Annotated in this window: 57 protein-coding genes (1 of these 57 cut by a window edge); 30 read left to right on the top strand and 27 right to left on the bottom strand. The window is 62.4% G+C overall.

The features are described 5' to 3' along the window. The 4 genes in view from addB to tsaE are tightly spaced (each overlapping or abutting the next) and all read right to left on the bottom strand, a layout consistent with a single transcriptional unit that may run on beyond the window. Nucleotides 1-2,395 carry the 5' portion of a double-strand break repair protein AddB gene (gene addB / locus V0U79_RS11195; protein ID WP_330199602.1) on the bottom strand. The gene continues 611 nt to the left of window position 1, outside the view, so 2,395 of the gene's 3,006 nt are visible here — the first part of the coding sequence; the start codon lies at nt 2,393-2,395; its stop codon lies off the left edge, out of view. After that, nucleotides 2,392-3,102 carry a nucleotidyltransferase family protein gene (locus V0U79_RS11190; RefSeq protein ID WP_330199601.1) on the bottom strand — a complete coding sequence of 237 codons (711 nt, stop codon included), beginning with the start codon at nt 3,100-3,102 and terminating at the stop codon, nt 2,392-2,394. Before V0U79_RS11190 ends, addB begins: the two co-directional genes overlap by 4 nt. Further along, nucleotides 3,099-4,193, bottom strand: coding sequence for an aminoglycoside phosphotransferase family protein (locus V0U79_RS11185; protein WP_330199600.1), 1,095 nt, complete (start codon nt 4,191-4,193; stop codon nt 3,099-3,101). Before V0U79_RS11185 ends, V0U79_RS11190 begins: the two co-directional genes overlap by 4 nt. Further along, nucleotides 4,186-4,641, bottom strand: coding sequence for a tRNA (adenosine(37)-N6)-threonylcarbamoyltransferase complex ATPase subunit type 1 TsaE (gene tsaE, locus V0U79_RS11180; protein WP_330199599.1), 456 nt, complete (start codon nt 4,639-4,641; stop codon nt 4,186-4,188). The genes V0U79_RS11185 and tsaE overlap by 8 nt, the downstream gene beginning before the upstream one ends. 100 nt (nt 4,642-4,741) lie before the next feature. Between tsaE and V0U79_RS11175 the strand changes: the two genes are divergently transcribed. Next, the gene (locus tag V0U79_RS11175; protein WP_330199598.1) at nt 4,742-5,062 is read left to right on the top strand and encodes a 2Fe-2S iron-sulfur cluster-binding protein; all 321 of its coding nucleotides are present in this window, start codon (nt 4,742-4,744) and stop codon (nt 5,060-5,062) included. On the opposite strand, the gene V0U79_RS11170 is transcribed toward V0U79_RS11175, so the two are convergent. Beyond that, a complete protein-coding gene (locus tag V0U79_RS11170; protein WP_330199597.1) occupies nt 5,059-7,566 on the bottom strand; it encodes a PAS domain-containing sensor histidine kinase in 2,508 nt (835 codons plus the stop codon). The two genes, V0U79_RS11175 and V0U79_RS11170, sit on opposite strands and share 4 nt — an antisense overlap. Nucleotides 7,567-7,727: 161 nt before the next feature. On the opposite strand from V0U79_RS11170, the gene V0U79_RS11165 reads away from it, so the two are divergent. The 4 genes from V0U79_RS11165 (at nt 7,728) to V0U79_RS11150 (ending at nt 11,536) form a co-directional block, all read left to right on the top strand. Next, a complete protein-coding gene (locus tag V0U79_RS11165) occupies nt 7,728-7,997 on the top strand; it encodes a hypothetical protein (protein ID WP_330199596.1) in 270 nt (89 codons plus the stop codon). 205 nt (nt 7,998-8,202) lie between these two features. Beyond that, a complete protein-coding gene (locus V0U79_RS11160; protein ID WP_330199595.1) occupies nt 8,203-9,699 on the top strand; it encodes a CoA-acylating methylmalonate-semialdehyde dehydrogenase in 1,497 nt (498 codons plus the stop codon). Nucleotides 9,700-9,974: 275 nt separating this feature from the next. Continuing rightward, complete coding sequence (locus V0U79_RS11155; RefSeq protein ID WP_330199594.1) at nt 9,975-11,114, top strand: iron-containing alcohol dehydrogenase; 1,140 nt, start codon at nt 9,975-9,977, stop codon at nt 11,112-11,114. Next, nucleotides 11,111-11,536, top strand: a complete 426-nt coding sequence (locus V0U79_RS11150; RefSeq protein WP_330199593.1) for an acyl-CoA thioesterase — start codon at nt 11,111-11,113, stop codon at nt 11,534-11,536. Before V0U79_RS11155 ends, V0U79_RS11150 begins: the two co-directional genes overlap by 4 nt. On the opposite strand, the gene V0U79_RS11145 is transcribed toward V0U79_RS11150, so the two are convergent. Then, the gene (locus V0U79_RS11145) at nt 11,533-12,702 is read right to left on the bottom strand and encodes a serine hydrolase domain-containing protein (protein WP_330199592.1); all 1,170 of its coding nucleotides are present in this window, start codon (nt 12,700-12,702) and stop codon (nt 11,533-11,535) included. The genes V0U79_RS11150 and V0U79_RS11145 overlap by 4 nt on opposite strands. 203 nt (nt 12,703-12,905) lie before the next feature. Between V0U79_RS11145 and zapE the strand changes: the two genes are divergently transcribed. Together zapE and V0U79_RS11135 are read left to right on the top strand one after the other, a co-directional pair. Beyond that, on the top strand, nt 12,906-14,018 hold the full coding sequence (gene zapE, locus V0U79_RS11140; RefSeq protein WP_330199591.1) for a cell division protein ZapE: 1,113 nt from the start codon (nt 12,906-12,908) through the stop codon (nt 14,016-14,018). Continuing rightward, nucleotides 14,018-14,689 (top strand): O-methyltransferase, encoded by a 672-nt coding sequence (locus V0U79_RS11135; RefSeq protein WP_330199590.1) that lies wholly within the window; start codon nt 14,018-14,020, stop codon nt 14,687-14,689. Before zapE ends, V0U79_RS11135 begins: the two co-directional genes overlap by 1 nt. On the opposite strand, the gene V0U79_RS11130 is transcribed toward V0U79_RS11135, so the two are convergent. Next, nucleotides 14,686-15,120 (bottom strand): DUF6265 family protein, encoded by a 435-nt coding sequence (locus V0U79_RS11130; RefSeq protein ID WP_330199589.1) that lies wholly within the window; start codon nt 15,118-15,120, stop codon nt 14,686-14,688. The genes V0U79_RS11135 and V0U79_RS11130 overlap by 4 nt on opposite strands. A gap of 119 nt (nt 15,121-15,239) precedes the next feature. On the opposite strand from V0U79_RS11130, the gene mdh reads away from it, so the two are divergent. After that, the gene (gene mdh, locus V0U79_RS11125; RefSeq protein ID WP_330199588.1) at nt 15,240-16,202 is read left to right on the top strand and encodes a malate dehydrogenase; all 963 of its coding nucleotides are present in this window, start codon (nt 15,240-15,242) and stop codon (nt 16,200-16,202) included. 62 nt (nt 16,203-16,264) lie between these two features. Here mdh and V0U79_RS11120 read toward each other — a convergent pair whose 3' ends face one another. Beyond that, on the bottom strand, nt 16,265-16,783 hold the full coding sequence (locus V0U79_RS11120) for a TspO/MBR family protein (RefSeq protein WP_330199587.1): 519 nt from the start codon (nt 16,781-16,783) through the stop codon (nt 16,265-16,267). A 144-nt stretch (nt 16,784-16,927) separates the two neighbouring features. Here V0U79_RS11120 and V0U79_RS11115 point away from each other — a divergent pair, with 144 nt between their 5' ends. Further along, entirely contained in the window at nt 16,928-17,479 is a 552-nt protein-coding gene (locus V0U79_RS11115; protein WP_330199586.1) for a GNAT family N-acetyltransferase, read from the top strand. Here V0U79_RS11115 and V0U79_RS11110 read toward each other — a convergent pair. Next, on the bottom strand, nt 17,476-18,258 hold the full coding sequence (locus V0U79_RS11110; RefSeq protein WP_330199585.1) for a LytTR family DNA-binding domain-containing protein: 783 nt from the start codon (nt 18,256-18,258) through the stop codon (nt 17,476-17,478). The two genes, V0U79_RS11115 and V0U79_RS11110, sit on opposite strands and share 4 nt — an antisense overlap. Before the next feature lie 101 nt (nt 18,259-18,359). Between V0U79_RS11110 and V0U79_RS11105 the strand changes: the two genes are divergently transcribed. The 3 genes from V0U79_RS11105 to V0U79_RS11095 all read left to right on the top strand — a co-directional run bounded on the left by V0U79_RS11105 (nt 18,360) and on the right by V0U79_RS11095 (nt 20,828). After that, complete coding sequence (locus tag V0U79_RS11105) at nt 18,360-18,899, top strand: DUF2306 domain-containing protein (protein ID WP_330199584.1); 540 nt, start codon at nt 18,360-18,362, stop codon at nt 18,897-18,899. A 106-nt stretch (nt 18,900-19,005) separates the two neighbouring features. Beyond that, nucleotides 19,006-19,743 carry a hypothetical protein gene (locus V0U79_RS11100; protein ID WP_330199583.1) on the top strand — a complete coding sequence of 246 codons (738 nt, stop codon included), beginning with the start codon at nt 19,006-19,008 and terminating at the stop codon, nt 19,741-19,743. 374 nt (nt 19,744-20,117) lie between these two features. After that, nucleotides 20,118-20,828 carry a class I SAM-dependent methyltransferase gene (locus V0U79_RS11095; RefSeq protein WP_330199582.1) on the top strand — a complete coding sequence of 237 codons (711 nt, stop codon included), beginning with the start codon at nt 20,118-20,120 and terminating at the stop codon, nt 20,826-20,828. Here the strand turns inward: V0U79_RS11095 and V0U79_RS11090 are convergent. Next, nucleotides 20,825-21,421: a YceI family protein gene (locus V0U79_RS11090; RefSeq protein WP_330199581.1), complete on the bottom strand. Its 597-nt coding sequence runs from the start codon at nt 21,419-21,421 to the stop codon at nt 20,825-20,827. The two genes, V0U79_RS11095 and V0U79_RS11090, sit on opposite strands and share 4 nt — an antisense overlap. On the opposite strand from V0U79_RS11090, the gene V0U79_RS11085 reads away from it, so the two are divergent. The 10 genes from V0U79_RS11085 (at nt 21,335) to V0U79_RS11040 (ending at nt 33,074) form a co-directional block, all read left to right on the top strand. Next, entirely contained in the window at nt 21,335-22,726 is a 1,392-nt protein-coding gene (locus V0U79_RS11085) for an MFS transporter (RefSeq protein ID WP_330199580.1), read from the top strand. The two genes, V0U79_RS11090 and V0U79_RS11085, sit on opposite strands and share 87 nt — an antisense overlap. Nucleotides 22,727-22,833: 107 nt before the next feature. Next, a complete protein-coding gene (gene sucC / locus V0U79_RS11080) occupies nt 22,834-24,027 on the top strand; it encodes an ADP-forming succinate--CoA ligase subunit beta (RefSeq protein ID WP_330199579.1) in 1,194 nt (397 codons plus the stop codon). Nucleotides 24,028-24,033: 6 nt separating this feature from the next. Next, complete coding sequence (locus tag V0U79_RS11075) at nt 24,034-24,327, top strand: hypothetical protein (protein ID WP_330199578.1); 294 nt, start codon at nt 24,034-24,036, stop codon at nt 24,325-24,327. Beyond that, nucleotides 24,324-24,770, top strand: a complete 447-nt coding sequence (locus tag V0U79_RS11070) for an acyl-CoA thioesterase (protein ID WP_330199577.1) — start codon at nt 24,324-24,326, stop codon at nt 24,768-24,770. Before V0U79_RS11075 ends, V0U79_RS11070 begins: the two co-directional genes overlap by 4 nt. 11 nt (nt 24,771-24,781) lie before the next feature. Further along, entirely contained in the window at nt 24,782-25,687 is a 906-nt protein-coding gene (gene sucD, locus V0U79_RS11065; RefSeq protein WP_330199576.1) for a succinate--CoA ligase subunit alpha, read from the top strand. Between the two features lie 136 nt (nt 25,688-25,823). Further along, nucleotides 25,824-28,805: a 2-oxoglutarate dehydrogenase E1 component gene (locus V0U79_RS11060; RefSeq protein ID WP_330199575.1), complete on the top strand. Its 2,982-nt coding sequence runs from the start codon at nt 25,824-25,826 to the stop codon at nt 28,803-28,805. A 28-nt stretch (nt 28,806-28,833) separates the two neighbouring features. Then, nucleotides 28,834-30,375, top strand: a complete 1,542-nt coding sequence (gene odhB, locus V0U79_RS11055) for a 2-oxoglutarate dehydrogenase complex dihydrolipoyllysine-residue succinyltransferase (RefSeq protein WP_330199574.1) — start codon at nt 28,834-28,836, stop codon at nt 30,373-30,375. A gap of 71 nt (nt 30,376-30,446) precedes the next feature. Continuing rightward, nucleotides 30,447-30,884 carry a hypothetical protein gene (locus tag V0U79_RS11050; protein WP_330199573.1) on the top strand — a complete coding sequence of 146 codons (438 nt, stop codon included), beginning with the start codon at nt 30,447-30,449 and terminating at the stop codon, nt 30,882-30,884. 74 nt (nt 30,885-30,958) lie between these two features. Then, the gene (lpdA, locus tag V0U79_RS11045; RefSeq protein ID WP_330199572.1) at nt 30,959-32,359 is read left to right on the top strand and encodes a dihydrolipoyl dehydrogenase; all 1,401 of its coding nucleotides are present in this window, start codon (nt 30,959-30,961) and stop codon (nt 32,357-32,359) included. 169 nt (nt 32,360-32,528) lie between these two features. After that, nucleotides 32,529-33,074, top strand: coding sequence for a GNAT family N-acetyltransferase (locus V0U79_RS11040; RefSeq protein ID WP_330199571.1), 546 nt, complete (start codon nt 32,529-32,531; stop codon nt 33,072-33,074). Here the strand turns inward: V0U79_RS11040 and V0U79_RS11035 are convergent. The 4 genes from V0U79_RS11035 to V0U79_RS11020 all read right to left on the bottom strand — a co-directional run bounded on the left by V0U79_RS11035 (nt 33,071) and on the right by V0U79_RS11020 (nt 35,683). After that, nucleotides 33,071-33,373 (bottom strand): winged helix-turn-helix domain-containing protein, encoded by a 303-nt coding sequence (locus tag V0U79_RS11035; protein ID WP_330199570.1) that lies wholly within the window; start codon nt 33,371-33,373, stop codon nt 33,071-33,073. The genes V0U79_RS11040 and V0U79_RS11035 overlap by 4 nt on opposite strands. Further along, a complete protein-coding gene (locus V0U79_RS11030; RefSeq protein WP_330199569.1) occupies nt 33,366-33,986 on the bottom strand; it encodes a hypothetical protein in 621 nt (206 codons plus the stop codon). The genes V0U79_RS11035 and V0U79_RS11030 overlap by 8 nt, the downstream gene beginning before the upstream one ends. A 102-nt stretch (nt 33,987-34,088) precedes the next feature. Continuing rightward, complete coding sequence (locus V0U79_RS11025) at nt 34,089-35,024, bottom strand: tyrosine recombinase XerC (protein ID WP_330199568.1); 936 nt, start codon at nt 35,022-35,024, stop codon at nt 34,089-34,091. Beyond that, nucleotides 35,006-35,683, bottom strand: a complete 678-nt coding sequence (locus tag V0U79_RS11020) for a DUF484 family protein (protein WP_330199567.1) — start codon at nt 35,681-35,683, stop codon at nt 35,006-35,008. Before V0U79_RS11020 ends, V0U79_RS11025 begins: the two co-directional genes overlap by 19 nt. 119 nt (nt 35,684-35,802) lie before the next feature. On the opposite strand from V0U79_RS11020, the gene V0U79_RS11015 reads away from it, so the two are divergent. Continuing rightward, nucleotides 35,803-37,986: a primosomal protein N' gene (locus V0U79_RS11015; RefSeq protein WP_330199566.1), complete on the top strand. Its 2,184-nt coding sequence runs from the start codon at nt 35,803-35,805 to the stop codon at nt 37,984-37,986. Here V0U79_RS11015 and solA read toward each other — a convergent pair. After that, a complete protein-coding gene (gene solA, locus V0U79_RS11010) occupies nt 37,971-39,071 on the bottom strand; it encodes an N-methyl-L-tryptophan oxidase (protein ID WP_330199565.1) in 1,101 nt (366 codons plus the stop codon). The genes V0U79_RS11015 and solA overlap by 16 nt on opposite strands. 235 nt (nt 39,072-39,306) lie before the next feature. On the opposite strand from solA, the gene V0U79_RS11005 reads away from it, so the two are divergent. From V0U79_RS11005 to V0U79_RS13740, 7 genes are all read left to right on the top strand, one after another. Beyond that, a complete protein-coding gene (locus tag V0U79_RS11005) occupies nt 39,307-39,864 on the top strand; it encodes a F0F1 ATP synthase subunit delta (protein WP_330199564.1) in 558 nt (185 codons plus the stop codon). 8 nt (nt 39,865-39,872) lie between these two features. After that, nucleotides 39,873-41,402, top strand: a complete 1,530-nt coding sequence (gene atpA, locus V0U79_RS11000; RefSeq protein ID WP_330199563.1) for a F0F1 ATP synthase subunit alpha — start codon at nt 39,873-39,875, stop codon at nt 41,400-41,402. 23 nt (nt 41,403-41,425) lie between these two features. Continuing rightward, the gene (locus tag V0U79_RS10995) at nt 41,426-42,313 is read left to right on the top strand and encodes a F0F1 ATP synthase subunit gamma (RefSeq protein ID WP_330199562.1); all 888 of its coding nucleotides are present in this window, start codon (nt 41,426-41,428) and stop codon (nt 42,311-42,313) included. A 26-nt stretch (nt 42,314-42,339) separates the two neighbouring features. After that, nucleotides 42,340-43,773 (top strand): F0F1 ATP synthase subunit beta, encoded by a 1,434-nt coding sequence (gene atpD, locus V0U79_RS10990; protein ID WP_330199561.1) that lies wholly within the window; start codon nt 42,340-42,342, stop codon nt 43,771-43,773. A 102-nt stretch (nt 43,774-43,875) separates the two neighbouring features. Continuing rightward, nucleotides 43,876-44,643 (top strand): hypothetical protein, encoded by a 768-nt coding sequence (locus V0U79_RS10985; protein WP_330199560.1) that lies wholly within the window; start codon nt 43,876-43,878, stop codon nt 44,641-44,643. 85 nt (nt 44,644-44,728) lie between these two features. After that, the gene (locus V0U79_RS10980) at nt 44,729-45,130 is read left to right on the top strand and encodes a F0F1 ATP synthase subunit epsilon (protein ID WP_330199559.1); all 402 of its coding nucleotides are present in this window, start codon (nt 44,729-44,731) and stop codon (nt 45,128-45,130) included. Beyond that, nucleotides 45,127-45,408, top strand: coding sequence for a CBU_0592 family membrane protein (locus tag V0U79_RS13740; protein WP_444881630.1), 282 nt, complete (start codon nt 45,127-45,129; stop codon nt 45,406-45,408). The genes V0U79_RS10980 and V0U79_RS13740 overlap by 4 nt, the downstream gene beginning before the upstream one ends. On the opposite strand, the gene V0U79_RS10975 is transcribed toward V0U79_RS13740, so the two are convergent. The 12 genes from V0U79_RS10975 to rplU all read right to left on the bottom strand — a co-directional run bounded on the left by V0U79_RS10975 (nt 45,366) and on the right by rplU (nt 54,867). Then, nucleotides 45,366-45,854 carry an RNA pyrophosphohydrolase gene (locus tag V0U79_RS10975; protein ID WP_330199558.1) on the bottom strand — a complete coding sequence of 163 codons (489 nt, stop codon included), beginning with the start codon at nt 45,852-45,854 and terminating at the stop codon, nt 45,366-45,368. The two genes, V0U79_RS13740 and V0U79_RS10975, sit on opposite strands and share 43 nt — an antisense overlap. Beyond that, the gene (locus V0U79_RS10970) at nt 45,854-47,050 is read right to left on the bottom strand and encodes a divergent polysaccharide deacetylase family protein (RefSeq protein WP_330199557.1); all 1,197 of its coding nucleotides are present in this window, start codon (nt 47,048-47,050) and stop codon (nt 45,854-45,856) included. Before V0U79_RS10970 ends, V0U79_RS10975 begins: the two co-directional genes overlap by 1 nt. A 117-nt stretch (nt 47,051-47,167) precedes the next feature. Then, a complete protein-coding gene (locus V0U79_RS10965; protein WP_330199556.1) occupies nt 47,168-48,463 on the bottom strand; it encodes a S41 family peptidase in 1,296 nt (431 codons plus the stop codon). 29 nt (nt 48,464-48,492) lie between these two features. Then, entirely contained in the window at nt 48,493-49,707 is a 1,215-nt protein-coding gene (locus tag V0U79_RS10960; RefSeq protein ID WP_330199555.1) for a murein hydrolase activator EnvC family protein, read from the bottom strand. Between the two features lie 4 nt (nt 49,708-49,711). Beyond that, nucleotides 49,712-50,182: a 23S rRNA (pseudouridine(1915)-N(3))-methyltransferase RlmH gene (rlmH, locus tag V0U79_RS10955; protein ID WP_330199554.1), complete on the bottom strand. Its 471-nt coding sequence runs from the start codon at nt 50,180-50,182 to the stop codon at nt 49,712-49,714. 5 nt (nt 50,183-50,187) lie between these two features. Beyond that, nucleotides 50,188-50,601: a ribosome silencing factor gene (rsfS, locus tag V0U79_RS10950; RefSeq protein WP_373696471.1), complete on the bottom strand. Its 414-nt coding sequence runs from the start codon at nt 50,599-50,601 to the stop codon at nt 50,188-50,190. Nucleotides 50,602-50,646: 45 nt separating this feature from the next. Further along, a complete protein-coding gene (egtD, locus tag V0U79_RS10945; protein WP_330199552.1) occupies nt 50,647-51,627 on the bottom strand; it encodes an L-histidine N(alpha)-methyltransferase in 981 nt (326 codons plus the stop codon). A 26-nt stretch (nt 51,628-51,653) separates the two neighbouring features. Then, nucleotides 51,654-52,226, bottom strand: a complete 573-nt coding sequence (locus V0U79_RS10940) for a nicotinate-nucleotide adenylyltransferase (RefSeq protein ID WP_373696470.1) — start codon at nt 52,224-52,226, stop codon at nt 51,654-51,656. Nucleotides 52,227-52,303: 77 nt separating this feature from the next. Beyond that, nucleotides 52,304-53,347 (bottom strand): GTPase ObgE, encoded by a 1,044-nt coding sequence (obgE, locus tag V0U79_RS10935; protein WP_330199550.1) that lies wholly within the window; start codon nt 53,345-53,347, stop codon nt 52,304-52,306. Between the two features lie 81 nt (nt 53,348-53,428). Then, nucleotides 53,429-53,959, bottom strand: coding sequence for a GNAT family N-acetyltransferase (locus tag V0U79_RS10930; protein WP_330199549.1), 531 nt, complete (start codon nt 53,957-53,959; stop codon nt 53,429-53,431). A 110-nt stretch (nt 53,960-54,069) separates the two neighbouring features. Next, the gene (gene rpmA, locus V0U79_RS10925) at nt 54,070-54,336 is read right to left on the bottom strand and encodes a 50S ribosomal protein L27 (protein ID WP_330199548.1); all 267 of its coding nucleotides are present in this window, start codon (nt 54,334-54,336) and stop codon (nt 54,070-54,072) included. Between the two features lie 3 nt (nt 54,337-54,339). Further along, nucleotides 54,340-54,867 carry a 50S ribosomal protein L21 gene (gene rplU, locus V0U79_RS10920; protein WP_330199547.1) on the bottom strand — a complete coding sequence of 176 codons (528 nt, stop codon included), beginning with the start codon at nt 54,865-54,867 and terminating at the stop codon, nt 54,340-54,342. Nucleotides 54,868-55,120: the final 253 nt, after the last annotated feature.

The following is a 55,120-nucleotide window of genomic DNA, read 5'->3' as shown; positions in this document are numbered from 1 at the left end:
CGATGGCAGCTTGCCGGCCATGCGATTTCAGGTCTTCGAGCGCGGTTTTCGGCAAAGGACCGGAGCCGGTCTCCTTCAGGAACATTTCCAGCGCCTTGTGAATGGCTGTGCCGCGTTCTGCCGCCTGCATGTTCTGATCAAGCGCGTCGATCGCCCGCAGCCCGAGCACCCGGCGCGCATAGATCGAATAAGGATCGCGGATCCAGTTACGGACCTCGGTAACGGAGAGCGTGTCCGGCCGTACCTTGACCGGCGGGCAGGGGCGCGGCTCGCGGACCGGTTCCGGAGCCGGGGTGAAATCCAGTGCATGGGCGAGGCCGATATAATCGCTGTCCGGGCTCAATGCCGCACCGTCCGCGCCCAGGGCGCCGCGCGCCAGTGTCTGAAGGCGCCAGAGCCAGCGCGACGCCACGGCAGGGGCGCCATCCTGACGCGCTGACCGGGTGAGAATGGCCTCCGGCGCACAGGCCAGCTGCGCGAAATCATGGGCAGCGAGGCCCAGCCGCTTCTCGCGCGGTGGCAGGCCGGCGCTCTGGCGCATGCCCCGCGACATCCATGGATTCTGTCCCAGAGCAGCCGGCCAGATGCCTTCGTTCAGCCCTGCAAGGATGACGCGATCGGCGCTCAACAGACGGGCCTCGATCGGCCCCAGCAGGCTGAGGCGGGGATGGACTGCACCACGTGGCCGGACGGGCCGGCTGCGCGCCAGCGTGTCGAACAGGTCAAGATAGGCCCTGAGGGAGAGATTCGGCAGCACATCCGATTCGGTGATCAGCTCACGCAGAAGCAGGGCTGCGGCCTCGCCATCCTCATTCTTCCACAGGCGCAGGGCACCGTCCTGCTTGTCAGTTGCCGCCAGCGCTTCGGCGGCCTCGGCGTGAGCGCGCGCCCAATCTGCGACCGGTCGGTCAGCTCCGGTCAGCGCCTCCAGACTTGCAGTCAGCCGCTGGAGGATCCCGATGTGCGATTTGTCTTCCAGCCGGTTGGAAACATCGGCGAAAGACCGTCCCGGACGCGCCCCGCGCAAGGCGATGTCGATGCCGTCCAGTTGCTGCTTGATACTGCCCCGGTCTTCGCCGAGCGCAAACAAGGGCGAAGCCCACAGTGCCACCAGCGGTGCGGCAGCACCGGGATCCAGCGCTGCATCGAGGATCAGGCGGAGAAAGCTGCCGGCAGGTGTCTGGGAGAGCGGACGCCCGGCGGAATCGTCGAGCGCGATGCCATAGCTGCGCATGGCGGACAGGACACGGTCGGCCAATCCCCGGTCGGGCGTGACAACCATCGCCGTCTTGCCGGGGGTTTCCAGTGTCTCGCGCAAGGCCAGCGCAATAGCGCGAGCTTCCATTTCGGGTGTCGGTGCCTCGATCAGGGAAAGCCCGGAAAACCCGCTCTTCAGGAAACCTTCGCCCCAGCTGCCCTCCAGTTCGCCGATCCGTTTCAGCCAGTCGCTGGTTTCCTCGGCGGGCCGCAGCGCCTCGGCGATGACGCGCTGGCGTGCCTGCCCGGTGCGGGTAACGGCATCGCCCGGCCAGTCGGCCACGTCCTGCCGGGCCAGCCCGACCTTCTCGAGGAAAGCCTGCATGGCCTGCTGAGGATGCTGATCGTCTGCCTTCAGCGCAGTCCAGGCCTTGTCATCCATGTCACGATCAAGACCCGGCAGAACCACAGCGCCTTGTGGCAGACCGGCAATGGTGGCCATCAGATCGGCGGCGGCCGGAATGGACCCTGTCGAGCCGGCCGCGATCACCGGCCCGTCCGGGGGCGTTTCCCGCCATCGTCTGGCCAGCGCCGAAAGCAGGGCGGATCGGCGCTGGGCGGGATCGCTGAAGCCCAGCTCTTTCAGACGCTCCGGCCAATAGGTCAGCACGATAGCGACGAAGTCCGCCGATTGTTGCAAATGCTCCGGCAATAGCGAGCGGATCTGGTCGCCCAGAGCCGGAACGCCTTCCGCGCCTTCCGTCCATATGTCGTCGATCAGCGTTGCCAGCGGCCCGGCAAGCGTGATGGCCCCGGAAACCGGCATTTCCCCGCCTTGGGCCCTGTCTTTTTCAAGGATCAGCCGGGCGAGTTCGAAACTGCGCCGCACCGGATTGATGGCCGGCGGCGCAATCCCGGCCAGCTCGCCCGGTTCGAAGGGCGGGTCGTCAGCGTCGACATCGCCGATCGGACGGATCAGGGGCAACAGCGTCGCCTGCGCGCTTCCGTCGATATCGGAGAAGGCCGCGGCGAGCGCGCGCCCGGCGCGCCGCGTCGGTGTCAGCACGGTCACCTGCGCCAGCGATTCCGGAGTCGTGCCGAACTCGGCTTTCAGGGTTGCAGCCAGCAGCTTCAGAAAATCCGCCTGCGGCGGTGTTGTGAAAATTCGCGGGGCGGGCGTATCAAAGATCCCGCTCATGTCAGCCTTTGCTCGGCGGCTTCACGCGCTTGCGGATCACCGACATGCATCCAGAAAGCCTCCATGACAAGGCCGTGCACCCGGCCTTTCGCCAGCAATGCATCCCAGATCCGGTTGAGCGAGAAGGGCTCTTGCGGATATCCGTCGATCACGGCCGGATTGAGGATCTGCGTGCCGGCATAGACGAAGGGTGCCTCGGCTGCATCGCCCCTGCGGCGCACACGGCCATCCGTATCGAGAAAGAAATCGCCAGCTCCGTGATAACCCAGTGTCGCGTCCCGCCGGGCCAGAAGCAGCAGGGCATCCATCGTCCTGCTATCCCACGCGCCTTTCAGGCGCTCTACCTCAGGCACCGGTCCTTCCTCCCAGATGGCATCGATATTGGAGAGCAGGAAAGGCTGTTCGCCCAGCAAGGGTCTGGCCTTGACCAGTCCGCCCCCGGTTTCCAGCACCTGTTCGTTTTCATCCGAGATATGGATGTGCGGCACCCCGGTTCGGGCATCGAGATGGGCGCGCATCTGATCGGCAAAATGGTGAATATTGACGATGGCGCGTTCCACACCCGCGGCTGCAAACCGGTCGAGCACATGATCCAGCAGGGCTTTACCGCCGACCTCGACCAGCGCCTTGGGCCGGGTATCGGTCAGCGGGCGCATCCGCGTCCCCAGCCCGGCGGCGAGCGCCATGCCTGTCCGGAATTGCGTCATTTCCCTGCGACCTCGTCCAGCTCGGGGGCCAGATCATGGATCAGCGACCTGACGGCTGAAAGCCCGGGCTGCGAGATATCTGTTAGGAAATGCCGCGCGACGCGCGGCAACAGATCGAGATATTTCGGCTTGCCGTCGCGCACAGCCAGGCGGACGAAAATACCGAGGATTTTTGCATTTCGCTGGGCCCCCAGCACCGCGTAGGCGGCATTGAAGGCCTCGCGGTTATCGAGGCAGGAAGCAGCAAAGAAGCGGCTCTTCATGGTCGTCTGGATATCCGACGGCACATCGCGGCGGGCATCCTCCAGCAGCGAGACAAGGTCATAGGCCGGGTGAACAAACAGCGCGTCCTGATAGTCGATCAGCCCGGTCCGCGCAGGGCCTTCGCGCTCCGGTAGCCAGATCAGATTCTCCGCATGATAATCGCGCAGGGCGAGGCCGGGCGCATGCGCCTCCAGCGCACTGAAAGCCGCTGTCCAGACCTCTGCCCATTGGGCCCGCAGCGTATCATCGACACGGCGCCCCAGATGCCGGCCGATGAACCAGTCGAGCAGAAGCTCGGTTTCTGCCAGCAGGGCCGGTGCGTCATAGTCCATGACGGTCCAGTGGCCGCCATGCGCACTCATCTCCGCGGGAAAACTGGACCGGTAGATCGCTGCCAGCGTATCGACGCCATGCGCATAGAGATCGGTCTCATCCGCCCCGCGTGGAATGGCGTGCGCGAACAGATCATCGCCCAGATCTTCAAGCAGCAGGAGGCCCGCTGGCAGGTCAGCCGCCAGAATGCGCGGCGCGGAAAAGCCCCGCTGTGTCAGCGCTTCGGTGATCCCGGCAAAGGCGGCGAGGTTCGGGCCGGCCAGACGCGCCAGCGCGTTGTAGCCAAGCCGGGCACGTTCTTCCGGCGATGCGCCGGGCGGACAGGCGGGCGCCTCGGCCTGCGCCGGAGCGTTCATCAGGACCGCCGTGTGATCATCCCGGAACAGGCGGCGATAGGAGCGGGTGGAGGCATCCCCGGGAAAGGCCTGCTGACGGGCCGTGCCCCAGCCGGCGGTCTTCAGAAAGTCAGAGATTTCCAGTTCGCGATCAGACATTATCCAGCCCGTCTCCCCAGTCTCCAGCCGGCACAATTTCGGCGATTCGCGTCTCGCCGTCCGTTGTCAGCCGCAGATCAATCCGCCGGTCAGGCCGGTAGGAACCCAGCCGGTCCGGCCATTCGATCAGGCAGATGGCATTATCGAAGACATCATCCAGCCCCAGCTCAGCGAGCTCGCTGGCCTCCTCGATCCGGTAGAGATCGGCATGCACCAGCCAATGCCCGTCATTTGTGTCGTAATGCTGCATCAGGGTGAAAGTCGGGCTCGGTACTTCATCCACATCACACAGGGATTTGATCAGGCCGCGGGCCAGCGTGGTTTTCCCGGCGCCCAGATCGCCGTGTAAAAGCACGGTGTCGCCCGGCAACAGGGCGCGGCCAAGGCGTTCGCCCAGCGCCGCGGTAGCGGCGGGATTGTCGAGCGTGAAGGAGCGGGGCGTCGCCATGCCCTCCGGATTAGTGAAGCCAGCCGCAGCGGGCAAGCGCCCATGCCTTGACTTTCTGCGCTACAGCCGCCAATTCGCCTGCGATCTCTGGAGAGGACGCATGGCAAAGATCACCTATATCGAGCACGACGGCACGAAACACGAGATCGAGGTCGCTGACGGTCTGACCGTCATGGAAGGCGCGATCCGCAACATGGTGCCGGGCATTGATGCTGATTGCGGCGGCGCCTGTGCCTGTGCGACCTGCCATGTCTATGTGGATGAAGCCTGGCTGGGCAAGACCGGTGACAAGACCGGGGTCGAGGAATCCATGCTCGATTTTGCCACCGACGTTCAGGACAATTCCCGCCTGTCCTGTCAGATCAAGGTCTCGCCTGAGCTCGATGGTCTGATCGTCCGCATGCCGGAATACCAGGGCTAGCCTTCCGCGGCTGCTTTTTCCCCGGCCGGGCGGAGCATGCCGGTGAGGTCCAGCTCCGGCGCAGCCTCGACCTTCGCGATCGTCGGAAGGTGACAGACCACCGTCGTGCCCTTCTCCGGCTCGGACGCCAGATCGACCCAACCGCCATGCATCTCGACGATTTCCTTGACCAGGGCGAGGCCCAGCCCGGCGCCACCGCGGCTGCCGCGCTCGAAGCGTTCAAACACCTTGGCCTGCCGTTCCGGATCAATGCCCTCACCGGTATCGGCCACAGCGATGGAGGCACCGTCCTCGTCGCGCTTGACGGTCAGCGTGATGCGTCCGTCCTTCGGCGTATGCTTGAGTGCATTGGACAGCATGTTGACAGTGATCTGGCGCAGGCGCTTGGCATCGCCTGTGATCATCGCCTCGCCTGAGGGGGCGTTTACGGCCAGCCTTACACCGGCATGTTCGGCCTTTGCCGCCAGCAATTCGACGGCATCCTGGACCACGGCCTTGAGATCGACATCAGAGGTTTCCAGCTCCAGCTGACCGGCATCAATGGCCGCGACATCGAGAATGTCGGTGACCATCTTTTCGAGTTCGTCGGCGGCGCTGCGGACATAACCCATATAGGTCGCCTGCTGCTCGCCCAGCTCGCCGGCAATGCCCTGCAGGATCATGTCGGTATAACCGGTGATCGTCGTCAGCGGCGTTCGCAGCTGATAGCTGACATGTTCGACGAACTCGCCCTTGATCCGTTCTGACGCCTCCAGCGCCTCTGCGCGTTCGCGCAGGGCTTCCTCGATGCGGCGGCTGTCGGTGACATCCTGCCAGGCAATCAGCGTGGCACCGTCCGGCAGCGGGCGTGACAGCCAGACCAGCGTCTTGCCGTCCTCGCGCTGCATCTCGCCGGTGACATGGCGGCGCGCTTCCGGGCTGGGATCGGTGACCCGCGCCTTCATTTCGGACCAGACGTCGGCATCATCGAACAGGGCGGCGCATTTCTCGGCAACAATTTCCAGTTCCGGCCGGCCATCCAGCTCGGCGGGCTCGAGATTCCAGAGCTCCTCGAACTCGGTATTGTGCAGGCGCAGCCGTCCGTCGGACCCGAACACGGCGACGGCCTCGTGCAGCTTGTCCAACGTCGCGCGCTGCACATTGATCAGCGTGTTGTAACGGGCGCGCAGGGACAATTCGTCGGACTTGTCCTCGAACACCAGAAGCAGACCACCGAGCGGATTTCGCTGGCGGGCGACGCGCAGTGTCCTTCCGTCGGGCAAATTCCACAGATCGTCAGGGATCTCGGTATCGGGCGCATCCTCGTAACGCGCCAGCTCGCCCTTCTTCCATTCGGAATAATCCGCCTGTTCGGGGATTTTTCTGGCCTCGCGCATCCGGTCCAGCATCTCGCCATGACCAGGGCGCGCATCGAGCATTTTCCCGTCCAGTCCGAACAGATTGTCAAAGGCGGTATTACGGAAGACCAGTTTCTGGCCGCGATCGAAGACAGCGACCGCTTCGGCCAGCTGGTTGAGCGTGTCGTCAAAGGCGCGGCGGAAACGTTTCAGCGCGGTCTTGGCTTCCTCGCCATCGGTCACATCCAGCGCAAACCCGGCAGCCCCGCCCGAGATCGGGAAGCTGACCAGATCCAGAGCCCGGCGCGAGCCATCGACCACGACCGGCTTCAGCGCCGAAACAGCTTCGCCGGACTTGGCCGCGTCCAGCGCGAGCTCCTTGATGGCGGGCTCCAGTGCCACCTGCTTGTCCAGCACATCTGCGGGGCCGTCCGCCTCGACCGCGCGGGCATAGGCATGGTTGGCCCAGATGATCCGGCCGGAAGAATTCATCCGCCAGGCCGGGAAGGGCGCGCGTTCCAGCGTGTCGAGAATGGCGATCGGATCGGCTTCCAGCTGGCGGCGGGCCTCCTCGACGCGGCCGCGCGCCTCGGATTCTTCCAGCCCGCGGATCGTCGCATCCGACAGCCAGACCACCAGCTGCGTACCGGAAGCGCGCGCATCGGCCTCCAGGAAGCGCCCTTCCGGCCCGATGATCGTCAGCGAGAAGGGCCGCCCGTCCGAGATCAGCTCGGCAAAACGGCGGCGCAGCGTGGTGTCATCGCCGGAGGCCGCGCGGGCTTCATAATCCGCCACGCCTTCCAGCAGCAGGGCGGCCGGATCCGGGCCTTCACTGGCCTCGGCGAATTTCAAAAGGCTGGCAAGCGCGGACGGCGAGCCGAAAATCCGTGGCTTGCCCCAGCTTTCCAGCTTGCCGTCTGCCAGCTCGGGCACCTCGTCCCAGACCAGCACCAGTCCCGGATAGGCGCCGAACACGCCATCGGCGCGCGCCACCTTGTCTTCCAGCTCACGCGAGCGCTCGCGCCACAGTGCTTGTGCAGCCCGCGCACCGGCGGTCAGCCGATAGGCCCAGGCTCCGGCAATGAGAGCAAAGAGAACGGCCGCCAGCGTGACGGAAATCGAGACGATTTGCGTGATATCCGGTCCGGCTTCGGGCATGCCGGTCATATCCCCCATGGTGAAAGGGCGGTTGGCGAATCACCACCCTGACGAATCACCACCCTAACCGCTTCGCGAATCCGTGGGGAGGGGGGATGTGGTTTGGCTATGCTTGCGAGTTGGGCACAAAAGGGCGATGACATGATTTCGACAGCAAGGGGCAATTCGGAATGGCCACCATTTTCATGATCGAAGACGAGTGGCACGCCGAACTTCACGGCGAGTTCAAGAGCCGCGCCGCTGCCATGGCGGAGCTCGAACGCTGGTCGGAGATTCCATGGGATCAGCCACCAAATGTAGCGCCTTGTTCGAGTTGGGAGAGTTGCGGACGTTGTTATTTCCTCGCCGAGTACGACACGTCATTCGAACCGTGGCAAGAGCTCTCTCGCGAGAGTGTTCTTGAAATCGATGCGCAAGGCGTTCGTTGGACTTCGGCGTAGATTTCCCCTCCCCCTGTGTGAGGAGGGGTAGGGGTGGGGGCATCCAGATATCACCCCACCCTGACGGCTGCGCCGTCTTCCCTCCCCATCAAGGGGAGGGAAAGAATTGCTCATTCGCCAACACACCTCCCCATTTGACCTCGCCCGCCTCAAGCGCGATATGAGCGGCCAAAGAGATCACCGCCCGATGGCGAGGGAGAAACCGATGCGCGAGATCAATCATTTCATCGACGGCAAGAGCTTTACCGGTGCCACCGGCAAGTTCGGCGATGTCTACAATCCCAATACCGGCGAAGTGCAGGCGCGCGTCCAGTTCGCCAATGAGGCCGAAGTCGCGGAGGCCATCGAGGGTGCCAAGAAGGGCCAGCGCGCCTGGGCGGCCATGAACCCGCAGCGCCGGGCCCGCGTGCTGATGACCTACAAGACGCTGGTCGAGAACGAGATGGACTCGCTCGCCCATCTCCTCTCCTCCGAGCATGGCAAGGTCATCGCCGACGCCAAGGGCGACATCATCCGGGGCCTGGAAGTGATCGAGTTTGCCTGCGGCGTGCCGCATTTGATGAAGGGCGAATATACCGAGAGCGCCGGTCCGGGCATTGATGTCTATTCCATGCGCCAGCCGCTGGGCGTGGTTGCGGGCATCTCGCCGTTCAACTTTCCGGCCATGATCCCGATGTGGTTCATGGGCATGTCCATCGCCACCGGCAATGCGCTGGTGCTGAAACCGTCCGAGAAAGACCCGTCCGTCCCGGTCCGCCTCGCCGAGCTGTGGATGGAAGCCGGCCTGCCGGAAGGCGTGCTGCAGATCATCCATGGCGACAAGCAGGCGGTCGATGCGCTGCTGACCCACGAAGACATCAAGGCGGTCTCCTTCGTTGGCTCGTCGGATATCGCGCACTACATCGCCAAGACCTGCACCGAGCACGGCAAGCGCTTCCAGGCCATGGGCGGTGCCAAGAACCACGGCATTATCATGCCGGATGCCGACATGGACCAGGTGGTCAATGATTTCCTCGGCGCGGCTTTTGGATCCGCTGGCGAGCGCTGCATGGCGTTGCCGGTCGCTGTTCCGGTCGGCAAGGATACGGCGGATGAATTCGTCGCCCGTATGCTGGAAGAGGCAAAGAAGCTGCGCGTCGGTGTCTCAACCGATGCCGAGGCCCATTACGGCCCGGTCGTCTCCGCCGCCCACAAGCAGCGCGTGGAAGACTACATCACCATGGGTGAGAAAGAGGGCGCCGACCTTCTGCTCGATGGCCGCGGCTTTACGCTGCAAGGCCATGAGAAGGGCTATTTCATCGGCCCGACCCTGTTCGACAATGTGAAGACCAACATGAAATCCTATCAGGACGAGATCTTCGGTCCGGTCCTGCAGGTGGTGCGGGCGGAAAATCTCGACGAGGCCGCGCACCTGCCCAGCGATCACCAGTATGGCAACGGTGTGGCGATCTTCACCCGCTCCGGCCTGGCGGCGCGCGAATTTGCCTCCAAGGTGCAGGTCGGAATGGTCGGCATCAATGTTCCGATCCCGGTGCCGGTCGCCTATCACACCTTCGGCGGCTGGAAGCGCTCGGCCTTCACCGATACCAACCAGTATGGCACCGAGGGCATCCGCTTCTTCACCAAGATCAAGACGGTGACCCAGCGCTGGCCCACTGGCGACATTGGCGACCAGGCCTTTGTTATCCCGACGATGCAGTAGGTGAAATCTGGAGGTCTCCTTCGAGGCTCACTCAGTTCGCACCTCAGGATGAGGTGAGTGTTGGCAGATCACCTCATGGTGAGGTGCTCGCCATAGGCGAGCCTCGAACCACGGCCCCCTCACCCGGACCGCTCATCGCTGCGCGATCTCGCGCTCTTTCCCTCTCCCCTGTCAAAGGGGAGAGGGTAGAGAAAGTCGGCCAAGCCAATGGGCGGCTTTCGAGGGTGAGGGGTTGAGGCTTGCCACCGGACCACGCCGGATTAATCTCCCGCGCCATGCACAGTTTTTCCTTCCGCACCGTTCCGCACATCGTCTTTGAGGCCGGCGCCTCGAAGCGTTTATCCAGCCTGGCCGCACCGGTCCTGAACGGTGCGAAACGCCTCTTCTTCGTCACCGACAAGGGCGTCCGCGATGCCGGGCTGATCGATGACGCGCTGGCCGCACTGGAAGCCGACGGGTTCGATGTCTTCGTCTATGACGAGGTGGTCGCCGACCCGCCCGAGGCCATCGTGCTGGAAGCGGCAGACAAGGCGCGCGAATTCGGCGCGGAAGCCATCATCGCCTTTGGCGGCGGCTCGCCCATGGACACGGCCAAGGTGGTGTCGCTCCTCGCGGGCGGTGATCAGCCCCTGTCGGAAATGTATGGCGTCGAGCAGGTGCGGGTTTCCGGCCTGCCCTCCATTATGATCCCGACTACGGCCGGTACCGGTTCGGAAGTCACCAATGTGGCGGTCATCACCACGGGCGCGACCTCCAAGCGCGGCATTGCCGCCGGGCCGCTCTATGCGGATATGGCGATCCTCGATCCGGAGCTGACGCTGGGCCTGCCCCGCCATGCCACGGCGGCGACCGGCATTGACGCCATGGTGCATGCGATTGAGGCCTATACCAACAAGCGCTCGAAGAACCCGGTCTCGGACGCGCTGGCATTGGCCGCGCTGAAAAAGCTGCAGGGCGCCATTCTCACCGCCTGTGACGAGCCCTCCAACCTGGAGGCCCGCGGCGACATGCTGCTGGGAGCCATGCTGGCCGGGCAGGCTTTTTCGAACTCACCGGTCGGTGCGGTCCATGCCATGGCCTATCCGCTGGGCGGGATTTTCCATGTCCCCCACGGGCTTTCGAACTCGGTCGTCCTGCCGCCCGTCCTGAAGTTCAACGCGGCTTCCGCGGAAAACCTCTATGCCGAGATGGCGGCGCATATGGGGCTGGAAGCCAGCTCTGCCGGTCTGATCACCGAGATGGAGCGTATCGCCGATGCCACCGGGATCGAGCGTCGGCTCTCCCAGCTGGGCATCTCGCATAATGACATTCCGCGCATGGCCGAGGACGTCGCGGCGAATGACCGCCTCTTGCCGAACAATCCGCGCGAGCTGACCTATGATGACATCGTCAGGCTTTACGAGGAGATCGTTTGAGCACGCCCGGAACCCGCGGCGATTATCGGGTCTTTTTCCCGATCGCCACACGCTGGCAGGACAATGATGTCTATGGGCATCTCAACAATGTCGTCTATTACGAGCTGCTCGATACGGTCGCCAATCGCTATCTGATCGAACAGGGCGTTCTGGATCCGGAGACCAGCGACCAGATCGGCCTGGTGGTCGAATCCGGCTGCAAGTATTTTGCTTCGCTCGCCTATCCGGAGATCATCGATGTCGGCCTGCGCGTAGCGCATATCGGCAATTCATCCGTGCGCTACGAGGTCGGGGCGTTTGCGAAAGGTTCCGACACGGCGGCCGCCGAAGCCTTTTTCGTCCATGTCTATGTCGATGCCGAAACCCGCCGGCCCAAGCCGCTGAAAGACGATTTCCGCTCGGTTCTGGAAAAGCTGCGCTAGAGCGCTGCTGCTTCGTCCATCAACGTGTTGGCCAGAGTGTAGAGGCCCGGCGCAGACGGGACCTGGTTGAACTGCAGTGCCACCGACATGTCCAGATCATCGCGATAGCAGAGGACGCTCATGAAGGCGGGGAACCAGCCCCGATGTCCGATGAAGCGCGGGCCCGGGTCGAGCCGCATTTCACACCCCATGCCGTAACGCCAGTCCTCGCCTTCCAGCTGGATAACGCTGGAGCCTTGCGGGGCTTGACGGATCATGGCGCTGTAAGCGGTATCGAAGGCCCGCCCACCGAACCAGACATGGCCCCAGCGCGAGAGCGCATCGGCCCGCGTGGTCATGCCGCCACCAGTCCATTCGGTCATCGGGTGCATGGCGATGACACCGCCGTCCGCCGCTTTCGAGGGCACACCGAAAGCGCCCTGTTCCATATAGCTGGACGCAAGGCCGGGGATAACACGGCTTTGCGGGGCGAGAATGCCCTGTGTCAGCCCGTGCGGTTCCAGCAGGCGGGTGCGGACATGGTCCTCGTAGCTGGTCCCGGTGATCGCCTCGATGATCAGGCCGATCAGAAGGTAATTCGTATCGGCATAGGAAAAGCCGGTATCCGGTTCGAAGACCGGGCCGGCGGCCAGCGCAATCGGAATGGTCTCGTCGGTGGCAAAAGCCCGGTCGGGGTCGGTGGCCAGCCGTTCGCTATGAGCACGCACAAATGATTCCTGTGCATAGTATTCGGCAATGCCGGAGCGATGCAGCAAGAGCAGGCGCGGCGTGATCGCGTCGGCATGGGCAAGATCGCTGAACCAGTCGCGGTCTGACAGCCAGGTTCCGACAGGGGCATCGAGGTCCAGCTCTCCCCGCAAAACCAGATCGACAGCGCCAGCGGCAACAAAAGTCTTGCCAGTCGACCCGGCGGCCATGACATGGGCAGGCGTCATAGCCTCACCGGTTTCGCGATCGGCCAGTCCGGCTGCGGCCGTCAGCGTTTCACCGCCGGTCAGTGTGATCCCTGCCGTCATGCCGGGAAAGCCGTGCTCGGCCGGCAGGCCGGCAATCCGCTCGGTCAGCCAGGCTGAAGGCCGCGAACAGCCCGGAGCCAGTCCCAGCATTGCCGTGCTGGCCAGTGCGCCGCTTCCCATCATCAGGTGCCGCCGATTGAGTTCTGCCATGTCATCCTCTTGATCCGGATGTGTCTGGCTAGCGGATTTTCCAGAATTCAGCCCGTTAAACTTGGGTCATCTGCGGCGAGGCTTGCCAAGATAGCGCCCCGCTGCCATCACCGCACAATGCGAGAGGTAAAGCGTCCTGTCTGGCTGGTCCTGGCCGCCATCATTGCCTTCGGGCTGCTGGCTATCCTTCTGGTTTCGGCTTCATGACACCGCTTGAAGCGCTTCAGGCGCGCATCGATGCCGGCGATCTGACACGCGATGAAGGTCAGCTGGCCGCTGCTGCGGCGCTGAGCGAACTGCACCGGCAACTGGCAGGCTGGCGAATTCAGGATGGCTGGTTCCGGCACAAGACGCCGCCGCCGAAAGGCCTCTATCTCTGGGGCGGTGTCGGACGCGGCAAATCCATGCTGATGGACCTTTTCTTTGAGCGGGCGCCAATCCGCAAAAAGCGCCGGGTCCACTTCCACCAATTCATGCAGGAAACCCATGCGCGCATTGGCGCCTGGCGCAAGCGGCAGGACCGGAAGCGCGGCAAGGACGATCCGATTCCGCCGGTTGCGCAGGCGATTGCAGACGAGGCCCGCCTGCTTTGCTTTGACGAGTTTCAGGTCACCGATATCGCCGACGCCATGCTGCTGGGCCGGCTGTTCGACAGCCTGTTCGAGATCGGCGTGGTCGTCGTCGCCACATCGAACCGGGTACCCGATGACCTCTACAAGGACGGGATCAACCGCCAGCTTTTCCTGCCCTTCATCGACCGGCTGAAGGAAACGCTGGATGTGATGGAGATCGCTTCCGGCGAGGATCACCGCTTGCGCCAGCTGACAGCGGCCCCGGTCTATTATTCTCCGCTGGACCCGGCAGCGGACGAAGCGATGGAATCGGCCTGGTCCCGCCTCACCCAGGGGGCCCGACCGCAAGCCTGTACGATCAGCGTTCAGGGCCGGGAGGTCGAGGTGCCGAAAGAGGCGGCGGGCGTTGCCCGCTTTACCTTCGAGGAATTGTGTGCTCGCCCACTGGGCCCGGCCGACTATCTCCAGCTGGCCGCGCGCTTCCATACGCTTCTGGTCGAGCGCGTGCCGCGGCTGAGCCCGGAAAAGCGCAACGAGGCGAAGCGCTTTGTCACATTGATCGACGCCGTCTACGAAGCGAAAACCAAGCTGGTCATGAGCGCCGATGCCGAGCCGGACGATCTTTATCCGGCTGGCGATGGCGCTTTCGAGTTCGAACGCACGGCCTCGCGCCTGATCGAGATGCGGACCGAGGAATACCTCTCCGCTGCTCATGAAGATGCGATCGCTGAAGGGGAAAACTGATGTCACGATCCATCGGTCTGGATGCCACACTCACCGACTATGTCCGCAGGGCGAACCCGGCGGAGTCTGCCGCCCTGAAGCGCTGCCGCGAGGAAACCGACGGCCGCCAGGACGCGATGATGCAGATCAGTCCCGAACAGGGCGCTTTCATGAAGATGATGGCGCGCATGGTGGATGCAAAAATCGCGGTCGAGGTCGGCGTCTTCACCGGTTATTCCGCCATGGCGGTGGCCGAGACCATGAAGGAGCGCCACGGCTCGAAAGCCCGTCTTTATGCTTGTGATGTCTCCGACGAGCTGGTCGGGATTGCTGAAGGATACTGGAATGAGGGCGGCGTGGCCGACATCATCCAGCCGGTCATCGGCGATGCCCGCGAAAGCCTGATCGGCCTGATCAATGATGGTCTGGTGGAAAGCGTCGACATGATGTTTGTCGACGCCGACAAGACCTCCTATCCCGACTACTACACGGCCGGCATGACGTTGTTGCGCCCTGGCGGCGTGATGCTGTTCGACAATGTGTTGTGGAACGGTTCCGTCGCCGATCCGGCCAAGTCCGATCCGGACACGGACGCGCTGCGAGCTATCGCCGAGAAGGTCAACAATGATCCACGCGTTGACAATGCCTTCACCGCCATCGGCGACGGGCTGTTGATTGCGATGAAGCGCTAGTCGGTCACCAGATTCCAGCCGAATTCGTAGAAGCGCTCTCCCGAAATATCGGAAATGGTCGCGATCAACTGATTGCCGACGCGCTCATAGACGATGCGCTGGGGGAATTCATTGTCCGGGTTTTCGAACGTGACGCGGCTGGCTTCCACGCTGGTTGATGGAAAGCAGACTGCTTCATTGCCGCCAGGCTGGGCACAATAGGTGGCGCCGGCCTCCGTGACAGCGATCAGCAGGAATTCATAGCCGCGCGCCTGTCCATCGATCACTGTCCGGTTGACGCCGAGATAGAGGCCACCATCGCCATTGGTCCAGAACTCCTCGGAAACCTGGCCACCCTCGGCTGAGCGCCAATGCCCCTCCATCCAGCCAAGATCATTGGCGTGAACCGCGGGTGTAACGGCAAGAAGGGCAGGCAGAACAAGAAAGCGCATGGCTGAACTCCACGGATTTCTGGACAGTCTAGCGTCATTCCGCAGGTCTGTCGCTTGCCCTGTTTTGCCAGCGGGTCTAGATCAGCGGCAATCCTACCCATTCAGCCAGGGAGCACCCAATGGCCCGCAAGAAAATCGCCCTTATCGGTTCCGGAATGATTGGCGGCACGCTCGCGCATCTCGCCGCAAAGAAGGAAATGGGCGACATCGTCCTGTTCGACATTGCCGAGGGCATGCCGCAGGGCAAAGCCCTGGACCTGTCCCAGTGCGGGCCGATCGAAGGCTTTGACGCGAAGATCAAGGGCTCGAATGATTATGCCGATATCGCCGGCGCGGATGTGGTGATTGTCACTGCCGGCGTGCCGCGCAAGCCGGGCATGAGCCGCGACGACCTGCTGGGCATCAATCTGAAAGTCATGAAGTCGGTGGGTGAGGGCATCAGGAATAACTGCCCCGACGCTTTCGTGATCTGCATCACCAATCCGCTGGACGCCATGGTGTGGGCGCTGCGCGAATTTTCCGGCCTGCCTCACAACAAGGTGGTCGGCATGGCGGGCGTGCTCGACTCGGCCCGCTTCGCGACCTTCCTGGCCTGGGAGTTCGATGTTTCGGTTCGCGATGTGAACGCTTTTGTGCTTGGCGGACACGGTGACACCATGGTGCCGGTCCTGTCCTATTCGACCATCAACGGTATCCCGGTTGCTGATATGGCCAAGATCAAGGGCGTGGCCGAGAGCCGCCTCGATGAAATCGTCGACCGCACCCGCAAGGGCGGTGGCGAGATCGTCGGCCTGCTGGGTAATGGCTCGGCCTATTATGCGCCGGCCTCCAGCGCTATCGCCATGGCCGAAGCCTATCTGGGCGACCAGAAGCGCATCCTGCCCTGTGCCTCCTATGTGGATGGCAAGTACGGTGTGGACGGCCTCTATGTCGGTGTGCCGACTGTGATCGGCTCTGGCGGCACCGAGGATGTGATCGAGATCGAATTGTCGGACGAGGAAAGCGCCAACCTTCAAGTCAGCGTCAATGCGGTGAAGGAATTGCTGGAAGCCTGCAGGAGCCTCGACTCGTCGCTGGCCTAGTGTCCGCCTGACATTTCCGGGAATTCAAGCGCCCTCCCGTCCGGGAGGGCGTTTTCCTTGGGTCAGAAACCGAGCCCGGCAAGCGGCAGTCCGGTATTCAGCCGCATCAGCTCGAACGAGACCGCCAGCATGAAAGTGGTCCAGGCAAAGACCGGCCACATCAGCGATCCGGCTAGTTTGTGGGCCCGTCCGATCAGCGACATCGTCAGAATGGTGACGATCCAGCTGCCGAGGATGGCATAGAAGGCAACGGCGACATCCCGAAGGATAACAAACCCCGCCAGCCATCCGGCCGACGCAATGAACAGCAGCGTGACCAGGAACATAGACGCCCAACGGCACCAGCCATGGCCGAAGCGGTCAACCATCCACAGAACGAAGGCCATCCACATCGTCTTGGCAATCCACAGCCAGGTCAGCACCATGACCGGCGGCAGCCAGACGGGATGGTTCAGGTCTTCATACACCCATTCGACAATGCCTGTGGCAAAGGCCAGGCCGGTAATCAGGCCGGTGAGGCCTGCCGCAGCGATCCAGTACACTGCGAGGCGTATGATTGTGGGACGGTTTTCTCGGTCCATTAGAGGTCCTGTCCTGTTTAGCGACAAGCAACCTCCCTCATGCGCAAGTATTGCGCCATTTCGGGCAGAAGCAAGGCAGTTCGGCTTGCGAAACACTGTCAGCGGGCGTAAGCCCGCCGGCCACCAGCGCTTTGGGAGGAAGCTATGCCGGTCGATATTTCCAGTTTCGGTCCCCGTCTCGAAACCGGGCGGCTGATCCTCCGCGTGCCCGAGGAGCGCGACCTCGAACCTCTGGCCGAGGCTATGGCGGATGAGGAAACCGCACGTCATATCGGTGGCACCCAGACCCCGCCCATGGTCTGGCGCTCGCTCTGCGGCATTGTCGGTCACTGGGCGATGCGCGGCTATGGCTTCTTCACCATTGAGGACAAGGCGAGCGGTGAGTGGCTGGGCCGGGTCGGACCCTGGTTTCCGCATGGCTGGCCGCAGCCGGAAGTAGGTTGGACGGTCAAACGTGAAGCCTGGGGCAAGGGATATGCGTCAGAAGCCGCTGCACGCTGTCTCGACTGGGTGTTTGATGATCTTGGCTGGGAGTCCGTGGTTCACCTGATCCACAAGGACAATATCGGCTCGCAGGGCGTTGCCCGGAAACTGGGGTCCAAAAACTGGAACAAGCCGGTTGAAGTGGCAGGCTTCGGCATCATTGTCGATCAATGGGGCCAGACCCGCGAGGACTGGAAAGCCCGCGCGGGCTAGATCCAGCCCTTGTCTCTCAGATCCGCATAGAAGCTGCGGCTGACCGGCGCTTTCAGCCCGTTTGTCAGCGTCAGCTCGGCCCGCCCGCCGGCTTTTTCGGCATGGTCGATCGCGGCCCGCGCCACCCACCAGGACCGGTGCGTCTGCGCGCCTTCAAGGCTTTCGGCAGCGGCCATGGCATCACTCAGCCGCATCAGGATCAGCGCGTCACCGCGGCTGGTGTGGACGCGCAGATAATGGTCTTCGGATTCCAGTGCCAGAAGATCGGCTGTGCGTAGCCGGACCGGCAGCTTGTCCGTCAGGGCGCGGCCGGGCCCGGTCCCGTTCGTCGTCTGGTCCGGGCGCTCCAGCATCCAGGTCAGAGTGGAAACGCCCGCCGAAATCACGAAGACAAAGAAGTAATAGATCGGGATCTGCAACAGGGACGGCATGGGCCCGACGGCCGCCTGGATGGCGATTACGGCCAGCGTGACCGGGACAGACACCATGGCGGTGATCAGTGCATAACGGGGGAAGGTCGACAGTCCCGGGGCCAGGCGGGTCAGCAGCCGCTCGCTCAGCTCGCCGGCACCGCCACCGAGAAACAGGAGCCCGACCCAGTAGGTCCAACGCCACAGGAAGGGCAGCGCGTCTGTATCAAGCGGGCTGATCAGCGTCAGGAAGGTCCCGGTTCCGCCCAGAAAAACGAGACGGCCGCCATGGGTTTTCAGGAATTCATTGACCCGGTCCACTGTTCCGGCCGCTCCATTCACGTATCGCGACTGGAAACCTAGCGTCATTCGCGTCGGGATACAGCCCGCTTACGAAGTCCCGCTACCAGTCCGCGCAGCTATCTGTCAGCTCCCCTCCATCACGTCCTTACATGACCGGGAGTCAGACCATGAATGCTATTCGTCACCTCGCCATCGGCTTCGGCCTTGTTACCCTTGTTGTCGGTTTCGCCCTCATACAGGGCGGCATCCTCCAGGACGGATATCTGGCCGCCTATGCCCGCCAGTTCCAGGGAATGGCTAGCGGCTTTCAGCTGAATTTTGGCGCGTTCGCGCGCGCGCCTGTTATCGTTCAAATTCATGCGGCCGCTGCCATCAGCGCCCTGGTCCTCGGCCTGATCCAGATGCTGGCGCCAAAGGGAACGATCCCACACCGCACGCTGGGCTATGTCTGGGCCTTGCTGATGGTCACGACAGCGGCGACCGCCATCTTTATCCGCCAGATCAATCCGGGCGGCTTCAGCTTCATCCATATTTTCGTGCCGCTGACCTTCTTCGGCCTGTTCGGGGTCATCACCCATGCCCGCGCCCTGCGTGCCGACAAGCACCGTAATGCCGTGTTCGGCCTGTTCTTCGGAGCGCTGATCGTGCCTGGCCTGTTTGCCTTCATGCCGGGCCGGCTGATGTTCCAGATGTTTTTTGGCGGCTAGGCTTCACAGTCAGTTGAACTCGATTACCATCTTCTCAGTGCCGGAGGTTGCAGACCCGTGCCAGTTTGCCGGCCTGTTTGACTGGAAACGCACTGAGGGGAAGACCATGAAAGCTTTTCACCTGGCTTTGCTCGCGACGGCAGTTCTGTCAGCGCCATCACTGGCGCAGGAAGACTGGCGCCGCGAAGCTGCCGCCGCCTTGCCCGAAACCGGCGAATTGCATTTGCAGCTACTCTACGAAGACGAGGCAGATGGCTTCATGCGCCTCGGCTGGCAGCGCGATGATGAGGGCGGCGTGCTGCGCTATTATGACCGGACAATGTGGGCCAGCCCGGAAATCTACGAGACCATGGGCGCCTCTGTTGATCTCGAAACGCTGGCACCCATCGATGTCGCCATCCGTTTTCACCAGCAATCGGCCATCCTCTCTGTCGAGGCTGTTGCGCAGGACGGCGTGATGACCGGCGGGCGCTCGATCATCCAGCCCTTCGTCGGCGAGCAGGCGGCACCGATCAATGTGCCCGTCACCGAGGGCATGGTGATGCGCGAGGCGGTATTCCTGCTGGCTCAGACCCTGCCCCTGGAGGCCGGGGACAGTATTTCATTCGACTGGTTTGCCTCGATGGCGGGTACTGCGGCGAGCGTTACCATCACGGCCGTAGATGGCGGGCGCATCGATACGCTCAGCGGCCGTCATGACACGATCCGGCTCGAGCTTCGCGGCAGCGTGCCGGAGAATGATATCTATGTGACCGATACGGACGGCGTTCGTCAGGTTGTGCGGATAGATGTTCTGGGTCAGCCCATGCGCTTCGAGGCACTCCCAGTTCCGGCTGAAGACTAGATGCGGGAATTTGTCCCGCTTGCGGCTTGATCGATTCCAGGGCTGAAGTACTGCTCGCGGTACAGGCCCAGCGAATCCGTTTTCAGGACAGAATTGCCCGCTACCAGGCCAATGTACCAGGGCTGGATCGCTAGGCGGCGCCCGTCTTTCGCTGGACGGATTGTCGCGCTTGCCGTTTTGCTCTTGTCGGGCGTTGGCGGGGCCCTATCTAAGGGATTGTGACGAACCCTCGTCGCCCCGCCCGAAAACCCTCCGGGTGGAATGACGAACAGGCGCCGCTGTCCCTCCCCCCAGACCGACAGCGGCGCTTCCTGTTTGGCGAACAGGCTGGAAAGCGCTATGCCGCAAACCAAGGCATTTCCTGGGACGTTTCCATGCGCGTATTCCTGAAAACCCTGCAGGCCCGCCTGCGTGACCCGCGGCAATTCTCCGTGCCTTCGCCCGACCGGCTCTGTCCGATCTGTGGCTATGAAGGCCGTTTCCTGGCTCTGGGGACACCGCCACGCTGGGATGGACGTTGCCCGAATTGCGGCTCGCGGGAACGCCACCGGCTTTTGCATCTCTGCCTCGAGCGCGAAGGCATTGATCTGAAAGACGGCCGCGAAATCCTGCACTTCGCGCCGGAAGGCTATTTCAAGAAGATGATGGGCGATGCGCCCAACTACCACACCGCCGACCTGGTGCCGGGCAAGGCGCGCCATGCCATGGATATGTCCGACATGACGTTCGGGGATGAGAGTGTCGATTGTGTGCTCGCCCACCATGTCCTTGAACATGTGCCGGATGACAAAAAGGCGATGCGCGAGAGCTTCCGGGTTCTGAAGCCCGGCGGGCTGGCGATTTTCTCGGTGCCGCAGAACTGGGCCCGGGCAGAAACCTATGAAAATCCCGAGGTCACGTCCGAGGCCGATAAATACGCGCACTACGATGATGCCGCCCACGTCCGCTATTACGGCCGGGATTTTGCCGATCGCGTCCGTGAAGCGGGTTTCGAGGTTACCGAATGGCGCCTTGAGCCACAGGACGAGCCGAAATACGGGCTCTACAAGGGCGACGTCATCTATCTCTGCCGCAAGCCGGGCTAACTGCGCTCCAGCACCAGGTGAACCGACACCGGGATCACCGGCGTGATCGAATTGAGATTGACGCTGGCCCGCAGCGCATCGAGCCGCTCATCCAGCCCGAAATCGCGAATGTCGACCAGTACAGGTTCAATGCTGGTGACGCTGACCCGGTTTTCCGCCAGGCGGGTGATACGGATATCGGCCCAGGCCTCGCGAACCTCGCCGGAAAAAGCGACGGCCAGCGGCAAGGTCATCGTCATCGGTTCGCCGGTGGTCAGATCATCGAACGCCACCGGATCGACCTGCGCTGAAACTGTGATCTGCGGAAATTCAGGGGTCAGGAAAAAGATGTCCTGAAGCCGGAAATTCCGGTCATCGACATAGGTCTCGACGCTTTCGGTCATGATCGTCAGCTGGATGGCGCCGGTTTCGCTGATCCCGCCCCGGAAACGCTCGAACCGGCTGACCTCGACGACATTGCCATTCTTCACCGAGACGAAGCTGACATCCGACAGGCTGGCCCGGATTTGCCAGTCGCCGCTCTGCACAGGCGCCGGTTGGGAGCAGGCCACCAGGGCCAATGCCACAAAAAACACGCTCCAAGGCTTGAACATCGGGCCACCTTCCTGTTGCTTCGGGCAAACTGTTACCGCGAGTCTAGGACGCCTGCCGTGATTTTCTACCGCAATGTTGCTTCTGTCATGCTGGCGATCGCCATCTGGCAAATTGCCAATGGCCTTCTGAATGTGATCTTGCCGCTGACCATGGCCGAAGCCGGCTGGTCCGGTGTTGCCATCGGTTCCATTGCGTCTGCCTATGCGCTGGGCTTCATGGCGGGGGCATTCTATGCGCCGCGGCTGATATCCCGGATAGGGCATATCCGGTCTTTCGCGGCTGCCGGCGGGTTGGCCGCTGCGGCAACCCTGTTTCTCGGTACAGATACCAGCGTCTATCTCTGGTTTGCGCTCAGATTGATCTTTGGCGCCAGCGCTGCCGTCCTCTTTGCGGTCGCGGAAAGCTGGATTGCGGATGCGACACCGGCTGACAAGCGCGGTGGCGTCATTTCCGCCTATCAGATCGCCGGCCGGGCCGGGATCGTGATCGGCCCCTTCCTGATCGCGGCCGGAGCCGAAGGCGTGGGGGCAGCCCTGTTAACGGCGGGTGCCTTCCTCGCGCTTGCCATCTCACCCATTGCTATTACAGGCAAGGCGCAGCCGGTTCTTCCGGACCGTGTTCCGGGTTCACCGCTGGACCTGATCCGGATTGCGCCCGCCGGTGCCATTGCGGTTCTCACCGCCGGTCTCGTCAATACCGGCGTACTGGCCTTCATTCCGATCTGGGCCGGCAATCTCGGCACACCATCGGAAGACGCCAACATGACCACTGCGGCAGCTCTGGTGATGGGCGTGATCTATGCCGGCTCCATGGCCAGCCAATGGCCTGCGGGGCGAATATCCGATCATTTCGACCGCCGTCATGTCATGGCCGCCCTGGCTGCAGCCTGGGCCCTTGTTTCACTGGTGCTGACGGCATTCGTCGATCCCGGAATTATGCTGGGTGTGATCCTGATCGGCCTTTGGGGTGCGACCTCGCTGGCGCATTACGGTATTGCTGTTGCCCATGCCGCCGACAGGGCCGACCCCGGCGAGCTGCCGACCATGGCATCGGGCCTCTTGCTGGTCTGGGCAGTGGGGTCTGTTATCGGCCCGCTGATAACCGGTGCGCTTTATGCCAGCCCGCTGGGCATGCGCGGCGTATTCCTGTTTTCCGCCCTGGCCGGTTTGGCAATGGCGGGCGCAATGTTCCTTCGAGGGCGCGTCCGGCCGAAAGTCTCCGAGGCCGAGCGCGAGGAGTTCGTCAATCTGCAGGCCACCTCTGCCGCGCTGGTCGAGCCCGGTGAGGAGAGCCCCACTGAATAGCCCCTGCATTTGCACGGTCTGACTCGCATTGCACCGCAACATGCCGGTGTTATAAGCCCCCGGTATCTTTTCGCCTGTCCGCCGATTCTCACGCGAGGCTTCCAGACATGAATATCCACGAATACCAGGCCAAATCCCTCCTCAAATCCTTTGGTGCACCGGTCGCCGACGGTGGTGTCGCCATGACCCCCGCCGAAGCGGAAGCCGCAGCCAAGCATCTGCCCGGCCCTTTGTGGGTGGTGAAGGCGCAGATTCATGCCGGCGGACGCGGCAAGGGCAAGTTCAAGGAGGCCGCAGCGGGTGAAAAGGGCGGCGTTCGCCTGGCCAAATCACCGGCTGAAGTGCGTGAGTTCGCTTCGCAAATGCTGGGCAATACGCTGGTTACCAAGCAGACCGGCCCGGCCGGCAAGCAGGTCAACCGCATCTATGTGGAAGATGGCGCCGACATCGCTCGCGAGCTCTACCTCTCGGTTCTGGTGGATCGCGCCACCAGCCGCGTCGCCTTTGTCTGCTCCACCGAGGGCGGCATGGATATCGAGGCCGTGGCTGAAGAAACCCCGGAAAAGATACACACCGTACATGTCGATCCGGCCGCCGGTTATGCGCCCTATGTGGGCCGCAAGATCGCTGCCGCGCTGGAGCTGGAAGGCGATCAGGTCAAGCAGTGTGTGAAACTGATGGGCCAGCTCTACAAGGCCTTTGTCGAGAAGGACATGGCCCTGCTCGAGATCAACCCGCTGATCGTCACAGACAAGGGCAATCTGCACGTCCTCGATGCCAAGGTCGGCTTTGACAATAATGCGATGTACCGCCATCCGGACATCGCCGAGCTGCGCGACCTGACCGAGGAAGACGAGAAGGAAATCGAGGCCTCCAAGTATGACCTCGCCTATATCGCGCTCGACGGGGATATCGGCTGCATGGTCAACGGGGCGGGGCTCGCCATGTCGACCATGGACATCATCAAGCTCTATGGCGCGGAACCCGCCAACTTCCTCGATGTCGGCGGCGGCGCCTCGAAGGAAAAGGTGACGGCCGCGTTCAAGATCATCACCGCCGACCCGAACGTCAAAGGCATTCTGGTCAATATTTTCGGCGGCATCATGAAGTGCGATGTCATCGCCGAAGGCGTGATTGCCGCGGTGAAGGAAGTCGGCCTGCAAGTGCCGCTGGTCGTGCGCCTGGAAGGCACCAACGTCGAGAAGGGCAAGAAGATCATCTCCGAATCCGGCCTCGACGTGATCCCGGCCGATGATCTCGACGATGCCGCCCAGAAGATCGTGAAAGCGGTGAAGGGCTAGGGAGTCTTGGCCAATCTGTTCCAGATAATCTTCATGATCGGTCTGCCGGTCGCAGCCGGCGGCTTTGCCGCCTGGTATCTGCGCACCCGCCTGGCCGGCATGCGCTGGAACATCTACGCCTTCTCGCTGATGATCGGGCTTCTGACCCCGGTCCTGATCGGTCTTCTGGTCGCGCAGGCCATGATCGGACGCATCGAGAGCACGACAACCCTGGTCATTCCTATGCTGATGGGCGTCTCCGCCGGGACGGGCTGGCTCGCCGGTGCGCTGATGTTCCGCTTCAACGGGAGTGGATCATGACGCAGCGCGAGGACTTCACCTTCTTCCACGAACACCGTGTGCGCTGGGCCGAGGTTGATCCCCAGGCGATCGTCTTCAACGCGAACTATTTCGTCTTCGTCGACCACGCCGTGACCGAGTATTTCCGCGCCAATGACTTGATGTGGGACCGCACGCTGGAACGCGGCTACGACTTCTTCACCGTCAATGCCAATTGCAATTTCCGTAGCCCGGCAAAGCTGGACGAGCTGATCCATATCGGCTTCCGCTGCAAGCGTTTCGGCACGTCCTCGGTGGATTATGCCTTCGGTATTTTCCGCGGCGACGAACTACTGGCGGACGGCACGATGACCTATGTCTGCGCGGATGCCGAAACCCGCCGACCGAAACCGCTTCCCGAGGATTATACCTCGCGCATTCTCGCATTCGAGAAGCACCCTATTGAAACGAAACAAGCTGCCTGAGGTTCGAGACTATGGCCGTACTCGTCGACAAGAATACCAAGGTGATCTGCCAGGGCCTGACCGGCAAGAATGGCACCTTCCACACCGAACAGGCCATGGCCTATGGCACGCAAATGGTCGGTGGTGTGACGCCGGGCAAGGGCGGTCAGACCTGGACTGGCGAGGAGAATTCAGGCTACTCCCTGCCGATCTTCAACACGGTCGGCGAAGCGCGCGAGGCGACCGGCGCCAATGCCACGGTCATCTATGTGCCGCCGCCCTTCGCCGGTGACGCCATCCTGGAAGCCATTGATGCCGAGATCGAGCTGATCGTCACCATTACCGAGGGCGTTCCTGTCTCTGACATGGTCAAGGTCAAGCGCGCCCTGACGGGGTCGAAATCGCGCCTCATTGGTCCGAACTGCCCGGGAGTCATCACGCCGGGCGAGTGTAAGATCGGCATCATGCCGGGTCATATCCACAAGCGCGGCACAGTCGGCGTAGTCTCACGCTCGGGCACGCTGACCTATGAAGCTGTCAAGCAGACCTCGGATGTGGGTCTCGGTCAGTCCACCTGCATCGGCATTGGCGGTGACCCGGTGAATGGCACGAATTTCATCGATTGCCTCGACATGTTCCTGGGCGATGACGAGACCCAGTCCATCGTCATGATCGGCGAGATCGGCGGATCGGCCGAGGAAGAGGCCGCGCAATTCCTGAAGGATGAGGCAAGGAAGGGCCGCTCCAAGCCGGTCGTCGGCTTTATCGCCGGCCGCACTGCGCCTCCGGGACGCACGATGGGCCATGCCGGTGCCGTCGTTTCCGGTGGCAAGGGTGGAGCCGAGGACAAGATCGAAGCCATGAAATCGGCCGGCATCACCGTGTCCGACAGCCCGGCGCGGCTGGGCACGACCATGGTCGAGGTCTTGAAAGGCTAACCGGAAGCACAAAGTGACCGGATGCCGGGCCATGAAAACCGGCATCCATACCGGCAGCAGGGTTTACATGGGGGGTGACCCGCCGGAAACATAACCCATCAGGCGAATTTGCGGGAATCGCCTTACAGGAACGGATATGTCCGAAAACAAGCGCACCGACGCGAACCAGGCTTTCCTTGAAACCTCCTTCCTCTATGGCGGGAACGCCCAGTATGTAGAGCAGATGGCTGCGGCCTGGGCCGAGGATGCCTCTTCTGTGCCTGCCGAATGGCGGCGTTTTTTCGAGGAAAATGGCGTGGACGCAGCGGCCTCCGGCCGTGCTGCGCGTGGTGCCAGCTGGCGGCGGGCCGGTTGGCCGCCCGAGCCGAATGGCGATCTCACTTCGGCGCTGGGGGCGATTGATGCCGCCGCCGAGCCGGCCCTGATCGAGAAAGTTGCCGAGCGTTTGCCGGAGGCCGATCCGGCCGAGATCCGCAAGGCGACTCAGGATTCGATCCGCGCCATCATGATGATCCGCGCCTATCGCATGCGCGGTCATCTGGCGGCGAATGTCGATCCGCTTTCACTCACCAGCTTCGGTCCGCAGCCGGAATTGCAGCCGGAATCCTACGGCTTCGGCCAGGCCGATATGAACCGTGAAATCTTCATTGACGGCTATCTGGGCCTCGAGACCGCGACACCGCGCCAGATGCTGGACATTCTGCGCCGTACCTATTGTTCCACGGTCGGCGTCGAGTTCATGCACATCTCCAACCCGCAGGAGAAAGCCTGGCTGCAGGAGCGCTTTGAGGGACCGGACAAGGGCGTCAACTTCACTGCCGAGGGCAAGAAGGCGATCTTCTCGCGTCTGATCGAGACCGAGGCCTTCGAACGCTTCCTGCACAAGCGTTATCCGGGCACCAAGCGTTTCGGCATTGATGGCGGCGAATCCATGGTGCCGGCGCTGGAACAGATCATCAAGCGCGGCAGCCAGATGAGTGTCACCGACATGATCTTGGGCATGCCACACCGTGGCCGCCTGAACGTGCTGGCCGCCGTCATGGGCAAGCCCTATCATCAGATCTTCCATGAATTCCAGGGCGGCTCCACGCAGGGCGGGGGAGAGTTCGGCTCCGGCGATGTGAAATACCATCTGGGCGCCTCGTCCGACCGGGAATTCGATGGCAAGACCGTCCACCTCTCTCTGACCGCCAACCCGTCTCACCTCGAGGCCGTGGACCCGGTTGTGCTGGGCAAGGCGCGGGCGAAGCAGACCAAATACCGGCGCGAACAGGGCGATGAGGTAAACACCGCCGAACAGGTTTTGCCGCTGCTTCTGCACGGCGATGCCGCCTTTGCTGGCCAGGGCATTGTCGCGGAATGTTTCGGCCTGTCGGGTCTGAAGGGTCACCGCACCGGCGGCGCGATCCATTTCATCGTCAACAACCAGATCGGCTTTACGACCAATCCGAAGGATTCCCGCTCCTCGCCCTATCCGTCCGATGTGGCGCTGATGGTGCAGGCCCCGATCTTCCACGTGAATGGCGACGATCCCGAAGCCGTGGTCTATGCCGCCAAGATGGCGACCGAATACCGCCAGATCTTCGGCAAGGACGCCATCATCGACATGCTCTGCTATCGCCGCTACGGCCACAATGAGGGCGATGACCCGACCTTCACCCAGCCGATCATGTACAAGGCGATCAAGAGTCATCCCACGACGCGCGAGCTCTACCAGCAGCGTCTGGTGGCCGAGGGCGTGCTGACCGATGCCGAAGCGGAGCAGATGGCGCGGGATTTCGACGATTATCTCGAAGCCGAATTCGAGAAGGGACGCGAGTTCAATTCCCGCGATGCCGACTGGCTGGATGGTGTCTGGTCAGGCCTCGGCCTGCCAGAGGATGATGACCGCCGCGGCGAAACCGCCGTACCCGTCGACAAGCTCACCGAGCTGGGCGAGAAGCTGACAGAAATTCCCGAAGGGATCGCCATCCACAAAACGCTGAAACGCGTGCTGGAAGGCCGGAAATCGGCTATCGAGGCTGGCGAGGGGCTCGACTGGGCAACGGCGGAAAGCCTGGCGTTTGCTTCACTTCTGGACGAGGGATTCCCTGTGCGCCTGTCGGGGCAGGATTCCGGCCGCGGCACTTTCTCGCAACGTCACTCGCATATCATCGATCAGGAAACAGAAGAGCGCTATACGCCGCTCAACGAGCTGGGCACCGCGCCCGTTCGCTACGAGGTGATCGACTCGATGCTTTCCGAAGAAGCCGTGCTCGGCTTCGAATACGGTTATTCGCTGTCGGCCCCGAATACGCTGGTCATGTGGGAAGCGCAGTTCGGCGATTTCGTGAATGGCGCGCAGGTCATCATCGACCAGTTCCTGGCCGCCGGTGAACGCAAATGGCTGCGCATGTCCGGTCTCGTCATGCTGTTGCCGCACGGCTATGAAGGTCAGGGTCCGGAACACTCCTCGGCGCGCCTTGAACGGTTCCTGCAGCTGTGCGCCCAGGACAATATGCAGGTCGCGAATTGTTCGACGCCGGCGAATTATTTCCACATTCTGCGCCGGCAGATTCACCGCAATTTCCGCAAGCCGCTCATCCTGATGACGCCGAAATCCCTGCTGCGTCACAAGAAGTGTGTCTCCACCCTGGCGGCGATGGGCGAGGGCTCATCCTTCCATCGCGTGCTCTGGGATGATGCCGACGCCAATGTCCGGCCGGAAGGCGCGACCGAGGTCACCAGCACGAAACTGGTGGCCGAAGACAAGATCCGCCGCGTCGTGATGTGCTCGGGCAAGGTCTATTACGATTTGCTGGAAGCCCGCGAGGAAAAGGGCATCGACGATGTCTACCTGTTGCGGATCGAGCAATTCTATCCGATCCCGGCGCGCTCCATGCTGCAGGAATTCCAGCGTTTTCCGAATGCCGAACTGGTCTGGTGCCAGGAAGAACCCCAGAATATGGGCGCCTTCACCTTCATCCAGCCGACGCTCGACTGGATCCTCGCCCAGACCGGCGGGACACAGACCCGGCCGCTTTATGCCGGACGGTCCGCAGCCGCCTCCACGGCTGCCGGGACCGCCGCCGCCCACAAGGCGGAACAGGATGCACTGATTAACGAGGCTCTGGCCTGAACTCCGAGAGACAAGGACTCAAACCGACATGACCGACATCAAGGTTCCCGAACTGGGTGAATCCGTTTCCGAGGCGACGGTCGGTGCCTGGAATTTTGCCGAGGGTGATGCTGTCAACAAGGATGACATCCTGGTTGAACTGGAAACCGACAAGGTTTCCATCGAAGTTCGCGCCGAGGAGGCCGGCACGCTGACGAAGATCGTCGCCGCCGAAGGCGACACGGTCGAGATCGGCGCCAAGCTGGCCGAGCTGGGTTCGGGCGATGCAGCCGCGTCGGAAGACACGTCGACTGAAGAGCCGGCTGAGGAGGACGCGCACACCGGGGCATCGGCCGACGAAGCGCCTGTCCCGGATGACAGCGCTGGCGAGGGCGGCAATCTCGTCGAGGCGAAGATCCCGGAAATGGGTGAAAGCGTTACCGAGGGGACGGTCGGTGCCTGGCTGGTGGATGTCGGCGCGGCCGTGAAAAAGGACCAGGCCCTGGTCGAGATCGAGACCGACAAGGTGGCCGTGGAGGTTCCCTGCCCGGTCGATGGCGTACTCGAGGAGCGTTCGGCCGAGGAAGGCGATACGGTTTCGCCCGGCGATATCGTGGCGAAGATCCGCGAGGGTGGTTCTGTTCCTGCTGCAGAGCCGAAAGCCGAACCGGCGGCGGAGGAAACTTCACCAGAGCCTGCTCCTTCATCCGAAGTGAAGGCCATGCCGTCTGCGGCCCGTATTGCCGAGGAAGAGAATATCGATCTTTCGAAGATCGAGGGCACGGGCAAGGATGGCCGCGTGACCAAGGGCGATGCGCTCAAGGCTCTGGACGGCGGCGCTGAGGCTCCGGCTTCTGCTGCGCCTGCGCCGGCCGCCCCGCGCGAAGACGATCCGCGCGAGGAACGCGTGAAGATGACCCGTCTGCGCCGCACCATCGCCAACCGGCTGAAGGACGCGCAGAACACGGCCGCCATGCTGACCACTTTCAACGAGGCGGATATGTCGGCGATCATGGCAGCCCGCAAGCAGCACCAGGACGCCTTTGTCGCCAAGCATGGTGTGAAGCTCGGCTTCATGAGCTTCTTCGTGAAGGCCTGCGTCAACGCACTGAAGGATATCCCCAACGTCAATGCAGAGATCGACGGCGAGGATATCGTCTACAAGAATTACTATGACATGGGCGTGGCGGTCTCGACCGAGCGCGGCCTGGTTGTGCCGGTCGTGCGCGGTGCCGACACGATGTCGCTGGCGGATATCGAGAAGAAGATCATCGAGCTGGGCACGAAGGCGCGTGATGGCAAGCTGACCATTGATGAAATGCAGGGCGCGACCTTCACCCTTTCCAATGGCGGTATTTTCGGCTCGCTCCTGTCAACGCCGATCCTTAATGCGCCCCAGTCCGGCATTCTCGGCATGCACAAGATTCAGGAGCGCCCGGTTGCAGAGAACGGCCAGGTCGTGATCCGTCCGATGATGTATCTGGCGCTGTCCTATGATCACCGTATCGTCGACGGCAAGGAGGCGGTGACCTTCCTGGTCCGCGTCAAGGAAGCCCTGGAAGATCCGCAGCGGCTTCTGTTCGATATCTAGGGCGACCGAGAAACCCCTCCCCATTTTCCTGAATTCGCGCTAGCGTTTCAGCGAACAGGGGAGGGTTCATCATGTTTGAAACACAAGCAAAGACGCCGGTCTGGTTCTGGATCGTTGGCGTGATCGGCCTGTTGTGGTTTTCCATGGGCGCGTTTGATTATGTCGCCACGCAATATCGGCTGGATTTCTACATGTCGGAATTCACGCCGGAACAGTTGGAATTCTTTTATGGGTTCCCGGCCTGGTACAAGGCGATCTGGGCGATATCGGTGTGGACGGCCGTGATCGGTTCCGTCCTGCTTCTGATCCGGAACAAGCTGGCCTCGCTGATGTTCTTCATCAGCCTGATCAGCTTCATCGTCAGCGCGATCTACAGCTATGGCTTCACCAATGCGATGGAGATGATGGGCGGCATCGGATCCATCATCTTCTCGATCGTCATCTTTCTTTCGGTACTGGCCTTTTTCTGGCTGGCACGCTGGGCCGCCGGGAAAGGCATCCTCCGCTAGCTTCCGGAGTTGAATCCCGCACGGGGCGGTTCTAGGTAGGGGCCAGTTTCTCCTGCCGCACGAAAGGCCGCCCCATGTCCCAGACCTATGATGTCGTCATTATCGGTGGCGGGCCGGGTGGCTATAATTGCGCCATCCGCGCCGGCCAGCTGGGCCTGAAGACCGCCTGTATCGAGATGCGCGACACGCTGGGGGGCACCTGCCTGAATGTCGGCTGCATTCCCTCGAAGGCCTTGCTGCACGCCTCTGAACTCTACGAGACCGCGGAAAAGGATTTCGCCGGCTTCGGTATCAAGGTGAGCGGTCTCGAAGCCGATCTGGCAAAGATGATGGGCGGCAAGGCCGAGGCTGTGAAGGGCCTGACCGATGGCGTTGCCTTTCTCCTGAAGAAGAACAAGGTCGACCATATCCGCGGCAAGGGCCGGATCGCTGGCAAGGGCAAGGTGGAAGTCGATGGTCCCGACGGCAAACAGACGCTGGAAACGAAGCATATCGTCATTGCCACTGGGTCTGAAGTGACGCCGCTGCCCGGTGTCGAGATTGACGAGGAGCACATCGTTTCCTCAACGGGCGCGCTGGAGCTTAAAAAGGTGCCGGAAAAGCTGGTACTGATCGGCGCCGGTGTGATCGGGCTGGAGCTGGGCTCGGTCTGGCGCCGCCTGGGTGCCGACGTCACCGTGATCGAATATCTCGACCGCATCCTGCCCGGCATGGACAGCGAGATCGCCAAACAGGCCCAGCGCATCTTCAAGAAACAGGGCATGGCGTTCGAGCTCTCCCGCAAGGTCACCGGAATCGAGAAGACCGATGCCGGGCTGGTTGTTGCCACCGAGGCCGCCGATGGCGGCAAGGAAAAGACATTCGAGGCGAATGTTGCCCTCGTCTGCATTGGCCGCCGCCCCTATACGGACGGGCTCGGCCTGGAGACCGTTGGTATCGAGACCGACAAGCGCGGCTTCATTGCCAATGATCACTACAAGACCAGCGCCGACGGCGTCTGGGTGATCGGTGATTGCACGCACGGACCGATGCTGGCGCATAAGGCGGAGGATGAGGGTGTTGCCTGCGCCGAGCGGATTGCCGGAAAGGCAGGTCATGTGAATTACGGCGCCATTCCGGGTGTGGTCTATACCAATCCCGAGATCGCCTGTGTGGGCGCCACCGAGGATGACCTCAAATCCGAGGGCCGCAAATACAAGACCGGTAAATTCTCCTTCATGGCCAATTCGCGCGCCCGCGCAAACCATGAAACCGACGGCATGGTGAAGCTGCTGGCCGATGCCGAGACGGATGAATTGCTGGGCGCGCACATGATCGGCAAGGGTGTCGGGGAAATGATTTCCGAGCTTTGTCTGGCGCTGGAATTCCGGGCCGCCTCCGAAGACATTGCGCGGACATCACACCCGCACCCGACCATGACCGAGGCAATCCGCCAGGCGGCAATGGGGGTCGAAGGCTGGACGATGCAGGCCTAGATCCCGGCATTCTGACGAAAAGTTCAGAGCCAGAATCAAAAACTTGTGGTATTATCCTTGCCATCAGACGAGCGTTTGCGAGGCGCTTTGTCTGTGATCGGACAATTCGGGTTGGGTGGCGTTATCAGGGATGAGCAGCGCCACTTTTACCATGAGAGACGGAGCGGAAATGCTCGAGATCAAGGCTGAAAGACTGAAACTGGTGGCGCTCGATGCGCGGCTCGCCGGGTTGCAATCGAGGGCGCCCGAGGCGTTTTTCGAAGCGCTGGGCGTTCAGTCCGAGGCCAGCTGGCCGCCCGAGCTGATGGACAAGTCCGCCATGGACTGGTGCGAGGAACAGCTGAGCGCACAGCCGGATGCAGAAGGCTGGTATTTCTGGGCCTTCATCTGGCCGGGCTTCATGAGCGGCATGGACCGGCTTGTGGGAGGTGGCGGGTTCAAGGGCCCGCCGGACCAGAACGGTGCCGTCGAGATCGGCTATTCCATGCTGGTTTCGTTCCGCGAGCAAGGCCTCGCCACCGAAGCCGTCAATGCGCTCGTTGAGTGGGCCTTTTCCAGCGGGCAGGTGCGCGAAGTTGTGGCGGAAACCCTGCCGCACCTCATTGCTTCCCAGCGTGTATTGGAAAAGACCGGCTTTGTGGAAACCGGTTCGCGTGAGGAAGACGGGATGAAGATCCTGCGCTTTGCCCTGCAACGCGAGAAAGCGGCCGCCTAGCGGCCGGTCAAATTCCTCAGCTCGTCCAGATAGGCAATCCAGGCCTTTCGCCCCGCAGGGGTCAGCGTCAGCGTGGTTCGCGGCCGGCGATCAACAAAGCTTTTGTCGACAGCGATATAGCCAGCCTCCTCCAGCTTGCGCATATGAACAGAGAGGTTTCCATCCGAAGCCTCTGTCTTCTGCTTCAGCTCGGTAAAGCTGGCCTCGCTGACAGCCGATAGATAGGCCATGATGGCGAGGCGCAGCTTGCCGTGAATGATTTCGTCGAGCGCCCCGGCATTGAAATCGTCCTTACTCATCGCTGGCGCCTGGTTCCTTGCCGAGCAGCCGGAAGCCGGGCAACACGGCGGCGAACAGGATGATGGCGCCGACCAGCAGGTAGAGTTCCGGACGGCCATAGAACGCCGGCGAGAGGGCCGCCCCGGCAATCGACATCCACGCCGGACCGTAGAGCCATTTCTCCGACGACAGGGCTGCGGTGACCGAGAAGGCAATGGCATAGCCAAACAGCGCGATTGTCAGAATGGAATCGAAAAGCAGGGGCGGCGCATCCAGCGCTGTGACCGAAAAGATCACGCCCGCAAAATAGAGCCCGATCCCGATCCCGACATATTGCCAGGCGACCCGGTTGACCCGGTTGCCAATCGAGCCGCAGCCGGGCTTGGCTGCCATGCTGCGTGACGCCAGGAAAGTTGCGATCATGCCCAGCACGCCATAGCCGATCCAGATCGCGCCAAGGGCGGATGCCTCCAGTGGCAGCACGCCGGTCAGGATCGACCAGTGCGCCAGGCAGGCAATGACGCCCAGCCCGCCCCAGATAATCAGATAGCGGCCGCCGACCAACGGCGCTTGGGCGCCGGACTCCGCAACGCTTCGAAGATAGTCGAGATCGGATTGGGAGGACGTGTTCATTTCCTTATCTCCAAATAACTTTAAAACATAAAGTAACAGGAAAAACCGATCGCACAAGGGGAAAGTGAGGCGGGCAATCCCGCTCTGGTCAGGAAGGCATACTCAGTTCCGGCGCGCGCGAGGATGGGCTGCCGCATGCACGCGGGCCAGCTGTTCTCCTTCGACGGCCGCATAGATCTGCGTGGTCGACAGGCTGGCATGCCCCAGCAATTCCTGGATGGTCCGCAGATCGCCTCCTCCCGCAAGGAGGTGGGTGGCAAAGCTGTGGCGCAGGGCATGCGGCGTCGCGCTGGCTGGAAGCCCGAGACGCGAACGCAGATCTGTGGTCAGCGACTGGACAGCGCGCGCGCCCAGGGCACCGCCACGGATGGCCCTGAAGGCGGCTTCTGCCGGGTCGAGAGCAAAGGGGCAAAGCGCGACATAGCGTGCCATGGCCTCGCGCACGGCGGGTAGAACGGGAACCAGCCGTGTCTTCTGCCCCTTGCCGGTGACGCGGATCACCTCGCCCAGCGGAAGGTCGGACCCCGTCAGGGCCAGCGCCTCACTGATCCGCAGACCGCAGCCATAGAGCAGCATCAGAACGGCCTCGTCGCGCGCCGCGACCCAGTCGGGCTTCTCGCGGGCGGCGGTTTCCGCAATCATCTGCCGGGCGGCGTCGGCACTGATGGGCTTTGGCAGGCTGCGCGGCACCTTCGGTGTTTCCACCAGGCCGAGAGCGCTGCCATCCACGCCCCAGCGCCGTTCGATATAGCGATAGAAGCTGCGGACCGAGGACAGGAATCGCGCCAGTGACCGTGCCGAAACGCCCTCGCGCCGCCGGCTGGCCAGCCAGGCACGATAGTCAGAGGCTCTCAGGGAGCCGAGATCGCCGATGCTCAGGCGCGCGCCGCGATGGGCAAACTGGAAATCAAGAAAGCCCTCGACATCGCGTCCATAGCTTTCGACGGTTTTCTCGCTGTAGCGCTTTTCCCCGGCCAGATGATCCAGCCAGGCCGACAGGGCAATATCGGCGGGCGCGCCTACGCCCTCGTCAGCCATTGCGAGAGGCGGCTTTCAATGCCGCGGGCGACGAAGTTGAGAACTTCCGTGCCTTGTCCGGAATGAAACTGATCGGGCTCACGCGCTGCCAGCGCCAGAAGGCCGGTCTGGCCATTGGCCTCGATCCGGCACAGCGCATGGCTGCCCATCTCGCCGCCATAGAGCGTGCGCGCTGTGCGGCGGCTGCATCCGCCAGTGTAGTCATTGTGATCGCCGAGCAGTTCATCCGTCAGGCCTTCGGCGCAGGGATGAATGGCTTCCGAGACAATCATCGGTGTCGAGCCTTCCAGATAGAGGCGGGCCTTGTCGACACCCAGAGCGGCCGGGGCCTCCCAGGCCAGCTTGTAATCCAGCTCGTCCAGATCGGCACAGTCGAACAGGGACAAAACAAAACTCTGCGCGCGGGCCATCAAGGCCAGATTCTCGCGGGCCAGATGGGCCATCGCCTTGTGCCGCTGTCTCAGCTCGCGGACTTCGCCCAGCAGGCGGTCGCGGACAACGCGGCCAAGGTCGGCCACTCCCTCCGGTGCACCCGCCAGATGCGACATCAGCTCGGCATCCCTGCGGACCCAGTCCGGGTTTTCGATCAGCATCTGGCGCAGCATGGCGCGATCCATCGGCGCGGGCGCAGCGCCCGGCTTCTCAAGTAAATCTGTCAATGTCCCACCATCCGTTTTCGGATTTGTATGATGACAGGGATAACAGAAACGCATTGGCGTTCCGTAAACGTGGGTTTCGCGTTTGCAGACAGGACCAGCAAGGCGTCATTATCCACGCGATGACTCGTCCGCCCGCCCTCAAAGCCAAGGCTTCGATCCTGTTCGCGATGCCATTGCCGGAACCGTTTGATTATGCGGTACCTGAAGGCATGGAGTTGCGCGTTGGCGATCATGTCCGCGCGCCGCTGGGGCCGCGCTCGGCGCGCGGCGTGGTCTGGGCGCTGTCAGCCGATGATGGGTCCCGGAACCTGAAATCCGTCGAAAGCGTCTATGATTGTCCGCCCTTGTCGGACGCCATGCGCGAATTCATCGACTGGTCGGCGAAATATTTGGTCCAGCTGCCAGGTATCATGCTCCGCAATGTCCTCCGCAGTGAGGACACGCTGCTGCCGTCTCCAACCGAACTATTATTCGAAGCTTCCGGCATGGAGCCGGATCGCATGACGGACTCCCGCCGCAAAGTGCTGGATGTTGTGGCCGAGCACGGACCTGACAGCGCCGCCGAGCTGGCGCGCCTCGCCGGTGTCACGCCGGGCGTGGTGACCGGGCTAGTGAAGGCCGGCGGGCTGAACCGCATCGAGCGCCCCGCCGATCCGCCCTTTGATCCGCCAGATCCCGAGCGCCCGGGCGTCGAACTCGTCCCGCAGCAGGCCGATGCCGCCGAACAATTGAAGCGCATGGTCAGTGCGGGAGGTTTTCAGGCGGCGCTGCTGGACGGGGTGACCGGTTCGGGCAAGACCGAGGTCTATTTCGAGGCCATCGCGCATGCCCTGCGTGAAGACCCGGACGCCCAGATCCTTGTCCTTCTGCCCGAGATTGCCCTGACCCGGGCCGTCACGGCCCGCTTCATCCTGCGTTTCGGCGCCGAGCCGGCGGTCTGGCATTCCGATCAGGGCCACAAGGAGCGCCGTCGCATCTGGCGCGAGGTGAATGAAAACCGCGCCCGCATTGTCATCGGCGCCCGTTCGGCCCTGTTCCTGCCCTTCCAGAATCTGCGCCTCATCATCGTCGATGAGGAACATGACGCCACTTACAAGCAGGGCGACGGGTTGCATTATCAGGCGCGCGATCTGGCGGTCGTCCGTGCCCGGGCTTCGAAAGCGGCCATCGTGCTCGCCTCGGCCACACCCTCGATCGAGACGCTGGCGAATGCCCGTACCGGCCGTTACGCGCACATCCATCTGCCCGACCGGATCGGCAAGGCCGTCCTGCCAGACGTCACCACGATCGATTTGCGGGAGCACCGCCCGGCCAGGGGCCTGTGGCTCTCCGATCCTTTGGTCGATGCCATGGCCGAAACGCTGCAGCGTCACGAGCAAGTTCTCCTGTATCTCAACCGGCGGGGCTATGCGCCGCTCGTTCTGTGCCGCGATTGCGGGCACAAGATGAAATCCCCCGAAGTTGACGCTTTTCTGACCGAGCACCGCTATACGGGCCGTCTGATCTGCCATCTCACCGGTTTTTCCATGCCACGCCCGGAGAAATGCCCGGAATGCGGGGCGATCGATTCCCTGACCAGTGTGGGCCCGGGCGTCGAACGCGTGGCCGAGGAAGCGCGCGCGCGTTTCCCGAATGCACGGGTGGAAATCCTGTCGTCTGACACCGCCCATTCCGCCGAAGCGCTCTTGTCATTGATTGACCGGATGGAGCGCGGCGAGATCGACATTCTGGTCGGCACCCAGATTGCGGCCAAGGGCCATAACTTCCCCAACCTCACCCTGATCGGTGTGGTCGATGCCGATCTGGGCCTCGCCGGTGGGGATCCGCGCGCCGGGGAACGCACCTACCAGACTCTGGTCCAGGTGGCAGGCCGGGCGGGGCGGGCCGAGCGTCCGGGCCGGGCCCTTCTGCAAACCCATGATCCGGACCATGACGCGATTGCCGCGCTGGTCGCCGGTGATCGCGACCGCTTCATGGAAACCGAGACCATGGCGCGCGAAGTGCTGGGCCTGCCGCCCTTCGGGCGCCTCGCGGCGATCATCATTTCCTCGAAGGATGTCTATCAGGCCGATGATGAAGCCAAGAAATGGGCCAAACGCGCGCCCGATGCGGAAGGCGTCACCATCTGGGGCCCGGCCGAGCCGCGTTATGGCATGGTCCGCGGCTGGCATCGGCGCCGCCTTCTGGTGCGTGGCGAGCGGGATGTTGATATTTCGGCCTATGTCACGGCCTGGAAGCGCCGGATGAAACCACCCGCGGGCGTCCGCATCACCATCGATATCGAGCCTTACAGTTTTGTCTGACCGGCCAGGGTGAAGTCTGAGAGATCGAAGGCCGGGGTTTCGCCTATCGCCAGCGCCAGGGCGGCTTCTCCCACAGCAGGCGCAAATTTGTAGCCATGTCCGGAGCAGGCCGCGATCAGTATCGCGCCATCTTCTGCGGTGTCGATGATGAAGCGGTGGTCCCGCGTATTGGTAAAGCGGCAGACGCCGAAATCATCCGGGGCTGTGCAGTGCGGCAGGACCGCCTTCACGCAATCAGTCAGGATGGCCCGATCTGTTTCGTCCGCCTCGATTGTATCGCGATAGTCCGGTCCCTGTTCTTCCCGGTGATGATAGAGGCCCAGCTTCCATCGCTCCGGCGTGCCTCCCGGAAGGACATAGATCCGGCGCCCGTCGGGAAAGACCCGCTGGAAGGGCGGCACATTCTGCGGGCCGTCAAACCAGCCGATGACCTGACGTTCGACGGTGAGAGCGCTTTCCAGCCCGGCATGAAAGTCTCCAGCCCAGGGACCGGCAGTGTTGATCAGGCGTTTCACGTCGTGATGGCCGTAAGATGTGTGCAGCCGGAATCCCTCGGGTCGTGTTTCAACCCGGATCACCGGGCAGGCCCAGTGTAGTGCTGCGCCGTTCGCTTCAGCCAACCCGGCCATCGCGGCATTGGCGGCATCGCTCCGCAGATAGCCGCTGCCCGGCGCATGGATCGCCATCAGGTCATCCGGCAAATCCATCGCTGGAAAGCGCTGGCGCAATTCGCCCGCCTCCAGAACCTCGAACGCCTGTCCCGACGCGTCGGCACTCGCCAGCGCTTCGGCGATGAAATCGCTGCCTGCGATGCCGATATCCAGGCCACCGGTTTCAATGAATAATCGCTCGCCGGTGTCCGCCTCCAGTTCCGGCCAGAGCGCATAGGCGCGATCGAGAATTCCGGTATAGAGCGTGCCTTCCGAATAGATCCGCCGGATCATCCGGGTCTCGCCATGGCTGGACCCGCTGGAATGGCCCCGTTCGAACCGGTCAAAACCGGTCACGGAGAGGCCTTTCCGGCTGGCCATCCAGGCGCTCGCCAAACCCATCGCGCCCAATCCGATGATCCCGATCTCGTGCATGAACCGCCTCCTGGCCCGCACTGTGAGACAATCGGCCTACCGATCAAGCGGCGAAAACCCTGCCGCAAGCGGGTTGCCGCTCATAAGCCCCTGTGCTAAGCGGGCGCCCGACTGGAGAAGCGCGCGTCTTACGGGCGAAAGCGTGCTCCAAATTTCGCAACGTTCTCAAGTGCTTGGTGGTTGAGCCCTTCGACTCGCCAACACATTCGGCAAAGGCAGGCGACAGAACGATCCGATGAGTGGCGATACCGCGACAATCACCGGCGCAGCCGGACGTTATGCCAGCGCCCTTTTCGAGCTGGCCCAGGACGCGAAACTGGCCGACAAGGTCGAGGCCGATATGGCCGCCCTTGGCGCCATGATCGTGGAAAGCGAAGACCTGTCGACGGCGATGAAAAGCCCGCTGGTTGATGGTGACGCCAAGATGGGTGTCATTGCAGCTCTGGCTGACCAAGCCGGTTTCCAGACCCTGACGAAGAATGCGCTGATGGTCGCTGCCGAAAACGGCCGCGCCGGCGAGCTGGCTTCCATGGCTTCGGCCTATGTGAAACTGGCGGCTGAAGCGCGCGGCGTGGCCTCGGCCAGTGTAACCGCTGCCGTGAAGCTCACGGCGAAGGAAATTGACGCCCTCAAGGCGTCCTTGAAACGTGCCCTCGGGCGCGAGGTTGACGTCCGGACCCAAGAGGACCCGGATATTCTCGGCGGGCTGATCGTTCAGGTCGGTTCGCGCATGTATGATTCCTCCCTTCGGACCCAGCTCGAAGGACTCCGGACAGCGATGAAAGAGGCTTGAGTAGCGCCATGGACATCCGTGCCGCGGAAATTTCCGCAATCCTGAAAGACCAGATCAAGAATTACGGCGCCGAGGCCAAAGTCTCGGATGTAGGCCAGGTGCTCTCCGTCGGTGACGGTATCGCCCGCGTCTACGGCCTGGACGAAGTGAAAGCCGGTGAGCTCGTCGAGTTCCCGGGCGGCGTGAAGGGCATGGCCCTGAACCTCGAGCGCGACAATGTCGGCTGCGTGATCTTCGGCGACGACCGTGGCCTCAAGGAAGGCGACACCGTCAAGCGTCTCGGCGCGATCGTCGATACCGGCGTCGGCAAGGGCTATCTGGGCCGTGTCGTCAATGCGCTGGGCGAACCGATCGACGGCAAGGGCCCGATCGACGCGACCGAGCGCCGCCGTGTGGACGTGAAGGCTCCGGGCATCATCCCGCGTAAATCCGTGCATGAGCCGATGGCAACGGGCATCAAGTCGATCGACGGCATGATCCCGGTTGGCCGTGGCCAGCGCGAACTGATCATTGGCGACCGTCAGACCGGCAAGACCGCCATCGCCATCGACACCATCCTGAACCAGAAATCGGTCAACGACACCGACGATGAGAGCCAGAAGCTCTACTGTGTCTATGTCGCTGTCGGTCAGAAGCGTTCCACCGTTGCCCAGATCGTGAAGACGCTCGAGGAAAACGGTGCGATGGAATACACCACCGTGATCGCCGCCACCGCGTCCGATCCGGCCCCGATGCAGTTCCTGGCTCCGTTCACGGCCTGCGCCATCGGTGAATATTTCCGCGACAACGGCATGCATGGCCTGATCGTTTATGATGACCTGTCCAAGCAGGCTGTGGCTTACCGCCAGATGTCCCTGCTGCTGCGCCGCCCGCCGGGCCGCGAAGCCTATCCGGGTGACGTCTTCTATCTGCACTCCCGCCTGCTGGAACGTGCGGCCAAGATGAATGACGAGATGGGCGGCGGTTCGCTGACGGCTCTGCCGGTCATCGAAACCCAGGCCAATGACGTGTCGGCCTACATCCCGACCAATGTGATCTCGATCACGGACGGCCAGATCTTCCTTGAAACCGATTTGTTCTACCAGGGTATCCGCCCGGCCGTGAACGTCGGTCTCTCGGTGTCGCGTGTGGGTTCTGCTGCCCAGACCAAGGCGATGAAGCAGGTGGCCGGCAAGATGAAGGGTGAACTCGCCCAGTATCGTGAAATGGCCGCCTTCGCCCAGTTCGGTTCCGATCTGGATGCCGCAACCCAGCGCCTGCTGAACCGCGGCCAGCGCCTGACCGAGCTCCTGAAGCAGCCGCAATTCTCGCCGCTGACGATGGAAGAGCAGGTCTGCGTGATCTTTGCCGGTACCCGCGGTTATCTCGACAACGTCAAGGTGGGCGATGTCCGCCAGTACGAAGCCGAGCTTCTGCGTCACCTGCACGCCGATCATGCTGATCTTCTCAAGACCATTCGCGACGAGAAGAAGCTGAGCGACGAAACCGAGGGCAAGCTGTCCTCCGTCGTTGAAGCCTTCACCAAGAACTTCGCGTAAGGGACGGGAACCGGGAGAGCCGCATGGCTTCACTCAAAGACCTTCGCAATCGCATCGCCAGCGTGAAATCCACGCAGAAGATCACTAAGGCGATGCAGATGGTGGCAGCCGCCAAGCTGCGCCGGGCACAGGACGCTGCCGAGGCAGCCGGACCCTATGCCGGGCGCATGGCGTCGGTCATGGCGAATCTGTCGACCTCGATGAAGGATTCGCCGGGTGCGTCTCCGCTTCTGGTCGGCACCGGAAAATCGGACACCTATCTGCTGGTTGTCATGACGGCGGATCGCGGCCTTTGCGGTGGTTTCAACACCAATATCGTCCGCAAGGCCCGCGAGCGGGTTAACGCTCTGCAGTCGGATGGCAAGACGGTGAAGATCATCACCATCGGCAAGAAGGGTGCGGATCAGCTGAACCGCCTCTACAGCCAGCTGATCGTCAAGCGCTTCGACCTGGCCGGTGGCAAGAGTGTCGGCAAGGAAGCCGCCGGTGAATTCGGTTCCATCGTCCGCGAGATGTTCGAGGCCGGTGAATTCGACGTCTGCGAACTGATTTCGTCCGAATTCGTTTCGGTGATCTCGCAGAAGCCGCGCACCCAGACGCTGATCCCGGCGGTCGATGCCATTGATGAGGGCGTTGAGCGCCCGGATCTTGGTGGCGCCGTTTACGAATACGAGCCCGATGAGGAGGAAATCCTCAACGTGCTCCTGCCGCGTTATGTCGACACCATCCTGCTCTCGGCCCTGCTCGAGAACGCAGCCGGTGAAATGGGCGCCCGCATGGCCGCGATGGACAATGCCACGCGCAATGCCGGCGAACTGATCGACAAACTGAACCTTATCTATAACCGCACACGCCAGGCCAAGATCACGACGGAGCTGACTGAGATCATCTCCGGCGCCGAGGCCTTGTAAGTTACGTCCTGGAAGGAAATATCGAGATGGCACAGCTCAAAGGACGCGTTGCTCAGATTACGGGCGCTGTTGTCGACGTCGAATTCGACGGCGGCCTGCCGGACATTCTGAACGCTGTTGAAACCAAGAATGGCGACCAGAAGCTGGTCCTGGAAGTGGCTCAGCACCTGGGTGAAAACACGGTCCGCACGATCGCCATGGACGCGACCGAAGGCCTGCAGCGCGGTGCTGAAGTCGTGGACACCGGCTCGCCGATCACCGTTCCGGTGGGTCCGGGCGTGCTTGGCCGCATCCTGAACGTCACCGGCGACGCGATCGACGAAGCCGGCGATGTCGCCTCCGACATCCGCGCTCCGATCCACCGTCCGGCCCCGTCCTTCGAGGAGCAGGCCACGGAAGCGGAAATCCTGCCGACCGGTATCAAGGTTATCGACCTGCTCTGCCCGTACGCAAAAGGCGGCAAGATCGGCCTGTTCGGCGGTGCCGGCGTGGGCAAGACGGTTCTTATCCAGGAGCTGATCAATAACATCGCCAAGATGTTCGGTGGTTACTCGGTCTTCGCCGGCGTGGGTGAGCGCACCCGCGAAGGTAACGACCTTTACTGGGAAATGATCGAATCCGGCGTGAACAAGGACCCGTCCAAGGGTTCGGTTGAAGGTTCGCGTTGCGCCCTGGTCTTCGGTCAGATGAACGAGCCGCCGGGTGCCCGTGCCCGCGTCGCTCTGTCCGGTCTCGCCCAGGCAGAATATTTCCGCGATGAAGAAGGCAAGGACGTTCTGTTCTTCGTCGACAACATCTTCCGCTTCACCCAGGCCGGTTCGGAAGTGTCCGCCCTCCTGGGCCGGATCCCGTCCGCCGTGGGTTATCAGCCGACGCTGGCCACCGACATGGGTGCCCTGCAGGAGCGGATCACCTCGACCAAGAAGGGTTCGATCACCTCGGTGCAGGCCGTTTACGTGCCGGCCGATGACCTGACCGACCCGGCTCCGGCCACCACCTTCGCCCACCTGGATGCCACCACGGTTCTGAACCGGGCCATCTCGGAAAAGGGTATTTACCCGGCTGTGGACCCGCTCGACTCCACCTCGCGGATCCTCGACCCGCGCGTTGTCGGCGAAGACCACTACGAAACGGCCCGCCGCGTGCAGGAAATCCTGCAACGTTACAAGGCCCTCCAGGACATCATCGCCATCCTCGGCATGGACGAGCTGTCGGAAGAGGACAAGCTGATCGTGGCCCGCGCCCGGAAAGTGGAACGCTTCCTGTCGCAGCCGTTCGACGTGGCTGAAGTCTTCACCGGCTTCCCGGGCATCCAGGTGCCGGTCGCTGACACCGTGAAGGGCTTCAAGGCCATCGTGGACGGCGAATACGACCACCTGCCGGAACCGGCCTTCTACATGGTCGGCACCATTGAGGACGCCGTGAAGAAAGCCGAAGCCCTGGCTGCTGAAGCCGCCTAGATCTTCCGCTTCATTGGATTTTGGAAAGGCCGGTCATCGCGACCGGCCTTTTCTTTTGCGATTGACCCCGTCAAACTCTTCGCCAGACCGGGGGAACGATCCATGAAATTCATCGCCGCGATCGCAAGCCTGCTCCTGATCGCCGCTTCGCCGCCGCCTCCGCCGCCGGACGCGCCGGAGATCGCGCAGGGCGAGTTCGACGGGTATGATGGCGCAATCCTGTGGAATGCCTGGCGGCGCGCGACCTATGACGCGGCGGCCAATGGTGCGCTGGAGGCTTATGACAGCTATAATGCCGATCAGCCTGGTGCCATGATCGGAGCGTTGGGGCCACGCGGCCGGCGCGGGTCGCCCTTCTACTGGACCGAAACATTCCGCTTTGCTTACAACGAGATATGCCAGGGCGACGAGTGCCAGTGGCGTTATCATCATGTGAATGTCGAGGGCGAGACAACAGATTTCGATGCGATTGCCGAGCGCCTTTTCGATGGTGCGGCCGCCGCCGGATATCTGCGCGCAAACGGTCTGGAACCCGGACAGGATATTCCGGCGGACCATCGCGCGTTCGGGCGACAGGCCGAACTGGATGAAGCCGTCGCAGAACGCATTCGTCTCGTCAGCTATCTGGAAAGCGAGTGCCCGGATGTCGCGCATTGGCAGCAGCGATACGAGAGCCAGATCCCGCCGCCTGTGGCGACACCGGCAGGCGAAATTCCGCCGCATCCACTGCCGCCCCTGCCATTCAATGTTGCCATGCAGCTCGATATGCCGGGCTGGGCGGTCGGTTCTGACGAGCTTTGGGTGCGCCGCGAGGACTCAAGGGACCGTATTCTTCTGAACATTCTGGGCGCCATGCGGCCGTCTTGCTGAGGGCTGTCCGGAACGACGGTGACATCCCCTCTCCACAAGCGCGAAAAGGCCTGCTAAAAGCCGCCGCGAAAGACGAGGATTCGACATGGCCGACAAGCTTCACTTTGATCTGGTTTCTCCCGAGCGCCGCCTGTTCCAGGGCGAGGTCGATATGGTCGTTGTGCCGGGCGAAGAAGGTGATTTCGGTGTGCTGCAGGGGCACGCTCCGGTAATGAGCGCAATCCGCTCCGGCGCGATTGCTGTCCATGATGGCAATGATGTCACCCGGACCTTCATTCATGGTGGTTTTGCCGAAGTCACCCCGGCCGGTCTGACGGTTCTGGCCGAGGAGGCCATTGACCTCACCCAGGTTGACCGCGATCAGTTGGCCAAGGACCTCACCGAAGCGCGCGAAGACATCGGCCTTGCCCGCGACGATCACGAACGTCATGTCGCGGAAGCGAAAGTCGCCAAGCTCGAGGCGCTGACCGAAGCGCTGAACGGCTGATCGGCCTTACCGACATTATCGGATTTGCTGGCGTTGCCTGCGTCCTGTTTGCCTATTTCTGGCAGCAGACCAAGGGCGTCCGCGATGATGACTGGCGTCATCCCGTCATCAATGGCATTGGCGCCGTGCTCTTGCTGGTATCGTTGATCTACAAACCAAATCCGGCTTCGATCGCCATCGAGTTCTGCTGGTTCGGGATTAGTGTGATCGGACTGGTGCGAGCCTTGCGCAACCGTCAGCGCGCGAAGCGCGAGAATTCCGACGCCACAATCTCGTAGACCGGCTGTTTCCAGCCGATGATCAGGGGTGGCACATTCTCCAGCCTTTCCCACCGCCATTGATCAAATTCCTGCGGTGGCACAGCGGTAAGGTCAAAATCCTCGTCCTTGCCCAGCCAACGGAAAGCGAACCAGCGCTGTTTCTGGCCTTTCCATTTGAACCGCTTCTGATCCGGCCGCGCCGGCAGATCTGTTGGAAAGTCATAGGCCAGCCATCGATCAATGGATCCGAGCAATTCGAGTTGCTCAGGGCGGGCACCGGTCTCCTCCCAGGCCTCGCGCCGGGCCGCAGCTTCGGCATCTTCGCCCTTGTCCATTCCGCCCTGTGGAAACTGCCAGATATGGTCGCCTGATACGTCCGCGCGGCGTCCGATCCAGACCAGCCCGTCCGGATTGAACAGCACAGTGCCGGCATTGGGCCGGTGCTGCGGATAGGGATCGTCCATCAATGACGGTTTTCTGCGGCGGATGCGGTGCGCGCCGGACCGCCGCGTTCGGCCTGTTGCCGGGCCATGACGGCCGAAGGTGGTGCTAGCGCATAACCCCGCGCTTCGAGGCCCTCGGTCCATCGGGCAATCTGATCCACGGTCGAACGATAAGCGAAGCCGGCCCCGATGGATGAGCCATTCTGCAGAGCCAGCGCCTCAAGCGTCAGCAGCCGGTCATCGACGGCCGAGGGTGAGGGGTCCTCATCCAGTACGCGATCGGCGATGCCCCAATGGGCCTGCGCGCCATCGCCTGCGGCCTCGATGGTCGAGCGGCGTCCCGTGCCGTCATGCAGGAAGGCCACGCCCCGCTCCTCCAGTGTTGTCATGACATGCTCCAGCGCGGGCTCGGAGGTCGAGAAGCGGGCGCCAAGATAATTCGTCATGGCGAAATAACCGGTCGCCTGGCTCATCAGCCAGTAGAGGCGGCGGGAATTTTCCGCATTGGTCGCATCGGCCAGCAATGTGTGCGGACCGGGGTCGTTATTGGGATAGTCGAAAGGTTCCATCGGAACCTCGATCAGGACTTCGTGTCCGGCCGCGCGGGCGCGGTCGATCCAGCTTTGCAGATCGCGGGAATAGGGCGCAAAAGAGAGCGCGACTTCCGGCGGCAGATCATTGATAGCAGCTTCCGTGACGGCGCGATTAAGGCCCATGCCGCCGATCACGACCGAAATCATCGGCATGTTGGGATCGCCATGCCAGGGCCGCGCGTAGGCCTGGTCCGGGCGAGTGCCGTCGGGGCCGATAGATGGCAGAGGGCCAGAAGGGCCTGGCGTTGTCAGCCCTGCCAGCGGTGCTGCAACCAGCGCTTCCGGATTGGTCTGACCGGCATGTTCGGCCTCGGCGCGAGCCGGATCGGACCCGTGTTCCGGCTGCGGGGCCTCGAAGGTTTCCGGCGCGCCTGACAGGGAGGGCTCGATTTCCGTGTCGGTCTGGGTGAATTCGACCGGACGGCGAACTTCGGCAGTGTGGACCTCTTCCGCGCGGACGACCGGCGCTGGACCGAGGGCCTGCCGGGCGACCGGCGGGCGTCCATCGGCATCACCGAGAAAGGCGATCAGCGTTGCGCCCAGGGCAAAAAACAGCGCAGCGCCTAGCCCTGCAAAGGCTGGCCCCTTGAAGGCGGAAGCGGCGCTGAATGTCGAACTGCTCATGTCCGTCGGGCCCGTCACAGTCAGGTTTTCCGGCCGAATCACTTCAGCCGGACATCAGACTGATTGCTGCCCGTTGGCGGGTAAGAAAGGGTTAAGATGCGTTGTGCGCACCTGCGCCTATTGCAGGGAAGCCTGCTCGCTTTCGGTCAGTGCGCCGAGAATTTCCAGCGCACGATCCAGCTGGAAATCGCCGTCATAATCCTCCGGCGGCATTTCGACAGCGGCCAGATTATCATCCTCACGGCTGTTACCGGTGTCATTGGCCAGCGCGCCATCCAGCGAGGCCTCGCTATAGCGCTCCTCATCTTCCTCGATGATGCGGTGCGAAACGAGCCAGTTCGGGACAATGCCCGTGGCCTGGATAGACCGGCCGGACGGCGTGTAATAGCGGCCCGTGGTCAGGCGAAGGGCGCCATCGCGGCCACCGCGCAGCGGGATGATGGTCTGAACCGAGCCCTTGCCGAAACTGGTCATGCCGACCAGCGTCGCGCGCTCACGGTCCTGCAGGGCACCGGCAACGATTTCCGAGGCACTGGCAGAGCCCTCATTGATCAGCACGACAATCGGCGCGCCATTGATCATGTCGCCCGGACGGGCATTGTAACGCTGGTTTTCGCCCGGATTGCGGTAGCGCGTGGTGACGATCTCGCCGCCGTCCAGGAAAGTGTCTGTCACACCGATGGCCTGATCCAGCAGCCCGCCCGGATTGTAGCGCAGATCGATGACCACGCCGGGAATGTTGCCGTCAAAAGCTTCGCGCATCTCGGCCACGGCCTCGTGCAGCGTCTCGGTTGTGTGTTCATTGAATCCGGCAATCCGCAGATAGCCGAAGCCCTCTTCCTCGCGCCAGGCGACGGTGCGCAGCGGAATGGTCTCGCGCACCAGATTGAGATCGAATTCCTCTTCGCTCTCACGGAGAATGGTGATGGTCACCGGTTCTCCGATCGGACCCCGCATCAGATCAACGGCCTGATCGGTCGAGAAACCGACGATCGACTCGCCATCTACGGCGATGATCTGATCGCCCGGCTGGATACCGGCGCGTCCGGCTGGCGTGTCCTCATAGGGCGAAACCACGGTGATCAGATCGTCACGCGTGGTGATTTCCATGCCGAGGCCGCCATATTCGCCGCGGGTCGAGACCTGCATGTCCTGGAAGCTGTCGGGAGAAAGATAGCTGGAATGCGGATCCAGGCTCTCCAGCATGCCTTCAATGGCCGCCTCGATCAGAGCGCCGTCATCAATGTCGGTGACATAATCTGCCTCAACCCGGGACAGGACATCGCCGAACAATTCCAGATGCCGGTAGGTGTCTTCGCGCGAGGACGAGGTCTGGAAACCTTCCGCCGAGACGGCCAGGGCACCGGCGCCGAGAGCAAAAGCAATGGCTGCTGCAATGAAATTCAAACGCATGGTCACGAGTCCTTTTCTCTCGTCCCGCTCTATCCAGACCGCGTTCCGGTCCTCAGCCAGGGCCGGGGATCGATCGCGGTTTCTTCCCGCCGGATCTCCAGATACAAATCTGGTGCCGTTTCGCCCGATGTCGGCATTTCACCGACAGGCTCTCCGGCCAGAACCGACTGTCCGGCTTCGGCATAAACCGCGCCCAGACCGGCCAGAACAACATAGTAGTCGTCGCCAACGCTCAGGATCAATAGTCCGTTATATGTATTAAATGATCCCGCATATTCCACCCGCGCATCAAACGGGGCGATGACCTGACCGCCTCGGCGGGCCCGGATACGGATTCCGTCTATGGGATCGCCATTCTCGTCATCCTGCCGGAAAGCCAGCACGACAGGCCCCTCTACAGGCGGCCGGAGCTGTCCCCTTGCATCGGCAAAGCGCAGCGTTTCAATCGGTGCCATGGCGGCTCGCGCGGCCACTAGGCCGTCCTCCGGGCGCAAGACGGGGTCGGGGATTGTCTCGGGACGGATCAGCCGCCGCGGATTAAAGCGCGGTGAAATTTCTGTCATCCCGCGCAAGGTTTCGAGCAATTCGCGCAATGTCCGGGCCTGCTCGCCCGCAGTTGCGGCGACATCAGCCAGTCTCTCCGCGTCACCACGATGCCGGGATTCCAGCCGCCGGCGTTCGGCAATCAGCTCCCGGATTTCGGCTTGGTTGGCCGCCAACTGGTCCTCGGTCGACATCAGCGCGCCGCGCTCGGCTTCCAGTTCTGTACGGACCGAACGCAAATTCTCCAGCTCTTCCGCCAGAGCCTCGGCGCGGCTTTGCAATTCAGGCGTGATCGCGGCCAGAAGGCTGGCCGCGCGGGCGGCTTCCTCGGCTTCACCGGGGGCGGTGGCCAGCGCCGGTGGGGTTCCGCGTTCGATCCGCTGCAGAGCCGCCAGCACGTCAATCAGCGCTTCGCGATCGCTCAGCAGTCGCTCCAGAATGCCGGATTCCTGTTCTGCCAGCTCAGCAATATGGGCTTCAATATCTAGCGCGCGTTGTTCATTGGCGGTTGCCCGGCCCGCGGCCGTGACCAGGCGCGTCTGCAGCGCCACGATCTCAGCGGCCAGGGCGTTCGCCTCGCGTTGCGCGGCCTCTGCCTGTTCGCGGGCCTCGGCCTGTTCCTGTTCCAGCCGCTCGATCTCGTCCGGATCCGGCGGCGTAGCCGGGGTCTGGAGCAGGAGAACAAGGACAGCGGGCCACATGAGATCAATCCCGGTGATAGGGCGCGCCGGACAGAATCGACACGGCGCGGTATAATTGCTCGGCCAGCATGGCCCGAACCAGCATGTGCGGCCAGACGGCTTTTCCGAAGGATAGTGTGAGTTGTGGCGATCCGAAGGCGGAGCGGTCCAGCCCGTCAGCCCCGCCGATCACGAAGCAGGCCTCGCGGATACCATCATCACGCCAGCGGCCCAGAATGTCTGCCAGTTCGCGCGAGGAAAGCGCCTTGCCCCGCTCATCCATCAGGCATAGCGCACAGCCTTGCGGCACTTGCGCAGCCAATGCCTCCGACTCAGCGGTTTTCCCGTTGATGGAGCGGATATCAATCTCGGTTTCCTGAAGAGGTCCCAGCCCGATGGCCGGCCCGCCACCCCGGATTCGCTCGGCATAGCGTTCGATCAGTTCGCGTTCGGGGCCGGACTTCAACCGGCCGGCCGCGATGATCCGTAAAAGCATGAAATCTAGCTGTCAGCGCCCTGTGGCGGCTCTACCGACCACATGCGTTCAAGATTGTAGAATGTGCGGACTTCCGGCCGGAAAATGTGCAGCACGACATCCCCGGCATCGATCAACACCCAGTCGCCGGCTTCCAGTCCTTCTGCCCGCGCCTTGCCCATGCCTGTTTCCTTGAGCTTGCGGAGGACATGGTCGGCAATAGCGCCGACATGGCGGTGCGAGCGGCCGGACGCGATCATCATGAAATCGGTAACCGAGGATTTCCCACGCAGGTCAATCGATAGAATGTCTTCCGCCTTGTCGTCCTCCAGAACGCCCATGATCAGGGCTTCGAGGGCTTCGCCGGCATGTTCGTCCTTTGGCGGAAGAACCGGGGCGGCTTCGGCGGCCTTGGCCGTCCGTTCAGTTTGCGTGGTCAGCGGTCTGCTCCTTGGTACGTTTGCCAGACAATACTAGCACAGACCTCAGGCGCGTTCGAGCCAGTAGAGTGTGAAATAACCGCGTTCATCACTCCAGTGTGCCTTCACGGTCAGCCCTGCGGAAGCCGCCAGCGCACCAAAGCGGTCGATCGTGAACTTGTGAGAGTTCTCTGTGTGGATGGTCTCGCCCATTTTCATGGCGAAGGTTTTTCCCGAAACCGTGAATGTCAGGTCATGCTCGGCGACCAGATGCATCTCCACGCGAGCCAGTTCGGAATTCCAGACAGCGCGATGAGAGAAAGCATCGATATCAATATCTCCGTTCAGCTCGCGATTGATCCGGGTCAGCAGATTCAGATTGAAGGCCGCGGTCACGCCTTGCGTATCGTCATAGGCTGTTTCCAGCACTTCGGCGGACTTGACCCGGTCGGCACCGATCAGAATGGCATCGCCCGCCCGCAGCCAGCCGCGAAAGCGCTCGAGCAGCGATTTTGAGCCGGCGGGTTCGAAATTTCCGATCGTGGAGCCCGGAAAGAAGACGAGGCGCTTGCCATCCGGGATTGGCAGGTCATCAATGGGCACGGGCTGAGTGAAATCGGCACAGACTGCGCCGACAGACAGCCCGTCAAAGCGGGCGGCTAGATCCTCGCAGGCGGCGACGAGATGGTCCCTGGAAATATCGAGGCCGATATAGCCGGCAGGCTGGTCCAGTGCGGTCAGCAGCTTGTCGATTTTCACGCTGGAACCGGATCCGGGCTCGATCACCACGGCACCCGGCCCGGCCATTTCGGCAATATCCCCTGCAATCGTGTCGAGAATGCCCAGCTCGGTCCGCGTGACATAATAGTCGTCGGTTCCGGTGATATCATCGAACAGGGCCGAGCCTCGCGCATCATAGAAATGCTTGGGCGGAATAGACTTTTGCGGCTTGGCCAGCCCGGTCAGAACATCCTCGAGGAAGCGGGATTTCGGCGGATGCAGATCTTCAAAGAAGGAAAGCCCGCCAGCTTTCTTTGACGATGTCATGGAAGGCGCTCGGCTGCGGCTGACATTCAGGGTGTGTCGCCGCGAAGAAGCGACGAAGCTTCGCTGTGTAAACGTTCTGTCAGATAGGTCCACCCCGGGGGCGATGTCCGGCCTAGCATTTTTGCGCGGGCTTCGCTGACGCGGGCCTGCGCCATCTGGCGGGCGGCGGGCGACAGACGGGCACGGACCGGATCCTGCGGCCGGGCAATAATTGCGATCGGCGTCGTCGCCGCAATGTCCTGCCAGCGATGCCATCGGTGGAAGTTTTTCAGATTGTCTGCCCCCATGATCCAGACAAAACGCACGCCCGGATACCGGTCCTGGAGGACCTTGATCAGTTCCGCCGTTGTCCGGATACCGGTGCGGCTCTCGATATCGCTGACCACCATGCGAGGGCCGGCCGCCATTTCCTGAACGCCGATATAGCGGCGCAGGAAGTCGCCGGCCTGTCTTTCCTTGAGCGGGTTCTGGGGCGACACAATCCACCACACCCGGTCCAGCCCCAGCTTTCTCAGCGCGGTTTGCGCGACGTGCAGATGCCCGCGATGTACCGGATCAAAACTGCCGCCGAACAGGCCCACTGTCATGCCGGGCTTCAGGGCCTCGCCCTTGAGGGGAGCGGCCCGGCGGCCACGACGAATCGCGCCGGAAAACCTTACCGGGGACGATCGCCGGCTCACGGTGTCCAGGGCTCCTCGGGTTCGGCAGTCTCTTCAATTTCTTCGCCGCGGGCTTTCCTGATCTGGTCCCAGACGGCGAACAGCGCCTCGCGGACATTTTCCTGGCTGGCACCGGAAATCGTCATCACCGGCTTGCCACAGGCCGCTTCCAGTTCGGCGATCTTGTCGCCCAGCTCGTCCTCGGGGATCGCATCGATCTTGTTCAGCGCGACGATTTCAGGCTTGTCCGTCAGACCGCTGCCATAGGCTTCCAGCTCGTGGCGGACGGTTCTGTACGCTTCGCCGACATTCTCCTGCGTGCCATCCACCAGGTGCAAAAGCGTGGCGCAGCGCTCGATATGGCCCAGGAAACGGTCGCCAATCCCGGCGCCTTCATGCGCGCCTTCGATCAGGCCAGGAATGTCGGCGATCACGAAACGCGCGTCAGAGGCCAAATCCACGACGCCCAGATGCGGGTGCAGAGTGGTGAAAGGATAGGCGGCAATCTTCGGATGCGCGCGGCTGACGGCTGAGAGAAAGGTCGACTTGCCGGCATTCGGCAGGCCGACCAGGCCGGCATCGGCAATCAGTTTCAGCCGCAGCCAGATCCAACGTTCAACGCCCGGCTCGCCCTTCTGGGCATGCCGCGGGGCCTGATTGGTCGAGGATTTGAAAAACGCATTGCCCTTGCCGCCGCGCCCGCCTTCCATCAGCAGGACGCGCTGGCCGGGTTCGGTCAGATCCAGCAGCACGGTCTCGCGGTCCTCGTCCAGGATCTGTGTGCCCACGGGCAGTTTCAGGACCACGTCCTTGCCGGCGGCGCCCGTGCGATTGGCGCCCGACCCGCCATCACCCTTGGCGGCCTTGAAGTGCTGCTGGTAGCGATAGTCGATCAGCGTGTTGAGGCCCTCGACGGTCTCGGCCCAGACATCGCCGCCCTTGCCGCCATCGCCGCCATCCGGGCCGCCGAACTCGACATACTTCTCCCGCCGGAAGCCGACAGCTCCGTTGCCGCCATCACCCGAGCGGATAAAGATCTTGGCCTGATCAAGGAATTTCATGACGAACCGTTTTCGTGTTTCGCGTCTCTATACGCGGTCTTGACCGGATTGGCATCCATTGCACTGAAAATGCGTGCCCGGTTAGACCGCCAGCGCCATATCCAGACTGACCGCGTAATCCATCCGCCCCATGGAGAACAGGCGCCGGGTTTCCCCGGTATAGGCAAAGCCAAGCTTTTCCAGCACCCGGCCGGACGCCGGATTATCCTCGAAATGCCCGGCGGTGATGGAAGGTGGAGACAGGTCTTCGCGGACCGCCGCGATCAGCGCACGGCCCGCCTCGGTGGCGATGCCCTGGCCACGGACGGACGGCCCGGTCCAGTAGCCGATTTCGATGCCTTCATCCTCCGGCTTGCGCTTGAAGGCGCCGCACGCCCCGATCAGGACATCGTCATCGCGCCGGGCGATGGCCCAGCTTCCGCCAGGCCTCTTCCCGTGCGCGGCGCGCGCGGTCAGAACATAAAGTTCGGCGGCGAGCAGCGGGTAGGGGTGTGGCACACGGGCCGTATAGCGCGCGATGCTGCCATCGCGGCAGTGTTCGTGGATCGCCGACGCATCGGCAAAGTCCATTGGCCGCAATATCAACCGTTCGGTTTCGATCCTCTGGCGCATGGATCTCATCTCCGAAAGGGGAAAGAAAAAGGGGAGACGGAACCCGCCTCCCCTTGATCTGTTTCACCGGTTCCGCCCTTGCAGGGGCAAACCGGTCCGGTCCGATTGCCCTATTTGGCGTCTTCCGCCGGAATCACCGAGGCAAACATCTTGCCGCCGGATTTCTTGGCGAACGCCACACGGCCGCCGGTCAGCGCGAACAGGGTGTGATCCTTGCCCATGCCGACATTCTCGCCCGGATAGAATTTGGTGCCGCGCTGACGCACGATGATGTTGCCCGGAACGACTTCCTGGCCACCGAATTTCTTTACGCCCAGGCGCCGGCCTTCTGAGTCGCGCCCGTTACGGGATGAACCGCCTGCTTTTTTATGAGCCATGGATTAGTCCTCCGACTTCTTCGCAGCCGGCTTCTTGGCTGCGGCTTTCTTCGGGGCTGCCTTCTTGGCAGCCGGCTTTTTGGCCGCTGCCTTGGTTTCACCAGCAGCCTTCTTCGGCGCGGCTTTTTTGGCAGCAGGTTTCTTGGCGGCCGGCTTGGTGTCAGCGTCGCCTGCCGTCTTGGCCGGAGCGGCTTTCTTGGCGGCCGGCTTCTTGGCGCCCGGCTCGAGGATCTCGGCGATCCGGAGCTTCGAGAACCACTGACGGTGACCGGCTTTGCGGCGATAGTTCTGACGGCGGCGCTTCTTGAAGACGATCACCTTCTTGTCGCGCGCATTTTCCAGCAGCTCGGCCACAACCGAAGCGCCTTCAACGAGCGGAGCACCAACGGTGACGCCCTTGTCACCGCCCAGCATCAGGACATTCTCGATGACAATGTTGTCACCGGCCTGGCCTTCAAGTTTTTCGACAGAGATCTCGTCGCCGGGGGCGACGGTGTACTGCTTGCCGCCAGTCTGGATGACTGCGAACATGGTCTTTTCCTTTCTGCAACAGGACTTTTTCGCCTGCTCTTTTTCTTCCCCGCCTGTCCCGGCGGGCGTTGTTGACCGGCTCTAGGCCGAAATGAGCGCGGGACATACCCCCAAGAGACGCTGACTGTCAACGCGAAAAGCGCGTCCTGCCGGGCGGATAGCGGCAAGTCGGAATAGATTTTATCAAAACGCTCAGCCAAATCGCGCGCTCCCAGCGGAGAGGTGCCGGAGGAGTCGCCCCGCGCTGGCATTG

The organism is Hyphobacterium lacteum, from assembly GCF_036330345.1.
GTDB lineage: Bacteria > Pseudomonadota > Alphaproteobacteria > Caulobacterales > Maricaulaceae > Hyphobacterium > Hyphobacterium lacteum.
The sequence above is the reverse complement of the archived record's forward strand: the minus strand, read 5'-3'. Positions and strand labels throughout refer to the sequence as shown.

Bases quoted from the DNA above. Each gene is read 5' to 3' on its own strand.
- V0U79_RS11190 (WP_330199601.1), bottom strand. From the start codon at position 3,102: ATGACGCAATTCCGGACAGGCATGGCGCTCGCCGCCGGGCTGGGGACG.
- V0U79_RS11185 (WP_330199600.1), bottom strand. From the start codon at position 4,193: ATGTCTGATCGCGAACTGGAAATCTCTGACTTTCTGAAGACCGCCGGC.
- tsaE (WP_330199599.1), bottom strand. From the start codon at position 4,641: ATGGCGACGCCCCGCTCCTTCACGCTCGACAATCCCGCCGCTACCGCG.
- V0U79_RS11175 (WP_330199598.1), top strand. From the start codon at position 4,742: ATGGCAAAGATCACCTATATCGAGCACGACGGCACGAAACACGAGATC.
- V0U79_RS11170 (WP_330199597.1), bottom strand. From the start codon at position 7,566: ATGACCGGCATGCCCGAAGCCGGACCGGATATCACGCAAATCGTCTCG.
- V0U79_RS11165 (WP_330199596.1), top strand. From the start codon at position 7,728: ATGGCCACCATTTTCATGATCGAAGACGAGTGGCACGCCGAACTTCAC.
- V0U79_RS11160 (WP_330199595.1), top strand. From the start codon at position 8,203: ATGCGCGAGATCAATCATTTCATCGACGGCAAGAGCTTTACCGGTGCC.
- V0U79_RS11155 (WP_330199594.1), top strand. From the start codon at position 9,975: ATGCACAGTTTTTCCTTCCGCACCGTTCCGCACATCGTCTTTGAGGCC.
- V0U79_RS11145 (WP_330199592.1), bottom strand. From the start codon at position 12,702: ATGGCAGAACTCAATCGGCGGCACCTGATGATGGGAAGCGGCGCACTG.
- zapE (WP_330199591.1), top strand. From the start codon at position 12,906: ATGACACCGCTTGAAGCGCTTCAGGCGCGCATCGATGCCGGCGATCTG.
- V0U79_RS11135 (WP_330199590.1), top strand. From the start codon at position 14,018: ATGTCACGATCCATCGGTCTGGATGCCACACTCACCGACTATGTCCGC.
- V0U79_RS11130 (WP_330199589.1), bottom strand. From the start codon at position 15,120: ATGCGCTTTCTTGTTCTGCCTGCCCTTCTTGCCGTTACACCCGCGGTT.
- mdh (WP_330199588.1), top strand. From the start codon at position 15,240: ATGGCCCGCAAGAAAATCGCCCTTATCGGTTCCGGAATGATTGGCGGC.
- V0U79_RS11120 (WP_330199587.1), bottom strand. From the start codon at position 16,783: ATGGACCGAGAAAACCGTCCCACAATCATACGCCTCGCAGTGTACTGG.
- V0U79_RS11115 (WP_330199586.1), top strand. From the start codon at position 16,928: ATGCCGGTCGATATTTCCAGTTTCGGTCCCCGTCTCGAAACCGGGCGG.
- V0U79_RS11110 (WP_330199585.1), bottom strand. From the start codon at position 18,258: ATGACGCTAGGTTTCCAGTCGCGATACGTGAATGGAGCGGCCGGAACA.
- V0U79_RS11105 (WP_330199584.1), top strand. From the start codon at position 18,360: ATGAATGCTATTCGTCACCTCGCCATCGGCTTCGGCCTTGTTACCCTT.
- V0U79_RS11100 (WP_330199583.1), top strand. From the start codon at position 19,006: ATGAAAGCTTTTCACCTGGCTTTGCTCGCGACGGCAGTTCTGTCAGCG.
- V0U79_RS11095 (WP_330199582.1), top strand. From the start codon at position 20,118: ATGCGCGTATTCCTGAAAACCCTGCAGGCCCGCCTGCGTGACCCGCGG.
- V0U79_RS11090 (WP_330199581.1), bottom strand. From the start codon at position 21,421: ATGTTCAAGCCTTGGAGCGTGTTTTTTGTGGCATTGGCCCTGGTGGCC.
- sucC (WP_330199579.1), top strand. From the start codon at position 22,834: ATGAATATCCACGAATACCAGGCCAAATCCCTCCTCAAATCCTTTGGT.
- V0U79_RS11070 (WP_330199577.1), top strand. From the start codon at position 24,324: ATGACGCAGCGCGAGGACTTCACCTTCTTCCACGAACACCGTGTGCGC.
- sucD (WP_330199576.1), top strand. From the start codon at position 24,782: ATGGCCGTACTCGTCGACAAGAATACCAAGGTGATCTGCCAGGGCCTG.
- V0U79_RS11060 (WP_330199575.1), top strand. From the start codon at position 25,824: ATGTCCGAAAACAAGCGCACCGACGCGAACCAGGCTTTCCTTGAAACC.
- odhB (WP_330199574.1), top strand. From the start codon at position 28,834: ATGACCGACATCAAGGTTCCCGAACTGGGTGAATCCGTTTCCGAGGCG.
- V0U79_RS11050 (WP_330199573.1), top strand. From the start codon at position 30,447: ATGTTTGAAACACAAGCAAAGACGCCGGTCTGGTTCTGGATCGTTGGC.
- lpdA (WP_330199572.1), top strand. From the start codon at position 30,959: ATGTCCCAGACCTATGATGTCGTCATTATCGGTGGCGGGCCGGGTGGC.
- V0U79_RS11040 (WP_330199571.1), top strand. From the start codon at position 32,529: ATGCTCGAGATCAAGGCTGAAAGACTGAAACTGGTGGCGCTCGATGCG.
- V0U79_RS11035 (WP_330199570.1), bottom strand. From the start codon at position 33,373: ATGAGTAAGGACGATTTCAATGCCGGGGCGCTCGACGAAATCATTCAC.
- V0U79_RS11030 (WP_330199569.1), bottom strand. From the start codon at position 33,986: ATGAACACGTCCTCCCAATCCGATCTCGACTATCTTCGAAGCGTTGCG.
- V0U79_RS11025 (WP_330199568.1), bottom strand. From the start codon at position 35,024: ATGGCTGACGAGGGCGTAGGCGCGCCCGCCGATATTGCCCTGTCGGCC.
- V0U79_RS11015 (WP_330199566.1), top strand. From the start codon at position 35,803: ATGACTCGTCCGCCCGCCCTCAAAGCCAAGGCTTCGATCCTGTTCGCG.
- solA (WP_330199565.1), bottom strand. From the start codon at position 39,071: ATGCACGAGATCGGGATCATCGGATTGGGCGCGATGGGTTTGGCGAGC.
- V0U79_RS11005 (WP_330199564.1), top strand. From the start codon at position 39,307: ATGAGTGGCGATACCGCGACAATCACCGGCGCAGCCGGACGTTATGCC.
- atpA (WP_330199563.1), top strand. From the start codon at position 39,873: ATGGACATCCGTGCCGCGGAAATTTCCGCAATCCTGAAAGACCAGATC.
- V0U79_RS10995 (WP_330199562.1), top strand. From the start codon at position 41,426: ATGGCTTCACTCAAAGACCTTCGCAATCGCATCGCCAGCGTGAAATCC.
- atpD (WP_330199561.1), top strand. From the start codon at position 42,340: ATGGCACAGCTCAAAGGACGCGTTGCTCAGATTACGGGCGCTGTTGTC.
- V0U79_RS10985 (WP_330199560.1), top strand. From the start codon at position 43,876: ATGAAATTCATCGCCGCGATCGCAAGCCTGCTCCTGATCGCCGCTTCG.
- V0U79_RS10980 (WP_330199559.1), top strand. From the start codon at position 44,729: ATGGCCGACAAGCTTCACTTTGATCTGGTTTCTCCCGAGCGCCGCCTG.
- V0U79_RS10975 (WP_330199558.1), bottom strand. From the start codon at position 45,854: ATGGACGATCCCTATCCGCAGCACCGGCCCAATGCCGGCACTGTGCTG.
- V0U79_RS10970 (WP_330199557.1), bottom strand. From the start codon at position 47,050: ATGAGCAGTTCGACATTCAGCGCCGCTTCCGCCTTCAAGGGGCCAGCC.
- V0U79_RS10965 (WP_330199556.1), bottom strand. From the start codon at position 48,463: ATGCGTTTGAATTTCATTGCAGCAGCCATTGCTTTTGCTCTCGGCGCC.
- V0U79_RS10960 (WP_330199555.1), bottom strand. From the start codon at position 49,707: ATGTGGCCCGCTGTCCTTGTTCTCCTGCTCCAGACCCCGGCTACGCCG.
- rlmH (WP_330199554.1), bottom strand. From the start codon at position 50,182: ATGCTTTTACGGATCATCGCGGCCGGCCGGTTGAAGTCCGGCCCCGAA.
- egtD (WP_330199552.1), bottom strand. From the start codon at position 51,627: ATGACATCGTCAAAGAAAGCTGGCGGGCTTTCCTTCTTTGAAGATCTG.
- obgE (WP_330199550.1), bottom strand. From the start codon at position 53,347: ATGAAATTCCTTGATCAGGCCAAGATCTTTATCCGCTCGGGTGATGGC.
- V0U79_RS10930 (WP_330199549.1), bottom strand. From the start codon at position 53,959: ATGCGCCAGAGGATCGAAACCGAACGGTTGATATTGCGGCCAATGGAC.
- rpmA (WP_330199548.1), bottom strand. From the start codon at position 54,336: ATGGCTCATAAAAAAGCAGGCGGTTCATCCCGTAACGGGCGCGACTCA.
- rplU (WP_330199547.1), bottom strand. From the start codon at position 54,867: ATGTTCGCAGTCATCCAGACTGGCGGCAAGCAGTACACCGTCGCCCCC.